The sequence below is a fragment of the Deltaproteobacteria bacterium genome (assembly GCA_022340465.1).
GTDB lineage: Bacteria > Desulfobacterota > Desulfobacteria > Desulfobacterales > B30-G6 > JAJDNW01.
This window is the reverse complement of record JAJDNW010000092.1, coordinates 1-44,166: the sequence shown is the minus strand read 5'-3', so window position 1 is coordinate 44,166 and position 44,166 is coordinate 1. Positions and strand designations below refer to the sequence as shown.

38 protein-coding genes and 2 tRNA genes are annotated in these 44,166 nt (G+C 55.1%); 15 read left to right on the top strand and 25 right to left on the bottom strand.

What is annotated here, in order from left to right; all coding sequences use genetic code 11:
- On the bottom strand, nt 1-335 hold a 335-nt coding region (locus LJE94_13930), incomplete at its 3' end, for an FAD-dependent oxidoreductase (protein MCG6911207.1).
- Nucleotides 336-847: 512 nt separating this feature from the next.
- On the opposite strand from LJE94_13930, the gene miaA reads away from it, so the two are divergent.
- Nucleotides 848-1,792 (top strand): tRNA (adenosine(37)-N6)-dimethylallyltransferase MiaA, encoded by a 945-nt coding sequence (gene miaA, locus LJE94_13925; protein ID MCG6911206.1) that lies wholly within the window; start codon nt 848-850, stop codon nt 1,790-1,792.
- 172 nt (nt 1,793-1,964) lie between these two features.
- Here miaA and LJE94_13920 read toward each other — a convergent pair whose 3' ends face one another.
- The 9 genes from LJE94_13920 to LJE94_13880 form a co-directional block, all read right to left on the bottom strand.
- Nucleotides 1,965-3,104, bottom strand: a complete 1,140-nt coding sequence (locus LJE94_13920) for a hybrid sensor histidine kinase/response regulator (protein MCG6911205.1) — start codon at nt 3,102-3,104, stop codon at nt 1,965-1,967.
- Between the two features lie 138 nt (nt 3,105-3,242).
- Entirely contained in the window at nt 3,243-5,528 is a 2,286-nt protein-coding gene (locus tag LJE94_13915; GenBank protein MCG6911204.1) for a PAS domain S-box protein, read from the bottom strand.
- Nucleotides 5,529-5,616: 88 nt separating this feature from the next.
- Nucleotides 5,617-6,501 (bottom strand): CoB--CoM heterodisulfide reductase iron-sulfur subunit B family protein, encoded by an 885-nt coding sequence (locus LJE94_13910; GenBank protein ID MCG6911203.1) that lies wholly within the window; start codon nt 6,499-6,501, stop codon nt 5,617-5,619.
- Nucleotides 6,502-6,572: 71 nt separating this feature from the next.
- Entirely contained in the window at nt 6,573-7,145 is a 573-nt protein-coding gene (locus tag LJE94_13905; protein MCG6911202.1) for a 4Fe-4S dicluster domain-containing protein, read from the bottom strand.
- Between the two features lie 103 nt (nt 7,146-7,248).
- The gene (locus LJE94_13900) at nt 7,249-10,665 is read right to left on the bottom strand and encodes a response regulator (protein MCG6911201.1); all 3,417 of its coding nucleotides are present in this window, start codon (nt 10,663-10,665) and stop codon (nt 7,249-7,251) included.
- Nucleotides 10,666-10,753: 88 nt separating this feature from the next.
- Nucleotides 10,754-11,899: a Coenzyme F420 hydrogenase/dehydrogenase, beta subunit C-terminal domain gene (locus tag LJE94_13895; GenBank protein ID MCG6911200.1), complete on the bottom strand. Its 1,146-nt coding sequence runs from the start codon at nt 11,897-11,899 to the stop codon at nt 10,754-10,756.
- A gap of 13 nt (nt 11,900-11,912) precedes the next feature.
- Nucleotides 11,913-12,335, bottom strand: a complete 423-nt coding sequence (locus LJE94_13890) for a hydrogenase iron-sulfur subunit (protein ID MCG6911199.1) — start codon at nt 12,333-12,335, stop codon at nt 11,913-11,915.
- 59 nt (nt 12,336-12,394) lie between these two features.
- On the bottom strand, nt 12,395-15,805 hold the full coding sequence (locus LJE94_13885) for an FAD-dependent oxidoreductase (GenBank protein MCG6911198.1): 3,411 nt from the start codon (nt 15,803-15,805) through the stop codon (nt 12,395-12,397).
- A gap of 35 nt (nt 15,806-15,840) precedes the next feature.
- Nucleotides 15,841-16,251, bottom strand: a complete 411-nt coding sequence (locus LJE94_13880; GenBank protein ID MCG6911197.1) for a response regulator — start codon at nt 16,249-16,251, stop codon at nt 15,841-15,843.
- Nucleotides 16,252-16,875: 624 nt separating this feature from the next.
- Between LJE94_13880 and LJE94_13875 the strand changes: the two genes are divergently transcribed.
- Nucleotides 16,876-17,802: a glycine cleavage system protein H gene (locus tag LJE94_13875; GenBank protein ID MCG6911196.1), complete on the top strand. Its 927-nt coding sequence runs from the start codon at nt 16,876-16,878 to the stop codon at nt 17,800-17,802.
- A 95-nt stretch (nt 17,803-17,897) separates the two neighbouring features.
- Here LJE94_13875 and LJE94_13870 read toward each other — a convergent pair whose 3' ends face one another.
- From LJE94_13870 to LJE94_13840, 7 genes are all read right to left on the bottom strand, one after another.
- Nucleotides 17,898-18,443, bottom strand: coding sequence for a zinc metallopeptidase (locus LJE94_13870; protein MCG6911195.1), 546 nt, complete (start codon nt 18,441-18,443; stop codon nt 17,898-17,900).
- Nucleotides 18,440-19,789 carry a sigma-54 dependent transcriptional regulator gene (locus tag LJE94_13865; GenBank protein ID MCG6911194.1) on the bottom strand — a complete coding sequence of 450 codons (1,350 nt, stop codon included), beginning with the start codon at nt 19,787-19,789 and terminating at the stop codon, nt 18,440-18,442. The genes LJE94_13870 and LJE94_13865 overlap by 4 nt, the downstream gene beginning before the upstream one ends.
- On the bottom strand, nt 19,786-21,342 hold the full coding sequence (locus tag LJE94_13860; protein ID MCG6911193.1) for a PAS domain-containing protein: 1,557 nt from the start codon (nt 21,340-21,342) through the stop codon (nt 19,786-19,788). Before LJE94_13860 ends, LJE94_13865 begins: the two co-directional genes overlap by 4 nt.
- A complete protein-coding gene (locus LJE94_13855; GenBank protein ID MCG6911192.1) occupies nt 21,339-23,081 on the bottom strand; it encodes a sigma 54-interacting transcriptional regulator in 1,743 nt (580 codons plus the stop codon). Before LJE94_13855 ends, LJE94_13860 begins: the two co-directional genes overlap by 4 nt.
- 142 nt (nt 23,082-23,223) lie before the next feature.
- A complete protein-coding gene (locus LJE94_13850; GenBank protein ID MCG6911191.1) occupies nt 23,224-24,387 on the bottom strand; it encodes a response regulator in 1,164 nt (387 codons plus the stop codon).
- A gap of 111 nt (nt 24,388-24,498) precedes the next feature.
- Nucleotides 24,499-25,185, bottom strand: a complete 687-nt coding sequence (locus tag LJE94_13845) for an SH3 domain-containing protein (GenBank protein ID MCG6911190.1) — start codon at nt 25,183-25,185, stop codon at nt 24,499-24,501.
- 294 nt (nt 25,186-25,479) lie between these two features.
- Nucleotides 25,480-26,406: a TIGR01212 family radical SAM protein gene (locus LJE94_13840; protein ID MCG6911189.1), complete on the bottom strand. Its 927-nt coding sequence runs from the start codon at nt 26,404-26,406 to the stop codon at nt 25,480-25,482.
- Between the two features lie 402 nt (nt 26,407-26,808).
- Here LJE94_13840 and mnmG point away from each other — a divergent pair, with 402 nt between their 5' ends.
- The 6 genes from mnmG to LJE94_13810 all read left to right on the top strand — a co-directional run bounded on the left by mnmG (nt 26,809) and on the right by LJE94_13810 (nt 33,894).
- Nucleotides 26,809-28,716: a tRNA uridine-5-carboxymethylaminomethyl(34) synthesis enzyme MnmG gene (mnmG, locus tag LJE94_13835; GenBank protein MCG6911188.1), complete on the top strand. Its 1,908-nt coding sequence runs from the start codon at nt 26,809-26,811 to the stop codon at nt 28,714-28,716.
- Nucleotides 28,717-28,865: 149 nt separating this feature from the next.
- A complete protein-coding gene (locus LJE94_13830; GenBank protein MCG6911187.1) occupies nt 28,866-29,780 on the top strand; it encodes a J domain-containing protein in 915 nt (304 codons plus the stop codon).
- 191 nt (nt 29,781-29,971) lie between these two features.
- Entirely contained in the window at nt 29,972-32,248 is a 2,277-nt protein-coding gene (locus tag LJE94_13825) for a zinc-ribbon domain-containing protein (GenBank protein ID MCG6911186.1), read from the top strand.
- Between the two features lie 164 nt (nt 32,249-32,412).
- Nucleotides 32,413-32,489: transfer RNA gene (locus LJE94_13820), tRNA-Met, on the top strand.
- 432 nt (nt 32,490-32,921) lie between these two features.
- Nucleotides 32,922-33,593, top strand: coding sequence for a hypothetical protein (locus LJE94_13815; GenBank protein ID MCG6911185.1), 672 nt, complete (start codon nt 32,922-32,924; stop codon nt 33,591-33,593).
- A 4-nt stretch (nt 33,594-33,597) separates the two neighbouring features.
- Nucleotides 33,598-33,894, top strand: coding sequence for a transcriptional regulator (locus tag LJE94_13810; GenBank protein MCG6911184.1), 297 nt, complete (start codon nt 33,598-33,600; stop codon nt 33,892-33,894).
- A gap of 185 nt (nt 33,895-34,079) precedes the next feature.
- Here the strand turns inward: LJE94_13810 and LJE94_13805 are convergent, their stop codons facing one another.
- Nucleotides 34,080-34,550 (bottom strand): HAD family hydrolase, encoded by a 471-nt coding sequence (locus tag LJE94_13805; GenBank protein MCG6911183.1) that lies wholly within the window; start codon nt 34,548-34,550, stop codon nt 34,080-34,082.
- A 158-nt stretch (nt 34,551-34,708) separates the two neighbouring features.
- Nucleotides 34,709-35,515 (bottom strand): flavodoxin family protein, encoded by an 807-nt coding sequence (locus LJE94_13800; GenBank protein ID MCG6911182.1) that lies wholly within the window; start codon nt 35,513-35,515, stop codon nt 34,709-34,711.
- Between the two features lie 239 nt (nt 35,516-35,754).
- Between LJE94_13800 and LJE94_13795 the strand changes: the two genes are divergently transcribed.
- On the top strand, nt 35,755-36,150 hold the full coding sequence (locus LJE94_13795; protein ID MCG6911181.1) for a hypothetical protein: 396 nt from the start codon (nt 35,755-35,757) through the stop codon (nt 36,148-36,150).
- Nucleotides 36,151-36,204: 54 nt separating this feature from the next.
- On the opposite strand, the gene LJE94_13790 is transcribed toward LJE94_13795, so the two are convergent.
- The 4 genes from LJE94_13790 to LJE94_13775 all read right to left on the bottom strand — a co-directional run bounded on the left by LJE94_13790 (nt 36,205) and on the right by LJE94_13775 (nt 39,248).
- Nucleotides 36,205-36,504: a hypothetical protein gene (locus LJE94_13790; GenBank protein ID MCG6911180.1), complete on the bottom strand. Its 300-nt coding sequence runs from the start codon at nt 36,502-36,504 to the stop codon at nt 36,205-36,207.
- A gap of 128 nt (nt 36,505-36,632) precedes the next feature.
- A complete protein-coding gene (locus LJE94_13785) occupies nt 36,633-36,941 on the bottom strand; it encodes a hypothetical protein (protein MCG6911179.1) in 309 nt (102 codons plus the stop codon).
- A gap of 166 nt (nt 36,942-37,107) precedes the next feature.
- Nucleotides 37,108-37,527 (bottom strand): hypothetical protein, encoded by a 420-nt coding sequence (locus LJE94_13780; protein ID MCG6911178.1) that lies wholly within the window; start codon nt 37,525-37,527, stop codon nt 37,108-37,110.
- A gap of 215 nt (nt 37,528-37,742) precedes the next feature.
- On the bottom strand, nt 37,743-39,248 hold the full coding sequence (locus tag LJE94_13775; protein ID MCG6911177.1) for a hypothetical protein: 1,506 nt from the start codon (nt 39,246-39,248) through the stop codon (nt 37,743-37,745).
- A gap of 329 nt (nt 39,249-39,577) precedes the next feature.
- On the opposite strand from LJE94_13775, the gene LJE94_13770 reads away from it, so the two are divergent.
- From LJE94_13770 to LJE94_13745, 6 genes are all read left to right on the top strand, one after another.
- Nucleotides 39,578-39,988: a DUF1992 domain-containing protein gene (locus LJE94_13770; protein MCG6911176.1), complete on the top strand. Its 411-nt coding sequence runs from the start codon at nt 39,578-39,580 to the stop codon at nt 39,986-39,988.
- Complete coding sequence (locus LJE94_13765) at nt 39,985-40,464, top strand: hypothetical protein (GenBank protein ID MCG6911175.1); 480 nt, start codon at nt 39,985-39,987, stop codon at nt 40,462-40,464. Before LJE94_13770 ends, LJE94_13765 begins: the two co-directional genes overlap by 4 nt.
- A 24-nt stretch (nt 40,465-40,488) precedes the next feature.
- The gene (locus LJE94_13760) at nt 40,489-41,430 is read left to right on the top strand and encodes a D-alanine--D-alanine ligase (protein MCG6911174.1); all 942 of its coding nucleotides are present in this window, start codon (nt 40,489-40,491) and stop codon (nt 41,428-41,430) included.
- A 128-nt stretch (nt 41,431-41,558) separates the two neighbouring features.
- On the top strand, nt 41,559-42,083 hold the full coding sequence (purE, locus tag LJE94_13755; GenBank protein MCG6911173.1) for a 5-(carboxyamino)imidazole ribonucleotide mutase: 525 nt from the start codon (nt 41,559-41,561) through the stop codon (nt 42,081-42,083).
- A complete protein-coding gene (locus LJE94_13750; GenBank protein ID MCG6911172.1) occupies nt 42,061-42,714 on the top strand; it encodes a threonylcarbamoyl-AMP synthase in 654 nt (217 codons plus the stop codon). The genes purE and LJE94_13750 overlap by 23 nt, the downstream gene beginning before the upstream one ends.
- 120 nt (nt 42,715-42,834) lie before the next feature.
- Nucleotides 42,835-42,921: transfer RNA gene (locus LJE94_13745), tRNA-Leu, on the top strand.
- Between the two features lie 399 nt (nt 42,922-43,320).
- On the opposite strand, the gene LJE94_13740 is transcribed toward LJE94_13745, so the two are convergent.
- Together LJE94_13740 and LJE94_13735 are read right to left on the bottom strand one after the other, a co-directional pair.
- Entirely contained in the window at nt 43,321-43,617 is a 297-nt protein-coding gene (locus tag LJE94_13740; protein ID MCG6911171.1) for an antibiotic biosynthesis monooxygenase, read from the bottom strand.
- A 99-nt stretch (nt 43,618-43,716) separates the two neighbouring features.
- Nucleotides 43,717-44,166 (bottom strand): hypothetical protein (locus tag LJE94_13735; GenBank protein ID MCG6911170.1); only part of this gene is annotated, 450 nt, incomplete at its 5' end.

The following is a 44,166-nucleotide window of genomic DNA, read 5'->3' as shown; positions in this document are numbered from 1 at the left end:
CAGGAGGTGCAGGCGTCGGGATTGATGTAGCGGGGCTTCGAGTTGATGAAGGCCTTGAAATTGCCCGCGGAACCCTCGATTTTTTCTATTTCGGAGTTGGTGATCAGGTTGATGTTCAGATGCCGGCCGACCTCGACCAGTACAGGTGAAATAATTCACATCGCGCAGTCGTTGGTTGGAAAGGTCTTGTCCAGTTCACTCATCACGCCGCCGATGGCGGGCGACTTTTCGAGAAGATGTACGTAGTAGCCGGAATTTGCCAGATCAAGCGCGGACTGCATTCCGGCGATGCCGCCGCCGACTACCAGTACCGAACCGATTACATCTTTTGCCATTGTGTATCTCCCGGTCAAAAATTTAATAGAGCCAAACAGATGATATGATTCGCATTTGCCAATATGCTGAAAAAAGGGCCAAGAAATTTATCTATATGGTGGACCTATGCTTGTCAATGAAATTTGACGGGAAATGAGGGGGGATGCATTGCTTTCGGGTTTAAGGTCTAAGAATTATTAAAATAATGATTTTTCAGATAAATTTAGTATGAAATGGAAGCATTATGGCTCCGGATTTACCAGCATCCTGGCACTACGGTCGCCAAGCTTCCCCGCCTCTTATCATTGTATATTTGCGGTGAAAAAAATGAAAACCGGCTCAACTTCCCGCGGCCGTGTGATACAATTTAGATTCATGAAGAGCCAGAAATTTTATGCTGGCAACCCGGCGCGGAATGTCATATGGGATTTTGGAGTGGCCGCCGGACAAATATTCCGAATAGCGTCCATTGCCGCCTCCGATATTTTCAGGGCGGCAACAAACGCATTCTTGGGTTTACGGGTTACTTTGATTGATTAATGGCAACGTTCAGAATAACGACCTCCCGGCGGCGGTGGTGATCTGCGGCCCTACCGGCATCGGCAAGACCTCGTTTGCCATCGCCCTGGCCAAACGCTTCCACGGCGAGATCATCGGCGCCGACTCGATGCAGCTTTTCCGCCGGATGGACATCGGGACGGCCAAACCCACGTCGGAGGAGCGGGCGGCCGTCACCCATCACATGGTGGACGTGGTGGAGCCGGATGAACATTTCGACGCGGAAATGTTTGCCGGCATGGCCTATGCCAAGGTTCTGGAGCTGTCCCAACGCGGCGTTCTGCCGTTTGTGGTGGGCGGGACGGGTCTGTACATCAAGTCGCTGATACACGGTCTGTTCGAGACCGTAAAAGTGGACCCCGAAGTGAGGCGGCGGCTCAAAGAGGAAGCCGCGGCAAAAGGCGGGCAGCATCTTTACCGGCGCCTGGTGAGCTGCGACCCCGCCGCCGCCGCGCGCATCCATGAAAACGACACCTACCGCATCGTCAGGGCGCTGGAAGTGTTCGAGACGTCCCGCACGCCGCTGTCCGCGCGCCAGCGGTCACACCAGTTCAGCGGGCGGCGCCTGAGGACGCTGAAAATCGGGCTTTTTATGGAAAGGGCAGACCTGTACAGGCGCATCGACAGGCGCGTGGACGCCATGATCCGGCAGGGGCTGCTGCAGGAGGTCGAGGGGCTGGTCGGCAAGGGCTATTCAAAGGATCTGAAATCCATGCGGTCCCTGGGCTATCGCCACATGGCCGAATACCTGAGCGGCGCCGCGGTTTGGGAAGAGGCGGTCAGAACATTGAAACGCGACACCCGCCGCTATGCCAAGCGGCAGATGACCTGGTTCAGGGCGGATCCCGAGGTTGTCTGGCTGGGGCCGGATGATGCCGAAGCGGCGGCTTCGCTGGTAAGTGATTTTCTCCTAAGGTGAGGGTTTCAATTACTAGGACGGTACACGGTGTAGGGTGCACGGTATACGGCGATCCCCGTGTTAGGTCGTGAGTCGTGATAAATGATCTTTGTCTTTTCCGGTTTATCCGGGTTAGGTGTTCGATATAGGAATTTCCGGTTAACCGGGTTGGATTTCTATACGACGCGAGCCCTTACCGGGCCGGTTTCCTGGGGAGCTTGACGGTAAATTTCGCCCCCTGACCCGGCATCGAATCCACATGGATGCCGCCGTCGTGCTGCCCGATGATTTTGTGGGCGATGAAAAGTCCCAGGCCGGTACCCTTGCGCCCTTTGGAGGAATAGAACAGGGAGAATATTTTTTCCCTGGTTTCCAGGTCCATGCCGATGCCGTTGTCGTGAATGGTGAACCGTACATGCCGATTGTCGGTCTCGAGGCCGAAGGTGATGCGTTTGTTTTTGTTGCGGATGTCTTTGACACAGGCATCGACCGCGTTTTCCAGGATGTTGACCAGGGCCGTGGTGATATATCTGGCGTCGAGAATGCCGGCCCCGGCATCGGCCTCGAAGTCACAGATGAAATCGATCCCGTGCTTTTCCATTTTGGGCGCGATGATTTGGGCAACTTCGCCGGCAAAAGACGGCAGGTCCACCGGCCTCATTTCCGGTTCCCGCTCCTTGGCCTGCAGCAGAATGTCCTCGGCCAGTTTGCGGATCCGGTCGATCATGGTCAGGATGATGTCCCACCCTTCCTGGATGCGGGACAGGTCCTTTTTTTCGATGCCGGCATTGACGAGGTAGATGCCCCCGTCAAGGCCGGTGATGAGACCCTTGATACCGTGCGAGATGGAGCCGATCATCAATCCCAGCGCGGAAAGATTGTCCTGCAGTTCTGTTTTTTCCCTGATGAGGGCCTCGAGGCTGCGCGTGTAGGCTTTGAGTTTTTCCCTGACAACGATTTTATCCTCGGCACGCTTGAGGGATATTTCCAGGGCATCGACATTGATGGGTTTGGTGATGAAATCGGTGGCTTCGTGCTTGAGGCTTTTGATGGCCAGGTTCATGTCACCGTGACCGGTGATCATAATCACCTCGCACTCCGGATTTTCCTGTTTGATGCGCTTGAGGAGTTCGATGCCGTCCATGTGAGGCATCTTGATGTCCGTCAGCACCAGCGAGGGGGAACGGGTTTTGAAGATCCGCAGCGCCTCTTCACCGTTGACCGCCGCAAGCACGTCATACCCCAGATCCTCGAGTGCGATGGCGAGAACGTCGCGGATGTCGGCTTCATCGTCGACCAGCAAGATCTCGTTTTTTTCATTATCGGCTGACATGCATAACCTCTCCCGAACTCATGTCGCCTCCTGCTGTATGTGCAGGAGATAAAATCTATTCATCCAGTTCGATGTTCAGCTTTCGATGTTGGACGTTCATCTTAGGCCTTCGACCGCCGTGATTCTGAGCGCCGGCCTCTATTCGGGTTGCGCCGGTGGTTTCAGGGCGGGGAAGACAAGGCGAAAACAGGTTCCCCGGCCTCGATTGGGCACGGCCATGATTTCCCCGCCGCAGTCTTTGACGATCCCGTAGCTGATCGACAGTCCCAGGCCGGTGCCCCTGCCGACCTCTTTGGTGGTGAAAAAGGGTTCGAAAACCTTTTCCACGATATCGGGCGGTATGCCCACGCCGGTGTCGCAGATCTCGACGGTCACATGGTCCCGGTCGGCGTAGGTTTTCAAGAGGATGCTTTTTTCCTGGTCGCTGCCTGGCTGGCCGCTGCAGCGTTCCTCGATGGCGTCCCTGGCGTTGAGCAGCAGATTGATAAACACCTGCTCCAGGCGGCCGGGATCGGCTTTTACCCTGGGCAGGTCCGGGGAGAACTCGCGCAGGATCTCGATGCCCCGCACTTTGAGCTGCTGGCTGAAGATTTCAAAGGCGCTTTCCAGCACCGAATGGACATCGACTTTTTCCATGGCCACATCCGATTTTCTGGCGAACTGTCGCATGTGATTGATGATCTTGGTGGCCCGGTCAACGTTGCCATCGACCTTTTCGAGCATGGTTGCCAGGATTTGCTCCGCGATGGGCTGTTGGGTGTTGAGCTTTTTCACCAGGAAACTGGAGGCCGTTTTGATGACCGAAAGCGGCTGGTTGAGTTCGTGGGCGACGCCGGTGGCCATCTCGCCCAGGGTGGCCATTTTGCTGGCCTGGATCAACTGCTGTTCGGTCTCCAGGCGTTTGGTGATATCGCTGGTGGTTACCAGGAGCACCCGCTGTCCGGAGTACTCCGAGGGTGACATGCGGATGTTGACGAACAGCTCCTTGCCGTCCTTTCCGATGTGCCGGGCCTGGTTGATGATGGAGGCGGTGCGCAGCTTGAAGGCATAGTGCTCGGTTTCGTCGGTTCGGAACAGCTCCAGGAAGGTGCGCCCCCTGATCTCGTCCGCGGTGTAACCGTACACGGTTGCCACGCTGTTGTTGCTGTCCAGGATTTCGAAGTTGTTCTGGTCGAGGACAAACACCGGGTTGGGGATATTGTTGAAAATGGCGTGGTATTTTTTTTCGGATTGTTCCAACTCGACTTCCAGAAGCCTTCTGGCGGTGATGTCGAGGGATATTTCCATGGCGGCCACGATGTCGCCCTTTTCGTTGAAAATGGGGGATGACCTGACGATCCAATGCTTGATGGACCCGTCTTTGTCCACACCCGTCTCTTCCGTGGAGTAGGATTGCCCGTCGCTAAACGTTTTTTCTACCGGACACGACCGGCATTTTTCGGAACGGCCTTTGTAGGCTTCGTAGCAGTGCTCTCCCGGCTGGGGGTCGAATTTGTCGGCGAACTCCTGGTTGTAGCGGATCAGTTTGAAGGACCGGTCTTGAACCGTGATCAGGCAGGGAACCCGCTGGAAAAGGTCCATGTATTCATCCCTCTGCTGGTTCAGGGCGGCCTGTTTCTGCGCGATTTTTTCGCTCATCTGGTGGATGGCGGCTGCGAGTTGCCCCATCTCGTCCTCCCGATCTATTTCGACTTCTCCGGGATATTTCCCCTGGGCAATCAGGCGCGTATCTTCGATCAGTTTTTTAATGGGGCGGTTTACGAAGGTCAGCACGAAAACCAGAATGATGATCGAGGTGAGCAGAAAGACGGTAAAGGCCAGCACGAAGATTCTTCTCTGGGCGATGATAATCTCCCGGTCGGTTTCCTTCAGGGAGACAACCAGGTCCAGGGCGCCCAGGATTTTCTTGTTTTCAGGGTGCACATGGCAGCCCTCTGCACAACCGGGCTCGTTGCGAATCGGGCTGATGATGCCCAGGAGCCGTTCTCCGGACGGGTCGTTGAAAAACCGGGTTCTCCGGTTCAGCGCCAGTTCGGTCAGAGGCGGTTTCGAGCGGTGGCAGATATTGCAGGCTTCCGCCTTGATGTTGGTGGCCGAGTTTACTTCCGATGCGTGGTTGGAGTATTTGATTTCACCCGATTTGTTGTAGATGCGGATGTGTTTTATTTCGGGCTGTTTCCCGATATTGGTGATGATCTGGTTGATGTCGTCCCGGGAATTGAGCATCATGGCATAGTGGGTGCCCAGGCGTATGGTGGACGTCAGCCTGTCGGTTGCATTGACGATGTTCTGCATGAGCTTTTCTTTTTGATAATCGATGTTGAAATAGGCCCACGTCGTGATCGAGAACAGAAAGACGAACCCTACTGTGAGGATCAGCTTCGATACGAGTCGTCGTCGGATTTTGCTAAAAATGTTCAGCATAATTTTTCGGTACTATCTACCAACGAAGGTTTGCTTGCCGGCCCGCGCCTTAATGCTGTAGCTAGATCCATAATTTTCTAAAAGGTCATCATGCCGCTTCGACGGCACGGTGCCACTTGGAGTTGAATCCGCCGGTGACGGCCAGATTCAGCCCAAGGCCCAATGACCTGTCCTGCAGCCCCATGGCCAAGCCCAGCAGTTGGGGCAGGTAAAGAATCGTCACCTGCAGGTTTTTACGATGCATTCCCGATATTTTTTTCTGATAGGCCTCCAGGTTCATCTGGCACATGGGGCAAACCGTTACGATGGCATCCGCCCCGTGGGCGGCTTCCAGAATGGCACCGACCAGCTCCAGGGCGACGTCCATTTTGGTGTTCATGTGGGAAGCGCCGCAGCATCTGCCCCCCATTTCCCAATCGAACACGGTTGCGCCCGTGGCTTCGATCAGGGCCTCCATGGATGTCGGCGCTTCAGGATCGTCGAAATCGGCGTAAGGCCGCAGGCACTGACAACCGTAATACGGGGCAATTGAGAAACCGGACATAGGGGTTTGCAGCCGGTCCCCTATGGGCCGGGCGCCGAGATCGTTGGCAAGCACATCCAGAAGGTGCCGCACATTCATCGGCCGCTTCAATTCCAGCCCCTCTTCGGCCAGAACACCGTTGAGGGTTGAGAGGGTTGCAGGCTCCTTTTTGACGGTTTCGGTAACTTTTTTCAGATTGAGGTAGCATGCGCTGCACGGTACGAGAATGTCATCGATGTCGGTATGCGCTTCCGCCAAGGCGATATTTCTGGCGGGCAGGGCAAGGGATAAAAGACGACTGATGGGTTCCGCTGCGCTGGCGCCGCAGCATGTCCAGTTTTCTATTTCGATTAATTCGACACCAACGGCCTGCAGCATGGCACGGGTGGCCAGATCATATTCCCTGGCGGTTCCTTCCAGTGAACAGCCGGGATAGTATACGTATTTCATACCCTTTCCCTCATTGGCGCTTTGGCGCGGTTTTTTTCAACGCTTGGGTTTATTTCAACGCTGAGGTTTATTCAACGTTCCAACTCCATCACCTTTTGAAAAAGCTTTTCCAGGGGCGCCGTTCCTTTGGACGGTACCTGGAACGACACCTTACCTTTTTGCAATAGCTTCACGCCCAGGGGGGCGAACTTGAAGGGCACCAAAGGGCTTTTGAGCGCACCGAAGTACAGGGTCATGAATTCCATTTCCCTGACCCGGCCGTGACGCCTGACACTTTCAATAAACTTCTTGTAAAACAGAATGCTCGGCTTGTATTTGGCCAGGTTGTTTCTGGCGGCAATCTGCTTGAGGGCGTTCATGGCATCGGTCAGGGGCAGCCCGCGCGGACATCTGAGCGTGCAGTAGTAGCATGACGAGCACAGAATGAATGTCCGGCTGTTGAAAATGGCATCCGTCTCACCCATGAGCACCATACGCCACATCCGCCGGGGGGTTTTGTCCATGGCAAACGCATTGGGGCACGAACCGGTGCAGGTGCCGCACTGAATACACGGGAGGACCATCTCTCTGATGCTGTCAAGAGGGTCTCTTTCCGGTCTGTCTCCGGGTTCCGGCGTTCCCTCGTCAAAGGCTGTCGTATGCATGTGATCACCCCCTCAGATTTAACCGATTGCCATGTCTATACCGTACTAAAGCCATGCACCCCATTCTGAACGTTTTTTCTGGCAACCAGGCCAGATACTCCTCTCATATCACGGCCGCATCCAGTATCTGGAACATTTGCTGTTTCGGGAACCCTGCCAGGATGGATGCGTCGTTGGGACAAACGGCAGCACACGAGCCGCATCCCTGGCACATCACCGGGTTGACCTCGACCCTTTCTTTGTCCATGTCCAGTGCGCGGGCGCCGTACGGGCAGGCGTCGATACAGCGTTCGCACAGGCTGCAGAGGTTGTGCCGGACTTGCGCCACCAGTTTTCCGGACGGCAGATTGTGCCTGGTGAGAATTCTCAGGCACCGCTCTGCAGCGGCTTCGGCGGTGGCGATGGATTCCGTAACCGAGCGCGGCGAATGCGTGAGCCCGCAGGCAAACACCCCCTCCTTGATGGCGTCGACAGGCCGCCATTTGGGTTCGGCCTCCTGGAAAAAGCCGTCCGGGTCGATGGCAATGTCGAAAACCGCCGCCAGTTCCCGGGTCAGGTTCGGCACAATCCCCGTGGCCAGAATTACGAGATTCGGTTTGATTTCAATGGGCCGGCCGATTATCGGTTCGACGGTCGTCACCGAGAGCTTGCCGCCGTCCACATGAACAACCGGCTTGCGGTCGACATGGTATTGAATGAACACGACACCGGCTTTTCTGGCGCTGGTGTAGTAGGATTCCAGAAAACCGAATGCCATCATGTCTCTGTATAGAACGTAGATGTTGATACCCGGGTTGCCCGCCTTCAATTGAAGCGCGTATTTCAACGAAGCGGCGCAGCAGATCCGGCTGCAGTAGTTTCTCGGGGCTTCCCGGCTGCCCACGCATTGAATCATCACGACCGAGTCTATTGCAGCCGGGTCGATCTGTTCGGATGCCAGCCGGCACGCAAACTCCTTCTGGGTTAAAATTCCGTCGTGCCTGCCGTATGCATAACTTTCGGCCGGCGCTTCGCAGCCGCCGGTGGCCAGAACCGTCACCCCGTGTTGCAGGTCAAGCGGGACACCTTTCTCGTCCTGAATGGTCGTAAAAAAAGAGCCGACGTCGCCAAACGAGGATACGATCCGCGACGCCGTGTGCGTGTCTATCAGTCGGTGCTTGTGTACCCTGGCGACGGTTTCTTCCAAAAGTGACGCTGTGTCGTGTCCTTCGATGGTGTTTTTCATCCAATTCAGATTGCCGCCAAGTTCATCGGATTTTTCCACCACGTCGACACGAAACCCATGATCGGCAATGCCCAGCGCCGCCGTCAAGCCGGCGATTCCGCCACCCACAACCAGTGCTTTTTGTCGAACGGGGCAGGTCGGAACGGGCGCCGGGTCTGCATATTGTTGCCCGGCGATGCCCGTTTTAAGGGCACTCAAAACAACCCTTTGCCTGTCTTCCGGGTCGGTTTCGGCAAATCCGAAAAGCGGTGTCCGGATGTCCACCACATCCATCAGCGAGGGCGGGAGTCCGGTTGCCTTGGACAGCTCGTTCAATTTTCGGGCGTACACATAGGGCCGGCAGGCACCGATAACGACCCGATTCGGCCGACGGTCCTTGATGTGTTCGGTCAACTCGTTCCAGCCGGTTTCCGTACAGGCCTGCCGCAGCCGCTCGACCCATTTGACCGACGGATCGTTTTGCAGCGCATTTGCCATGGCGTCGACATCGAGGCCGTCGGAAAGCGTTTCGTCGCAGGTGCAGAGAATCACGAGTATTTCAGGCCGTTCGCGCGAAACATCCCGCAGCGGCGCAACGCTGGAAACCTCCGGCGCCAGCCCGCCCCCGGACGAATGGATGGCGCTCGATGCCGCCAGGGCGGCGGCCGATGACTGTATAACGGAATTGCTTATATCCGTCAGGCCCGAAAAAGCGCCGCCGATAAAGACCCCTTCCCGTTGCGTCCGTGTGGCGTAAAAGGGAAGGGTGTCCAAAAAGCCCCATTGATTCTGACCGAGATCCAGCATGTTCGCCAGCATATCGGCGCCTTTGGCCGGTCGCTGCCCCAGGGAGAGCACCATCAGGTCGAGTGACATGTTCCGGGCGGTGCCGTCGGGCTCCGCGTATCGAACGACGACATCCCCCGCGACGTTTTGTTCGGTGGAGTGGACCCTTCCTCTCAGGAATCGAACCCCATGCGTTTTTTCCGCGGAATCCCGGTACCGCTGGAAGGATTTTTCAAATGTGCGCATGTCCATGTAGAACAGGGTCGTTTCGACATCGTCGGTGCTTTTCTCCTTGGCCAGCAGCGCTTCCTTTATGGCATGCATGCAGCAGATGCTCGAACAGAAATCGGCGTTCGACTGGAGGTCCCGGGAGCCGACGCACTGAATCCAGCCGATATTGCGCACCGGTTTACCGTCGGATGGCCGCACAAGGCGGCCCTGTGCCGGCCCCAGTCCGCTCAGCATTCGTTCAAATTCCATACTGGTCACCACGTTGGGTATAATTCCATAGCCATAGGCGTTTTTTCCGGTTTCGGGCCGATAGTAGTCGGTGCCCCCGCACAGCACAATGGCGCCGACTTCCCTTTCGAGACCGCCGGCGGCCTCGAAGTCTGCGTAGATATCGAGGAGCATGGGAATCATTTTGTCGGGATCGAAAGGTTTGATCAGATAATCCAACGCACCTATTTTCATGGCTTCGACCGCCGTTTCGACGGTGGCATACGCCGTCATCATGATGACGGTAAGATCCGGGCACTTTTCTTTTGCGACCCCGAGCAGCTCGACGCCGTCCATACCGGGCATTTTGATGTCCGTCAGCATGAGATGATATGTTTCCACATCCAGTTTTTCCAGCGCCTCGGAACCCGAGGCCGCCATTTGGACGGCAAATCCCTCCTCCCCGAGCAATTCTTTGAGCGAGTCACGCACGATCAGTTCATCATCCACCACAAGAATCTTGAATTCGCTTCTAGCCTGTTCGGAAAGCCGAATGGCGCCTGTGGGACAGATTTTTTCGCATTCCCCACATCGCGTGCAGGCGGCCATGTCGATTATGAATGGATTGGGGATGGCGTGGGGGACCGGAAGGTAAATGGCCTTTCTTTTACTCATGCCCTCATTGAATTCATCCGGCACCTCCACCGGGCAGGCATCGACGCACAGGGCACACCCGATGCACTTGTTCGCATCCACCCAGTTGGGCCTCTGTTTCAGTTGGGCGGTGTACTGTCCGGCTTCGCCGTCAACGGCGATGAGCTCGGTGGATAGAAGGATCTCGATATTTTCGTGAAAAAGTCCTTTGCGGAGGCAGTACTGGGAGGATTTGTCCCGGTCCACCAGCGGCAGCATTTTGCACATGCCGCAATGATTCGTTGGAAACTGATAATCGAGTTTGCTCAGAATACCGCCGATGTGGGGCGATTTGTCGATAAGGGTGACGCCATAACCCGTTTCCGCCAAATCCAGCGCTGCGCGGATGCCGCCGATACCGGCGCCGACAACAAGGGCTTTGCCGATTTTTTTATGCATTCAAGCCTCCTGGTAAGTGGACTCCGTCACATGTCACTGGCAGCGGTTTTTTCCTGAACGCTGACAGGCATCGGGGAGGAGTCGACAGCTAATCTCCCATTCCGACGATATCTTCAAATTCTTTCTCCCGGAACTCGGACAGCGGTGGCTTTTCATCGAGACTCCGGCCGGCCTCGTAGCCGAAAGCTTTCTGGGAACGATGGGCAATGGTGCGAAAGACCTCCATGACCGGAATATCATTGGGACAGGCATTGGAGCATTGACCGCATCCGATGCAGGCCGTGCTCATATGGGCCAGCCGGGTTAAATGGTAAAAAACGGTGTCTGTCGGCATTTTGATCATGCCCTTTCGTTTGGACCACCCCAGGTACTGGGATGGTTCGTGTTCGAACACATCCGTGGAAAAGACACATTCCCTGCAGTAACAAACCGGACAGGCAACCCTGCAATTGTAGCAATTGACGCAGTTGGCGAAGTAGGTCGTCAGTTTTTCAATGCCGTCGATCTGTTGCCGGGTGTTGGCAAACATGGCGTCCCGGCGGGCCTTTCGATCCTTCAGGAGGGCATCGACGACCGCTTTTCGCCGTGAAGGCGACGCCGCCGGAGACAGGTGCGCGCCTTCCAGAAAATCCTCGCCGGATTGCGTGTTGGCCTGAACGAGCAAATTGTGATGGGTATCGACACCGTAAAGTCCGATGAGGATATCCGCCTGTTCGGGTATGGGATGCTCACAGGTCTGACAGGCGGGTGCGATTTCAAAGCCCTTGATGGCGCCGCTTTCGCCGGCCAGAACGCTTTCATGGAACAGACGCGTGGTTTCGGAAGGATCGTCTCCTACCAGTTCGAAGTAGTCCCGGTTCTGAAAGGCTCCCAGGCAATCGATGCCGAGGAGGATGATCTCCTCCGTGCGCGCCTGTTTGAGTTTGACAAGCTCGATGAAGGCCCGCAGTTCACAGGTGCGCAACACGACGAGAATTTTGCCCCCGATGGGCTTTTTGGTGAGCCTGGCAGCCATCCTGCCGGCATTCAAAGGGAATACAGGCGCCAAAGGGTCGACGTGCGAAAGGTCCTTCGCATCCGTAACAAGCATGGGCATCACCATGTTTTTCATGGGAAGCTTTTGGGGAACCAAAATCGCATCGATGGCTTTCTTTTCGAGAAGGGAACGGAAAAAATCCCGGAGGGATTGCAGTATGTCATTGTTTTCGACTTCAATTTTCATTGTGCCACCCATGCTTTCCTCCGTGCTAAATCACCATTTTCAGCTTGGCTTGATTCGGGCCCAGCGCTTTGATTCGGGCGACAAGCTCACGCATCACCTCGGCGAAGAGGATGCCGTCGCTGGCGCCGATCCAGGTCAACTTCAAGCGGGTTTCTTCAAACCCGAATTGCGGGAGAATTTCTTTAAGAAGCTTGATGCGTCTGCGGGCTTTGTAATTCCCGTTGATGTAGTGGCAGTCGCCGGGGTGGCAGCCACTGACGAGGACACCGTCGGCACCTTCCAAAAATGCCTTGATGACATATTGGGGATCCACCATTCCCGTGCACATGACGCGTATCAACCGCACGTTTTTGGGATACGTCAGCCGGGAGGTTCCTGCCAGGTCGGCGGCGGTATAGGTGCACCAGTTACAAACAAAGGCAATGATGGTCGGTTCAAATGCATCCATAGCGGTCTCCTCCGAAAGATTTGCTTTATGACTTTACCCCAGCGTTGCAGCTGCGGGGTTTACATACCCACAGCACTGAGTGCATCCATGATGCCGCTGAACTCCGCAAAAATCTGTTTTTTTGTGAAATGCTTCACCTGGGCGGCCCCGCTGGGGCAGGCGCCGCTGCAGCTGCCGCAACCCTTGCAGACCGCCTCGTTGATGACCGAGACATTTCTTCTCTCGTCGAACTCTATCGCGGAATAGGGGCAAAGCCCGATACATGTCTGACATCCGGCGCAAACAGAGGGGTCGATCCAGGAAATGGTCGAGGGGACCGGCACCTTGCCGCGGGTAGACAGGGAAAGGGCCTTGGCGGCGGCGCCGGACGCCTGCGCGACCGTGTCGGGGATATCTTTCGGTGACTGACAAGCCCCGGCAATAAACACACCGTCGGTAGCCGTGTTCAGCGGCCCCAGTTTGGGGTGCTCCTCCAGAAAGAATCCGTCGGCCCCCCGGTTGATCCCGAAAACCCGGCCCACCTGGCCGGCATCCTCTCTGGCTTCCATGGCCGCGCAGAGTACGACCATGTCCACCGGAACGCGAAGGCGGCTTCCCAAGAGTGTATCTTCGGCAATGGCGATAAGCTTCCCTTCTTCGCTCTCGGATGTCGCCTTGTCCGTGATTTCCGCCACCTTTCCCCGGATAAAGGTGGTGCCTTCTTCCTGGCAGCGCCGGTAGAATTCCTCATAGCCTTTTCCGTAGCAGCGCTGATCGATGTAAAAATCGTAGACCTTGGTATGGTGCCCGACTTTTTCCTTGAGCAGGTGCGCGTATTTGAGGGCGTACATGCAGCAGACCCTTGAACAGTATTCATGGTAATTGACGTCCCGGCTGCCGATACAGTGGAGCAAGGCGACACTTTCGGGTTCTTTCGTGAATTCTCCCCGTGCATCGCGAATGAGAATATTGCCGCCGGTGGGCCCGGTGGCGTTGCTCAACCGTTCGAACTCGAGACTGGTGTATACGTTGGGATACTTGTGATAGCCGTACGGTTTCAACGGCGTCGGATCCATGAGGTCATAGCCCGTGGCGAGAATGATGGTGCCGGCCTGCACCTCTAATTCCTCGGCCTGCATCCGGTGGTCTATGGCCTGGGCCTCGCATGCCTGTACACACGCCATGCACTCACAACACAGCCCGCAATTCAGACACCGTTCAGCCTCGTGCCGTGCATCCTGTTCGGAGAATCCCAGCTCGACTTCACAGAACGAATCCAAGCGGTTGGCCGGTGGGGTCTGCACGACGTGAGGGCGGCCGTTGGGTTCGACGCCGTCGGGCAGGGGCCGCCAGTTTTCTCCGGCGGGCTCCTGGGGCTGTAATGCCGCCGCCAATGCGGCCGGGTCGTCACGATCGAGAAATCCGTGAATGGCTGCAACCGCCTTGTGGCCTGCACTGACCGCCTCGATCACGGTGGCAGGCCCGGTGACGGCGTCACCGGCTGCAAACACATGCGGGACGCTGGTTTGCAGGGTTTGCGGATCTACCCGGATGGTCTGCCGTGACGTCCAATCGAGGCCCGGCTCGTTTGGCGCCCAGGCGTTGTCCGTTTTTTGACCGACGGCGGGGACAACCGCATCACATGCAATGACGAACTCGGAATCCTTGACGGGAAGCGGACGTCGTCGACCGCTGGCGTCGGCAGGGCCCAGTTCGTTGCGAATACACTCGATACCGGTGACCCGGCCGTTCCGGCTGAGGACCGTCACCGGTGATGTCAGAAAGTGAAACCCGATCCCTTCCGCCTTGGCATCTTCGATCTCTTCCGCGTAGGCCGGCATTTCGCGTTCGGAGCGGCGGTAGAGGATGGTCACCTTTTCCGAGCCCAGACGTCTGGCCGCGCGGGCCGCATCCATGGCGACATTTCCCCCGCCGATGACCACCACCTCTCTGCCCGGCTGCACGCCCCCGTCGAGATTCACGTCGCGCAGAAATTCAAGGGCGTCCACCACGCCGTCGGTCCTTTCAAGGCCGGGAATTCCCAGAGACAGGGCCCGGTGGGCACCGATGGATAGAAATACCGCCGCATACCCCATGGATGTCAGCGTTTTGAGTGAGATGTCCTTCCCAAAACGTTTGCCGGTCTCCACGGCGATGCCCAGGCTGAGAATGGCCGCGATTTCTTTGTCGAGAATTTCCGGCGGCAGCCGGTAGTCCGGAATGCCGACACGCAGCATGCCCCCGAGTTTTTCTAGCGCTTCGTAAATGGTCACCCGGTAGCCCTTCAGACGCAGATAGTAGGCGACCGTCAACCCGGCCGGTCCTGAGCCGATGACGGCGATTTTTTCCCGGCGGTCTTCGATCGCCGGGCGTTCCAGGTCTTCAAGGGTGATTTGATCGGCGGCAAATCGCTTCAGCGCCCTGATGGCCACCGGGGCGTCAAGCTCCCCGCGGCGGCATGCCGATTCGCAGGGATGAGGGCAGACCCTCCCCAAGACGCCCGGCAGGGGCAGACGCTCCATGATCAATTTTACCGCATCCTTATACCTGCCTTCTTTGATAAGTTGAACATACCCCTGTACGTTGACGCCGGCGGGACAGGTGGTGACGCAGGGCGCACGGTCCATTTTTTCGATGTTGAAGGTGATGGGGACCGCCTGGGGAAAGGACCTGCCGATAGCTTTGCGCATACACAGATTTTCATCCCACGCATTGGGGGCCGTTACGGGGCAAACCTGGGAACATTCCCCACAGCCCGTACAAACGCCCTCGATGACATAGCGGGGTTTTTTGCGAATGGTCACCGTGTAATTGCCGATATAACCGGAAACGTCGGTGACTTCGCTGTAGGTGTGGAGTCGGATATTTGGGTTCTGGGCGACTTCCACCATTTTGGGAGTTCCGATGCAGGCCGCGCAGTCCAGTGTCGGGAATGTCTTGTCGAACTGCAGCATATGGCCGCCGATGGTGGGGGCTTTTTCCACGAGGTGAACCGTGTTGCCGGCGTTGCCTATATCGATGGCGGCCTGCATGCCGGCGATGCCACCGCCGACGACGACGGTATCCGGGTTGACCGTGACCTCCCTGGTTTCCAGGGCCTGATGAAAATTGACGCGGTTTATGGCGCCCGCCGCCAGCGTTTTGGCTTTGTTGGTGGCCTCGTCTTCACTTTCGGTAACCCAGGAAACCTGTTCGCGAACAGAGGCCATTTGAAACATGTACGGGTTCAGGCCGGCCCTTTGGCAGGCACTTTGAAAGGTTTTTTCGTGAAGCCGCGGCGAGCATGAGGCCACCACCACCCGGTCGAGATTAAAGTCACGAATGTCTTTTTCGATCATTTCCTGGCCCGGATCCGAACACATGAATTTGTAGTCTCTGGCAACGACGACATTTTTCAACCGGCCGGCATAGGCTGCGACCTCCTCGACCCGAACCTTGTAAGCGATATTGATGCCGCAATGACAGATGTAAAACCCTATTTTGATGCTCATGCAGACCTCCGGAACGTCTCGCCGGTTTGAGCGCTTTAACGATATCCTGACAACTCCCTGACTGTAAGGAGAAAATCATCGGCCTCCGGCGGTTTTTCGATAAACCGGTCCATGGTGGCCATCTCCTCGCAGATATACTGGCCGTAGATGTTGTGGCATTTTAGAAATGTTTTTTTGTCGATGGTTGAGAGCATGATGACGGGAACACTTTTCAGTTGGGCGCTCCGTTTGAGGTTTCGATACATGGTGACGCCGGCCTCCCCCGGCATCATCACGTTGAGAATGATGACGGCTGGCTTTTCTTCGACCGCCTTTTGCAGCCCGTCTTTCTTGTTGTCGGCGGTGATGGGCTTGAACCCGTCCGAATGCAGAAGGTTAGAGAGAAAAATTATCGTATCAGGTTCGTCATCCACTACGAGGATTTTGGCTTTTTGACGGCGATGCATGGGGTGCCCTCCATGTTAGCGGGCAGCATCAGGACCGCTGCATTGATGGTGATCCTGGCAATGAAGCCTTCGGGGATGTTTCTGCATAGAGCATGCCAAGCGCTCGTAATATCATAACCAATTGATATTATGTTGATTATAATATCATGGCGACCGAAAACGGCGGAAAAATGTCCCCGTTATGTTGCAGCAAATGCAACAAATAAGGGTGTAAATATTTATTTAACAATAAATTAAATAAGATAATTGTTGCACAACGATAAGTTGCCTAAACGCAACATCCCGAAACCGTCTTCGCGCCATTAGAAATGGCAACAGGGGGTGTAGCAAAGCGATACACATGTTAATTCACTGTATTTAAACAATAAGAATGTCATCCATGCCGGTGCGAGATTCAGATGTGTAAAAAAACGCATCGTTTCCGCCCGGCCGTCGCCGGGCAGTCGTGGGCCAATCATGCGGCTTGCAACAGTTAATAACAATAAATACAAATAGTTGTAATAAAATACACCCTCATCGAGTCCGTTGGTATTCATATTGCTCTACCAATAAGCAAGAGACAGATTTCAACCACACCACGGGATGTGGCGTAAAGGAGGTGCCGCAATGAATGCAAAGGGGAACATGAAAAAAAGAAACGGTAAAACGCGGGTACAAGGCTTTGAGGTGGTGGAAGATGCGTGCATCTGGATGAAAGCCGGCGTGATTAATTTCCGTAAATGCGACAACGACTATGACTGCAACAACTGTCCCTTTGATTTGGGCATGCGCAAGGCCATGGGTATGAAAAAAGGCCGGCGCAAAGAGACACTGAGCGCAGAGGGCTGGGTCGACTATCTGAAAAAGTCGCACTATGGCGCCACGCGGCCATGCCGTCATGCCCTGACGGGCCGCATCGATGCACCGAAAATTTGTACCATGAATTACGAGTGTTATCACTGCCCTTTTGATCAAATACTGGATGAGGTCGATTTGGGGGGGGAATTGGAGGCGCCGCCGCTGTCATCGGCATCCGGATACCGGGTGGCCAAAGGGTATTACTATCATATGGGACACAGCTGGTCGCGATTTGAACACGGGGGGCGCGCCAGGGTAGGGCTCGATGATTTTTCATCCAAAGTCTTCGGTTGCCCCCGGCAACTGCTGCTGCCGCCGCTGGGCGAGAAGTTGAACCAGAGTCAGGTGGGGTGGACGTTTAAAAAGGGCGGCCATGAAGCTGCGGTTTTGTCGCCGGTGACCGGTGTCGTCTTGGCGGTGAACCATAAAGCGCTCGAACATCCTGAAATAGTCACTATCGATCCCTATCATGAAGGATGGCTGTTTATCCTGGAACCGGTGATGCCGAAGAAGGATGTGAAGGGGCTTTATTTCGGTCGTGAAAGCATCCGTTGGATGGAGCATGAAAGCAGCAGACTCTTGTCGTTGATGGGGCCGGAATATGAAAATTTGGCGGCCACCGGTGCGGAGCCCCTCAATGATGTCGCCGGGTCGTTTCCCGAAATCGGATGGGAGGTTCTGGTGGAGGCGTTTTTAGGGACAGGGAAAAAGTAAAAAATGATGACCGGCGTGCAGATAATATACCGGTCGTCACATATGTTTTCATCACAGCTTTCTATGGTGAAATTGGATCTACCCCACGCCGGAGTCTACTGTACGGCATCATTCAGAAACCGCCGGCAGTAGCGGCACAGATTGAATGAGCTCCGGTCCAGGTCTGCCAGGTTCCCTGAGAAGTGCATGAGACATCGACTGTCCTCGCAGTGGGTCAGGCCGTACAGGTGGCACAATTCGTGGAGGGACACTTTGGCGACGCGCTCCAGCGTCCTGGCCGACGGGGCGACGGTGTCCGCTTCATTCTCCCTGAGGCGAAACATGGACACCAGGGCGACACGCCCCCCCTGACGCGCTTCGCCGAATATGTGGGTGAAGACCGGTAAAAAGAGATCGACATCCATGATGCAGACGACTTTGTCGAAGGCCCCGAACGACATCGCTTCCATGTGTTTGATGACGGCGCCTGCATCGTACTGAAGCAGCCGCCTGTTCAGGGCATGGGCAGGGTTTTTCATGGGAGGCATCAATTCCGCCGACAGATCGAAGTAGCCTGAAATATGGGCTGCGATGACCTTGGGCGTCATGTCGGGTATGTCGCCCATGGGTATCAGGCCGATGCAGGGACGATCCGCGCTCATCTCTTTCCGCTTTTCAGCTCATAGCGGTCGATCTTTTTGTGAAGGGTTACCCGGTTGATGCCCAACACCTTCGCAGCCCGGGTGACATTCCAGCCGCATCCGTTCAATGTTTCCAGGATGTACGTTTTTTCCAGCCTCTTTAAGGTTGGCGTTTCTTCGCGTGGAGAGGCCGCCGTCTTCAAAAAGGCGAAGTCGCTGGTGGTGAGGGTTCGGGATTTGGAAAGCACCACCGCCCGCTCCACGGCATTCTCCAGCTCTCTGATATTGCCCGGCCACTGGTACTGCACGAGCTCGTTCAAGGTTTGCTTTGAAACCCGGTCTACCCGTTTAGCGGTTTCCTGGCTGTATTTTTCGAGGAAATGATCCACCAGCAGCGGGATGTCCTCTTTTCTTTGCCGCAAGGGAGGGATAGGCATGTGAATGACGTTGATACGGTAAAAGAAGTCCTCCCTGAAGTCATCGTCGGCAATGGCTTTTTGCAGGTCTTTGCGCGTCGCTGAAATCAGCCGGAAATCCACTGCGACGGGCGTGCGGTTGCCGATGCGGGTTATTTTTTTTTCGTCCAGCACCCGCAGAAGATCCACTTGCATCTTCGGGCTGATTTCCCCGATTTCATCCAGGAACAGGGTGCCCCCGGAAACGACTTCGAGAAATCCCTTGCGTGCGTGCTTTGCGTCTGTAAAAGCCCCCTTTTGATGGCCGAACAGCTCGCTTTCCAGCAATGAATCCGGAATGGCGCCGCAGTTAATGGCGATGAATGGGAGCAGGGCACGGTTGCTCTCGGCATGGATAGCCCTGGCCACCAGCTCTTTGCCGGTTCCCGTTTCGCCTGTCAGCAAAATGGATGCCTCGCTGGCGGCGATCTCGGGGATCAACTTGAAAATCTCTTTCATGGGAGGCGATTGGCCGATGATGTTGTCGAACCGGGTGATTTTTTCCAGGCGTCCCTTGAGGTAGTTGTATTCGGAGGTCAGGGCTTTTTGCTGCAGGACCTTTTCCAGGACCAGTGACAGATAATCGGGCTTGAATGGCTTGAGCAGATAGTCATGAGCGCCCTTTTTCATCGCGTCGACAGCGGAGTCAATGGAACCGTAAGCGGTGATAATGACGACGATGGTATCCGGAAAATCCGTTTTGACCCTTTCCAGCAGCTCGATACCGTCCATGCCGGGCATTTTAATATCCACAAAGAGCAGGTCAAAGGGAACCTTTTCAAGCTTTTCCAGGGCTTCAAAACCGGAAGCCGCTGTTTCGGCGGTGTGCCCCGATTTTTGAAACCAGTAGTACAACGACTCCCGGACGATTTTTTCGTCGTCCACGATCATGATATGCATTTTCTTGGTCACAGCGATCCTCCCTCTTGTTCAATCACAGGAAACACGAGCGTGAACACCGTGCCCTCTCCTTCTTTGCTTTGCACGCTGACCTTGCCGCCATGATTGCGCACAACGCCGTAAACGATGGACAGGCCGAGCCCGGTGCCTTCGCCCTCCTTTTTGGTGGTAAAAAAAGGATCGAAAATGTGGCTGACCTGTTTTTCCGGTATGCCGGTACCGTTATCGGCAATCTTGATTTCCACCTGATTTTCGGATGGAGCCATCTCCGAGACTATTTTCAGCTGCCCGCCGTCTGGCATGGCTTCGATGGCGTTGAATATCAGGTTGAGCAACACCTGCTGCAGCCTGTTGGCGTCGCCGTGAATCGCGATGACGCCGGGTTGCAGTTGTGTGATCAACTCGATGTTTTGGAGTTCCATTTTATGACGGCTCAAACGCAGAACGGCATCCATAATCTCGTTCAGGTCCAGCTTTTTATATTCCAGCGGTATCTGGCGGGAAAAAGACAGCAGGCCGGACACAATGTGGCCGCACCTCTCGAGTTCGCTGGACATCATTGTCAGGAACTTCTTGAAATTTTCGGTGTCGCCCGGCGTAAGGGTTTCTTCAGAGAGAATATTCTGCATCAGGTCCGAAAATGTGAGCAGACCCTGAATGGGATTGTTGATTTCGTGCACACAACTGGCGGCAAGCTTGCCCAGTGAAATCATGCGGTCTTCCTGGATCATTTTATTCAGATCGGCCCTGAGTTCTTCGGCGCGCTTCTCCCACTTCAACGATATTTCCTCGGTGATATCCCTGATCAGTTCCATCACCCGGAAGACGTCGCCGTTTTCGTTCTTAAAGGGATAGGTGACGATATTGCCATAGGATTTCTGGTTCATTATTCCCGGGAATTCATGAATGACATGGGCGGATTTGCCGGTCTGCATGGTTTCCAGCATGGGGCATCGCATCTGGAAGTTGCTGCTGGAACACGGGGCGCTCAGGCCGTAGAAGGCCTCGTGGCAGCGAGTACCGAGGACGGCCTCTTTCTTCTTGCCGACGACCTTCAGATAGACCTCGTTTACGTCGTGAATGGTGAAATCCGTGTTGATAACGACGATGGCGGCCGTGCTTTGCTGGACCATGAAGTTGGAGAACAGTTTTTCAACATTGGCCTGATGCTCCGCTGACTGCAGACGCTGGTTTAATTCATAGAAGGAGCGGAAAAAACGACCGGTGTTGTGCTCCACGACCCCGACGCCTTTTGGCCTCAGTTTAACGAGTTCCAGAAGGACATCCCTGCTGTTGGTCAGTTCCAGAATGCTGTCCAGGTGTTCGAACTCGAACAAGTCTTTGAAATTGTCGGTAGTGAAGATACCCATTTCCCTGGCCCTCTGAAGACCCGATGCTTCCGGATCGATGTCGCAGACGCCAAGGACGTTGATGCTAAGGTATGCGAAATAGTCCGTACGCAGAAGATCCAGAAAAAATTTACAGGCCCTTCCGCCGCCGACAATGGCGATGTTGAGCGGGAGCTTGTTCAGCTGCTTGTTGTTTGGGGGGTGATTGGTTGTCATGATGAATTTTTCGAAATTTTATATCGATTCATCTTGCGCCATAACGTGGAGCGGTCAATCCCGAGGGCCCCGGCGGCTCGTGTGCGGTTTCCGTTGTGCCGTGCCAGCGCCTCGATTATTTTGTGCCGCTCCTCCTGTTGAAGGGCATCGAAACGGGGAGCGCTTCGATGGTCGTGATTACCGGCCGGCTTTTGGGGGCGACAAATGTAATCCGGCAGATGCCGGGGCAGTATTTCGCTTTCCCGGCTGACGATCAGGGCATGTTCCAGAATGTTTTCCAACTCGCGAACGTTGCCCGGGTAATCGCGGTTCAACAGAATTTCCATGGCCGGCCGGGCGATGTCCACCGTGGGGGTGCCGCGGGCCGCACACAGTCTTCTCAAAATGTGCTGGATCAAAAGCGGCAGGTCCACCATGCGTTCTTCCAGAGCGGGGAGGTCGAACCGGAAAACGTTCAGACGGTAAAACAGGTCTTCCCGGAACAGGCCTTTTTCCACGAGTTTGTCCAGCCCCCGATTGGTGGCGGAGATGATGCGTACATCCACTTTTTGCGTGTGCCGGCTTCCCAGGGGGTAGAACTCCTTGTCTTCCAGTACCCGCAGGAGTTTGGCCTGCAGGGGCAGGGGCAGGTCGCCGATTTCGTCCAGGAAAATCGTACCGCCGTCGGCTTCGTTGAATCTTCCCGGTTTGTCGCGTTCGGCGCCGGTGAAGGCGCCCCTGGCGTATCCGAACAGCTCCGATTCCAGGAGGTCGGCCGGGATGGCGGCACAGTTGACCTTGACAAACGGACGGGAAGATCGTTGGCTGGCATGATGGATCACCTTGGCCAGCAGGTCCTTTCCCGTTCCGGTGGGGCCTTCGATGAGAATGGTGGCGTCGGCGTCGGCGACAATCTCGACCTTTTCGAAAACCTTCTGCATGGCCTGGCTTTTGCCGATCATGTCGTGAAAGGTGTAGCGGTCGTGCATGGCCTGGTCCAGTTGACGGACCAGGGTCAGGTCGTGAAAGGTTGCCAGCCCTCCGATGATGGCCCCTTTTTCGTTTTTCAGGGCGATGTAATTGGTGCGGATCGGAACGGCCTCTCCGTCCTGGGTGACAATTTCCCCCTGCCTGGGTTTGTTCATCCATCCCTTTTCCAGGGACTCCCTGAAAAGGCACATGTCGTCGGTGACCTGGCCGCCGAAAAGCGTCGAGCAGGGCTTGCCAAGCACCTGGCGGCGGTTATAGCCGGATATTTTTTCGGCTTCGTTGTTGAAGAAGGTGATCAGACCGCCGCGGTTTACCGTAAAAATGCCGACGTCGAGATTGTCCAGGATTACCTTTAAGGTGCGTTCCTCATAGTGGATCCGGTCGATGAGATCGGCGATGGGGGAGTGATCCTGCAGGATGGTCAGACAGCCGGCCGGGCGGTGATTGTGATCGTACACGGGGATGGCCATGCGGGTCAAAAACATCCTGGCTTCGTTTTCATCGACGATTTCGACGTCCGGTTCATCGGCGGCGCCGCTGTGTTTGTTCTGCAGGACACAGTCGACCATGCAGGGGACACCCGTGAATATTTCGCGGCAGTCCTTGTCGATGACATCCACTTCTTTCAGCCCCATGAGCGCCTGGGCATTCAGGTTCATGGCCTTGACCCGGCGGTTGACATCCACCGTAAAGGCCCCCACACTGAGTTCGTCAAGCAGGGCCAGCGTCTGTTGGCTGAGAATGACGTCGTTCTGGAATCGGTCGCTCATAGTGGTTCTTTAGATACAAGGTAATCGGTGTTCGGTTCAGGGTTTGCGGCGGGCTTTTCGACCACCGGCTGTAAACACCTGAACACGCTTTTTGCGTTATTTCCCTGTCGATCATCGGCCCATCTCCGGATTTCTCCCTTTATCACGATGCGGCGGGCGGCAGCTTCAGAAAAAAGACGGTTCCATCCCCCGGCTTGCTTTCCACCGCCACGCTGCCGTGGTGCTGGGCCATGATGCCGTAAACCGTGGAGAGCCCCAATCCGACGCCGTAGCCCTCTTTTTTGGTGGTGTAAAAGGGTTCGAAAATGTGCGGCAGATCCTTCGGGGAGATACCGGACCCCGTGTCCGTAAAGCTGATGACCACCATGCCGCCCTGTGCTTCGACGCGGCTTTCGATGTGAATTTTTCCACCGTGGGGCATGGCGTCCATGGCGTTGAATATCAGATTGATCACGCACTGCTGCAGCTGGTTGAAATCTCCTCGAACGGCGGGAAGGCCGCCCGGAATGCTGCGCGTCAAGTCGATTCCCGAAAGCGCCAACCTGTGGCGGCTCAGGGCGATGCAGCGTTCCAGCAGGTCGGCGACATTCACCGGCGCAAAGGACGGCGGCGACTTGCGGGAGAAAGCCAAGAGGCCCGACACGATCTTGGAGCAGCGGTCCGATTCCTTTTCCACCAGGTCGAGGTAGCGGAGGAACCGGCTTCGCCGTTCTTCGTTCAGGTCCTCCTTTTCCAATACCTTGATCATCAGCCGGCTGTAATTGAGGATGCCGGAAAGGGGGTTGTTGATTTCATGAACGACGCTGGCTGCCAGCCGTCCGAGGGACATCATTTTGTCCTGGTGCAGGATTTGGGCCTGGGTGGCATTTTCCTTTTCGAGCAGAGCGGTGTAGTCCCTGGCCTGCTTCCTGGCGGTGTAGCGCTCCCGGGCGCGACGCAGGGCCAGGTGCAGGGTTTCGTCGTGAATGGGTTTGGTGATGAAGTCAGAGGCGTCCAGCTGCAACGCCTTGACCGCCAGATCCATGTCGGCAAAGGCGGTGATGACGATGACCTCGATGTCTGGATCGGATTTTTTCAGCGCCGTCAGGACCTGGATGCCGTCGACACCCGGCATGCGAATGTCGGTGATGACGATCTGGGGCTTTTTTTCGAGGCACAGGTCCAGCCCTGCCTGCCCGTCGGCAGCCACCTCCACATGGTATCCGCTGTCCTTCAGCGAGATGGATACGACGTCGCGGATATCCCGTTCATCGTCGATCAGGACGATGTGCCAGGAATGCGTAGGGAGGGTCTGTTTCGCAAGCATGCTGTTCACACCCGGCTCGATCCTGCAGCGTTGGGGTTAAATCGCGGGCCGTCTCTCAAACCCGCGATGACCGCGCGGCATCCCCTGTGCATCGGCGCGGTGCGGTGCGTTTTACGGTACCGCGGTGCTCACGGTGACGAGGTAGATGTTTTCTTTTTTATAAAAGGTCTGATCGATCTCGTAGTGCCGGTCGCGGCTCAAATCCAGGACGATTCTCACGCGGGCGGCAACACCACCGTAGGGCGCGACACGGATGCCTTTGATGAGGCTTCCTTCTGATTCGATCCGGTCGCCGATATTGTCGTCTATGCGGGTGTTCAGAAAATCACAGACGACCCGCGGCCGTTCCCCCTTCAGCACAAACGTTTCCGGGGGGTAAAAGCCGTTCAGTTCGAAGGCCACGGTTTCTCTGTTTTCAGAGACGATTTTCGAGGTGATGGTTTTGATAAAATGGCTTTTTTCTGCGGATCGGCGGCCTTCATCGGACGGGGCGGCGAACAGATCCCGGTGAGCCCAGCCGGTTCTACCGTCGGGGTAGCGGATATAATACCACTCATTGCGCTTTTTTTCTACGACCACGGGGTCGCCCCGCCTGGCCCGGAAGAGAATAGGGGCTTCCGTGGTGGGTGCCTGGCGCACGCGGGCCACCAGGACTTTCACGTAAAGGGTTTCTTCCACGGCTCCGGCATCACGGGGATTGAACGGGGATACCGGTGCGAGGATGACGGCCATTGCCAGGCAGAGAAAAAATCGAACTGCGGTTTTGAAACGTAAGATCGGAGAAAGCTGATATGTCATATGCCCCCGGTTCCGCCGCCGTGTGGTTGCAAGGCTTTCTTTGACCTAAATTGAACTTAGGTTTAAGTAATGACAGCCTATTGCAGTGGGGCTGTTTTGTCAAGCGCCCCGGGGGGGCGCTACAAGGTGGACGGTATTGAGGTTTTTTGGGCAATCAGGCAAAAGCAAATAGCCAACCGTTCGATGTTCAATGTTGGATGTTCATCCGTACATTTCTCTCCGACTGCCGATCACAGGTCTACCGGCAAACCTTCTTACGTTCGCACCTTCAGACATTTTTACCTTCCGCTCGTCTCACGCGGGCGGGCACAACCTCCCCTGCCGGGTCTCCCTTCTTTCCAGTTCCCGGTTGATGCGGGTAAAGGTTTCGTTGCGCTCCAGCGACCACTGCGGCGCGGCCAGTTCGTGGGGGTGCGGGTCGCCGGTCAGCCGCTGGATCACCACATTTTCGGGGATGCGTTCCAGAAAATCGCACACGAGGTCCACGTAGGCATCCTGTTCCAGGCACCGATAACTGCCGTTTCGGTAAAGGGTCTCGAGCGCCGTCCCCTTGACCACGTACAAAAGATGCAGTTTCACACCGTCTATGCCAGCCTGTGCCAGAAAGTCCGCCGTTTCCAGAACGTGGCGCCTTTTTTCGCCGGGGAGGCCGATAATGACGTGGGCGCAAATCTTGATACCCCTGTTTGCTGTTTTGCAAAGGGCCCGTGAAAAGGCCGCCACGTCGTGCCCCCGGTTGATCAGGGCCAGGGTTTCATCGTGGGCCGACTGGAGTCCGTATTCGATCCAGATGAGGTGGCTCGCGGTGTAGTGCTGCAGCAGGTCGAGCACCGGACCGTCCACGCAGTCCGGCCGGGTGCCCACGGACATCCCGACAACGTCCGGCGAGGCCAGGGCCTCGGCATAGATTTTTTCCAGCACGGGCAGGGGGGCGTAGGTGTTGGTAAAGGATTGTAGATAGACCATGAATTTGTCGGCCTTGTATCTCTTCGACAGATACTTTTTGCCCCTCTCGATCTGTTCCGGGATGCTCAGACCCTTTTTCAGCAAACCGGTGCCCGAACCACTGCCGTTGCAGTATATGCAGCCGCCGGTTGCTAGGGTTCCATCGCGGTTCGGGCAGGTCAGCCCGGCGTCCACCGCAATTTTTTGCACCCTGCAGCCGAAGCGGCTCCTGAAGTAGGTGTTGAGGTCGGTGTATCTTCTTTGGGGAATACTCATTTTACAATGGAAACGGTTATGGCGTGCGGCCGGTTTTAGGGTTACATCAATACCAGTTGTCATATATAGGTTCCGATACAACCGATGTCCAGCACAAGGAATTTTTTTCCGAAGCAGAAAGGTAGCCGAATAACATGGCAACCGCTATTCATGGAAATCCTAATATCGAATACCAGGATATGAAACAATTTAAAATGGTCCAATATCCGACTTTTAACGATCATGTTTTCGATCCTGTTGGTAGCGCAGGGATTTATCCCTGCCAAAACGTGATTAGCGGATACTGGCGATATTTCGACTTGTACACACGGGGATGACGGCATTATAATACCGGATGCTCGATAAACCTCAGCGTTGAGGGAAAGGCGGGAGGTTGCATTGGACGTAACGGAGCGTGGCAAAATGGCTGAGTATGATAAACACTACGATGTGATCGTCGTTGGCGCCGGGCATGCGGGCTGCGAGGCGGCGCTTGCCGCCGCCCGGATGGGCTGCACGGTATTGCTCACGGCCATCGATCTGGACAAGGTCGCGGCCATGCCGTGCAGCCCTTCCATCGGTGGAATGGCCAAGGGCCAGTTGGTAAAGGAAGTCGACGCCCTGGGCGGCGAAATGGCCAAGATTACCGACAAGTCCGCCATCCAGTACCGGACGCTCAACACCAAAAAGGGCCCCGCGGTGCACTCTTCGCGGGCGCAGAACGACAAGCTGCGTTACCACACGGCCATGAAGGCGGTTCTCGAAGGGCAGGCCGGCCTGGACCTGAAGCAATGCCTGGTCGAGCGGTTGGTGGTCGAGAACGACGCCGTGGCCGGTATTCAGGACCAAACCGGGTTCGGCTACAGGGCGCCGGCCGTGATATTGGCGACCGGCACCTTTTTAAGCGGTCTGGTGCACATCGGCTTTACGTCCATACAGGCCGGGCGTGCGGGCGAGTTTGCATCGTACGGGCTTCCCGCGCACCTGCGGCAGCTGGGCTTCACCTTGGGCAGGATGAAGACGGGTACGCCACCCAGGCTGCACAGGGGATCCATCGATTTCAGCCGGTTCGAAAAGCAGCAGGAAGAGCTCGACCCGCGTCCGTTTTCATTTTTTTCGGACGGGATCACCCTGCCCCAGCTGCCGAGCTATATTGGGCGGACCAACCCCGAAGCCCACCGCATCGTCGGAGAAAACCTGGAGCGCTCCGCCCTGTACGGCGGTGTTATCAAAGGGGTTTCCGCGCGCTACTGCCCCTCGTTCGAGGACAAGGTCGTGCGGTTTCCGGACAAATCCTCCCACCAGATCATTCTGGAGCCGGAAGGGCTGAATACGGATGAAATCTACGCCAGCGGTCTGGGCAACAGCCTTCCCATGGAGATTCAGCTGCAGTTTGTCCGGTCGGTGAAGGGTCTCGAGTCGGCTGAAATCATGCGCCCGGCATACGCGATCGAATACGATTACATCAACCCCGTACACCTGGAGCCAACCCTGGAAACCCGTCTGGTTGCAGGTCTTTACATGGCCGGCCAGATCAACGGCACATCCGGATACGAGGAGGCCGCGGCCCAGGGGATATGGGCCGGCATCAACGCCGCCTGCAGGATTCAGGGGCGCCCTCCTTTTATACTGGACCGTTCCCAGGCCTACATGGGTGTCATGGTCGACGATCTGATCACCAAGGGAACCCGGGAACCTTACCGCATGTTTACGTCGAGGGCCGAGTACCGCCTGATGCTGCGGGAAGACAATGCAGACCTGCGGCTGATGCAGATCGGTAACGAGCTGGGATTGATCGACAGCGACACCCTGAAGGATGTGAAGGATCGCAAACGCCTGATTGAGGAGGAAATCGAGCGGATAAAGGGGACCGTAATCAAACCGGGCGCTCCTGCACATAGGTATCTGAACGGCCTGGGGACGAAAAAATTGACCAACGGGGTCTATCTGGATCAGCTGCTGAAGCGGGCGGAGCTGGATTACGACGTGGTGGAGCGACTGGCACCCCCGGCAACGCCTCTGGACCGGAAGGTGACGCGGCAGGTGGAGATAGAAATCAAATACGAGGGATACATCCGGCGGCAGATCAACGAGATCAATAAATTCAAGCATCTGGAGCGGATCAGGATACCCGGGTCGTTCGATTACGGAGCCGTTCACAGCCTTTCGACCGAAATCAGGGAAAAGTTGACCGCCATAAAACCCGCATCCCTGGGGCAGGCTTCCAGAATTGACGGTATGACACCGGCGGCCATATCCGTGCTGATGGTGGCCCTCAAGGCCGCCGGCAGGAGGCCGGGAGTCAGAAACCAGTCGTCAGATCTAAGCTGAACGTCCAACATCGAACACCGTATCCGGTGAATCATCGCCCCCAGGCGGTCCGATCGACAGGTGGCTGCCTTGACACAGGGGGGCACGGCGCTTATTTTTACAGCTATAATAATGTGTTACCCTGGTTACAGAGGAGGATCAATCGTTAAATGGCGGGAAAAGACTATTATAAAACACTGGGCGTGGACAAAAAGGCCACCGCTGAGGAGATAAAAAAGGCTTACCGGAAGCTGGCCATGAAATATCACCCGGACCACAGCAAGGGGGACAAATCCGCGGAAGATAAATTCAAGGCCATCAGTGAAGCCTATGCGGTGTTGAGCGACAAGGAAAAGCGCCAGCAGTACGACACCTTCGGATCCACGGATTTCCAACAGCGCTATTCACAGGAAGACATTTTCAGGAACTTCGATTTTGGAAACATTTTCAGGGAATTCGGGTTCGGGGGGATGAACTTCGGCTCGACCGGCAGGGGGGGGACCCGATTTTCCTTCGGGGGAGGGGATCCCTTTGGTGGTATGGGACGCAATCAGGGCCAGGTCAAGGGAACCGACCTGGTGTATGAACTACCCCTTACCTACGGCGAAATAGCTGCGGGAGCGGACAAAACCATCAGCTTCCAGCACAAGGGGAAAACGGAAAGCCTCTCTGTCAAGATACCGAAGGGCATGATCGAGGGTAAAAAGCTGCGCATCGCCGGCAAAGGCGAACCCAGTCAGTTCGGGGGGGCTCCGGGAGATTTGTTTATCCAGGCCAAGACAGCGCCGGATTCTGTTTTTACCTCCAAGGGGTACGACCTTTTTATCGACCGGCAGATCAGATTGAGCGAGTCCGTGCTGGGGACGACCGTCCGTATTCCCACCCTCGACGGCGGGGAGCTGAGCCTGAAAGTGCCCCCCGGGACCAAACACAAGACCAAAATGCGCCTCGGCGGCCGCGGCCTCCCCCACATGAAAGGCGGCGGCAGGGGAGATTTGTATGTGTCCATAATCGTAACCACCCCGAAAAAACTGACCGACGAACAAAAGGATCTGCTTAATAAATTGGCCGCCTCCGGCATGTAAAGCGATCAAAAATATTGACAATATTTTGTAGTTGTTGTACCTCTACAGCGATTAACAAAGGCAGATCAGGCAGTTGCAAAAGCCATTGGATGTCGGATACCGGCCTTTAATATTCCATACCGGGAATGGGAGAAAATCCCTCGCCAATCGGTGAAGCGTTCGGTTTAAATCATAACCATTGAGGGGATGTCATGATTATTACCTGTGAAGAGTGCCAAACCAGCTTTAACCTGGATGATACGTTGATCAAACCTTCAGGCAGCAAGGTTCGGTGCTCGAAATGCAAGCATGTTTTTATCGCCTTCCCAGAAGCCGCTCCGGAAAAGCAAGCCCCAACTGAAGAAGCACCCGTTCCGGACGAGGAGGCTCCACAGGAGAAAGCCGCAGGTGGTGAAGCAGAAGCCGTTGACGGCGGTGATGCGGCTCCGGTCATGGCGGCGGCTTCCGATCTTGCAGCCGGAACGGAATCCGAAGAGACTGCGGCGGATGAGGCAACACCCGGGGATTTCGACCTTGACGTGGACGCCGCACTGGAAGCCGGCGAAGCTGAGGAACCGGCTGAGCCCGACTTTTCGGCCTTTGGCGAAACGATAGAGCTGGACGGTGCCCCGGAAGCAGCCGCAGACGAGGGATCGGACCTCGACTTGGGTCTGGATGACCTGGATCTGGAGATGGATGAAGAACCGGCTGCCGCCGGTGCGGAGGGCGCCGCGGCGGGAGGAACGGATCCGGAAGGGCGGAAAGAGGAGGACCTGGACCTCTCATCACTTGACGAGATTTTGGAAAAGGATGTCGGGGCGGAGGTCGAATCGCCTGTGGAGGACTCCGCGGAAGCGGAAGGGGAGCTCGAACTGGATTTCGACACGGACTTCGACACGGACTTCGAGATGGAACCGTCAGACGGGTCGGCATCCGAAAATGAGCTCGACATGTCCGACGTAAATTTGGAATTGGATATCGACGAAGAACCTCCGGCCCCTGGCGAGGATGCCGAACTGGAGCTGGATATCGACGTGGAATCCGGTGAAGGCGAAGCGAAGGAGGTGGAAGAGCTGGATATGGCCGGGTTCGAGGAGACCCTGTCAATGGATTCGCCGCCCCGATCTGAAACGGGCGAGGACAAGGCCGGCGACGCCCCCGAGGAGCTGGACCTCGAGCTCGAGATGGAAGATGACACACCGCCCGCGGTGCCACCCGAAAAGGTGGCCGAAGCCGCGGAAGACAGGGAAGAGGAGCTGGAAGATCTCGACTTCGAGCTGGACATGGAGTTCGAACCCGGCGAAGACCTGGAGCCCGCAGGGCCGGATCTGGAAGCAGACGATACCGATGACCTCGACCTTTCCGACATCGAGGAAATGCTTGAAGTCAAAGATGAGGAGATTGCCGGTGAAGATGCCCGAGAATCCGATTCAGCTGAAGCCGAAGTAGAAAAATGGAAGGTGACACCGGGTGACGAAGACCTGGTGGAAGAAACCGCGGAGATCGATCTTTCGGACATTCAGTTTGAAGCGGAGGGGATGGAAGACGAAGAGATCGAGGACATGGAGCTCGATCTGGACATCAGTGATGATGTGGACCGGGACAAGGCAGAGGCTGCAGCAAAAATATCCGAGAAACCCGAGGAACTGGACATCTCCAATTTTGAGGAACTGGAGATGGATGAGGCGTCTGCCGACAGTTCCGGGGACGGAGGCGATCTCGAACTGGAGTTCGAGATCGAAGGGGATGAAGAGCAGGCTGAAGCCGCCGCTTTCGCTTTCGGTCAGGAAGACGGGGGGCAGAACCGGGAAACGCTAAAAACTACGGACCAGCAGGAAATAGTGGCCGCCGCAGCGGCTTCTGCCGCGCAAGAACCGGAAAAAAAGAAAAAGACGGAAAAGAAGAAAAAACAGAAGAAAACCAGGCCGGTGGGTAAAAGCGGCCCGGCGCGACCGATATTGATTCTCCTGCTGCTTTTAATTGCCGCCTTTGCTGCCGTAATTCTCCTTGACAGGTTCGGCGTTGAGGTCCCCTTTGTCACGGAATATGTAAGACAGGTTCCCTATGTGGACCAGTTGATGCATCAGGAAGTCAAGACGATCGGGGAAATCACCACGTCGGAGATCAAGAGCCAGTTCGTGGACAATGAAAAGCATGGGAAGTTTTTTGTGATAACCGGCATGGTGAAAAACGAATTTCCCCAGAGCCGGCGGTTCATCCAGTTGACCGGGAGACTCTTCGGAAGTGGAAAAACCCTGGTTAAGGAGGAGACGGTCTACTGTGGAAACTCGTTGACGGATGACCAGTTGGCCCGGATGGACCTGGCGGACATCAACAAAAAACTGCACAACCGTCTTGGCGACAACAGATCCAACGTCCAAGTGAAACCGGGGCAGGAGATTCCCTTCATGGTGGTTTTTTCGCAGCTTCCACAGGACCTGGAGGAATTCACCATCGAGGTCAGCAAGTCTATTCCGGTGCAACCATAGGATCGAGGGCTGCTTGTGAAGTGCAAAAGCGGGCCATTCCCGGCAGTTTGTCGGAGTGCGGACCCCACCCTTCAGGATGGGGCGGCGGGCGTGTTCAATTGACGTTTTCGGCTTGACTTCATAAAAACGAGCTGATACGTAAGCCGCTGTCAATTTTCCGATGTGGCGATGTAGCTCAGATGGTCAGAGCATGCGGCTCATATCCGCAGTGTCCGGGGTTCAATTCCCTGCATCGCCACCATATAAGCAATTTATTTTATTATATAAATAGGTTACACCCAAGGACAGCCTCCTTATCCGAAATCGTTATCCGAACTGAAGCGGATTCATCGGAAAAGGGGGTTTTTCTTATGGGTGGAATCAGAAGCGCACCGACCTACATTTACCTCAATGGGATCATCTTGACGATTTCATGTGCCGAGTGGTTGCACAGCAGCCATGAATGATGGCATCAGTAATCTCGGCAGGGTGGGCATACTCTCCATGTATCTCTGCTCGAGTTGATATTGTAATATCATAAAGTTGATTCTTACGATTCTCATTTCTTTGATTCCCTTTCACAGATCCTTACCAAACAACAATCACAGTAATAAAAAAACCGCTTGACAGCAGTTTTAAAATAAAGTACTTTATATCATAAAGTAAAAATTCCTTAATATAGGAGGATTGAAAAATGAATGCCATGACCGACAGACAAGTTGACAAACTGCTGGAGGACATCTCCTCCATCAAGAACGCCATCAGTCGGAATCGGGAAGCAATCCGCTTGATATTGCTTCCGGTGCATTTCAGATTGCTATATCTGCTTGTTGGCCTCAGCGTGATTGGATTTTCGTTGGCCTTTCACCTTTTGATGAGACACCACGGCAGCTTCGAAGCGATACCCGCTATCACAAAAACTGCAGTGTACACTGCAATCGTAATGGTTTGGATACTGCTGGGTTGGATCAAATGGCTGAAGTTGGCAGGGTCGTTGTCCAAAATCGACAAACGCTTTACTGTACCTTATTTTTTGCAGGAATTTTTCTCCTTCAGAATCGTGCATGTTTACTGGCCTCTGCTGGTGTTGGTAATATGCATCTGCACTGTCTTTGTTCAACACAATGTAGATTTCTATGTGATACCAACCATAGCCGTGGGTCTCGGCTTGGTGCACAACTTTATTGGCAGTGTGACGCAGCTCTGGCAATGGCTCATCAGCGGTTACTGGTTTCTGGTTACCGGCCTCTTTCTGCTGGCGACAGGCCCCATGTATGTCCCGCTGGCAGCTTCGCTGTCGCTTGGCATTGGCGCTTTGTTGTTTGCCATTTCTGGTTGGGCATCCAAGGCCTCAAATGAGGAGTAGCCCAATGGTCAACATCAACAAAATCATTCACGAACGCGCAAGATTGCTCATCTTGACTTATCTGGCCAGTAGTGAAAAAAAAGCTGTCAGCTTCAACGAACTCCAAAAGGAGCTCGATTTCACTTCTGGCAATTTATCTATTCAATTAAGGAAACTGCAGGCGGCCGATTACCTTGCCATCAAAAAAACCTTTAGAAACAATAAGCCTTACACAAGCGTAAAAATTACGCCTCTGGGTTCTGAGGCCCTATACCGCTACGTGGAGGAAATGGAAACCTTGATTCATTCGCTCAAAAGATAAATCGTTTAATACCGATTATTGTATTTATAGACGGATAGAACCCTTTAAGCTAAGTTAGCGAATTCGATAGAATCTGAAAGTTCTAAAATTATGCCAAATAGGGCTCCCGGAAAATAAAATGGGCGATGGCACCTGAAACCCGATTTCCGGAGACGGATTTCGGGTTTTTTGTCTATTTTCTGAAATTAATTTCGGAGGGTTGCTTTGAGCCGCGCCGGTTTAACGAACAGATTCAAGGCGTCCCGGATGGAATGGCAGACCACTCCTGCCGCCTGAAGGGCGGCGGGCGAGGCTCCTTCGGCCTGAAGAACGCCGATGCCGAGTGCGGCCTCCTCGAGCATGAGTGCATCGTTTCTGCCGTTGCCGATCGCGGCGACACGGTTGCAACCAAGCCGGCGGATGTAGTCCCGTTTGGCCTGGTCCTGATGTCCCGCTGGAATGACATGCAGCCGGCAAGCCAGGCCTTCCAGCTTTTCCGCTACGGTTCCATGAGTGTTGGCTGTCAGGACATGGACCTTCAATCGCTCTGTCAGCTCATGGATCATCTCCGGCACACCCGGGAGCAAATCGCCATCCAGAGCGATGGTTCCGTTATAGTCAAGTACCAGATGGTCGAGTTCAAGCGTTTTCCCTCCGGGGATGCCGATGGTGAACATGGGTCCTTGCTCCTTTAATGACGTATTGAAATCCTGGTCCTTTGGGCCCGGTCAACGATATTTGACCGTACCGGTACCAGGGGTAATAAAATTCCAAGCACCAAATGACCGAAATTCAAAAGATCCAAACATAGATGTAAGCCGTCGGTGGTCGGGTTTCAGTTTTTATCGAAAGCCTTCACACCGGCTTCGTACACCCGTGTGATTTCCGACTGGGCTTCTACGCTTCGCCCGGACGCTTCAAGTGCGCCGGCTCGTGCAAGGCTCGACAGCACGTCGTGGCCCAATTTCTCCGGTACGGCCATGGCAATTGTATCAGCCAGAAGGCGCCGTTCTTGTGCGCGGCTCAGCCCCAAATAAGGAAGACTGTCATACCACACCAAACGCTCTTCAAGACCGTTGAACGGGTTGCGCTCATTGGCCATGCCGGCAATTTCTCTTCCGAGCTCGCCGGCACGCTTCAGAGACTGATTGAGGTTGAAGCGGGTGGCGGGGACCGGTTCAAGCGCCCTCATCTGCATCATCTGGAAAAAATGGTATACCGGCCTGAGTCCGGACACCAGGCCATTGCCGGTTCCGCCGGCAATACCGAGACCTAAAGCGGGCAGGCCCTTCAATGGTCCTGTAAACGCATACACCCGAAACATTTTCAGAATTAGGTACTTGATCAGCCCACTGGTATCCCACCAGTAAACAGGCGTTCCCATTACGAGTGCGCCGCATTTCAGAATTTTATGCCTTACATAATCGAATGCCTCATCGTCATAGGTACACTTCAAGTTTTCTTTACAGACCCACGGGAGGCAGTCCTTACAGGCGTCCACAACGTGTTCAGACAGCTGTATCAGTTCGGTTGGTGCGCCGGAATCAGCGGCTCCCTTCAATGCCGCTGAAACGAGTCGGTTGGTGATGCCTTCCGGGTTCGGACTTCCCACAATTCCCAGGACGGTTGCGTTTTCTGTCATGAATGCCCTCCCTGTACACGGAAATTTAAACACTCAAGTTTCGTAAACATAAATATTAATCGACCCGGCTGTAATTTGACAAGCGATTTCCTCGCACCTTTCGGTCCGGCCGCATTACAGCGCCTCTTTGTCATACCTAATTTGAAACACTTTAGGGCTCTATATGTAATAAAAATAGGTGGTCGCTACATGAAAATCCAGTATTTTCAAAGAGGCGATTCCCTGATATCAAGTGAAGCATGTGGTCGGTTACTATCAACGAGGATCGAAAGCTGGTCCTGGTCAAGTCGAGCGCCAGCCTCGATTATGCCAGCATTCGGAGTGCGCTGCACCAGATCTATCTTAAAGACCAAGGTAGGTACTCGTCTTATGACCGCTTTCTTGACTTGTCGAAGATCGGCGACGTGAACGCCCATTTCGATTCCATCCGCGATCAGATCTATTGGTACCGCAAGGCCAACCCCTTTGAAAACGGCGTAAAAACAGCTGTGTATCTTCCATTCGGCATTTTAAGGGCGGTTGTCGAGATATATGTCCAGGAGGCGGGAATCGAAAATGGCAATTTGATGGTAACGGATTCTGTGGATAGGTGTGCCGAGTATCTTCAAGTGGGCAGGGACGTGCTGAGGATCTGAAAAATAACGGCCTTGCAATGCCTGCAAAGGCCCTTTGCTCGAACGCGGCAGCAGTCACTTTTTCTTGAGTTTCTTCAGTTCCTTGGATAGGGAGGCAACGTCATTTTCCAGCTTTTTGCACTTGTTGAGATTGTACTGCGCGTGGGCTCCGAGAAGGATGAAGAAACAAATAGCGATGACTTTTACGCCGACGCCTGTCAGACCGGCGCCGAACAAGACATCCCAAAAGCTCTCGCCATTTGATGCAAAGGCGTAATACAGCGTTTCCACGGCCCAATAGATGACGCCGATCACCATTCCAGCCAGCACCATCCCGTCTTTGAGCGAAACCCGTTTTTGTTTGTCGGCCATCATCGATCCTCTTGGTCGTCGAGTTATGCCGGGTATCGTGAATCCATTCGATAATCTGAAACATCCGGCTCAGGTTCACACAAGGGTCACCATAACCGGAGATGGGAGAAAATGCAACTATCGGCGCGGTACTATTTGACGACGCGCAACACGTCGGACTGCAGCAGTTTTTCCTGAATCTCTTTCAGGATGATGTAGGAGGCCTGGTCGGGGCTCAACCGCTTTACTCCCGCCAATTCCTTGCAGGCGTTCATCAATTCGTCATTGCTCCACAACCGGAGTTCGTTTTTGATGTAAATACCGTAATTTATATGGAATTCGACCAGTTTGGTTTCATTCATGTTGGCGATGCGGGTTTTGTCACGGAGCGACATTTCATCCAGGAGCTTGTTCACCGCACCTTCGACCGTGCGGGGGAATTTTTTAGATAAGTTGTTCATAAGCGGTCTTCCATACCACAAGGGACGACAATGGTAAAGCGTTATTCCACCTTGGGAAGAGCGGATTGGGGAAAGGTCAGGCCATGGGTGAGAGCAGGGAGCGGCATCTGGCTTTTGGTGTTCGCTGTGCTTGTCGCCGGTTTTACAGGCGGTTTTTTCCGGGGGATCAGGCCACCTTCAGCATTTCGATCTCTTCGACGGTCGGCGCATAACCGAGGGTCTCACACAAGTAATCGATATTGTTGCCGACAGCCATTCTTCTGTGCTGCCCCATGGGATTGTTTTCGGCAAAAGACTTGGTCATGATCGCCAGCAGCTTGACTCTCTGAAAAAAGATGTGATCCAACGCAAGCAATCTTCCCGATTCGGTGCTGGCCCTGAAATTTTGAAAGTATCCGTTCCAGTCTACGCAATCTTTGGCTATCTCGTCGGCGTTGCGGATGACGGCTTGCATGCGGTATTCACCCATGGGGTAGTTCTCCAAAAACGCCTTGGCCATGATGATCAGCAGTTTCAGCCTTGAGAAAAACAGGTTCCTTCTATCGGGCATTTTCGAATTCCGGGACGTGGCGCCGAGCTTGATCATACTGCTTTCTCCCCACTTCAGGTACGCGGAAGAACCGCCGCTGCGTTAAACAATTGAATGAAAAAGTGATAACGGAAACGCTCTGGTCGTTCCCCCGAAGGGTCGTCAGAGCCCTGTTTCAAGAAAGGCAATCAACGGGACACAACGTAACCTAATTTGGCCAACATGTCAAAAGATTCTTCAGGGTTTTTGACACACCGCATGGGCCCCCCCGCTCATCGGATCGAAAAGATCTCCTCCGCCTTGAGGAAGTGTGCCCCGATGTCCCGACGCAGGTCAAGGCGGTTGCCGGTATCGTCTTCCCGGGGGATAACCCTGAATTTTCCGTTGTCAAAGGCCGTCAGCAGCTTTTTTCTCAAACGGTCGGCCTGAACGCCCCGGGATTCGTTTTCCTTGACCGTCAGGTTGGCGTTGAGAAATGCCACCCGGGTACCGTCGGACTTGAAAGTGCCGTCATTTTCCACATAGGTCATGGCCGACGGGATGATCTGTATGCCTTTGCGCTTCAGATATTTCAGATCGAATTCAATGGGTTCATTCTTCGTGCAGGACCAGGGGTAGCCCTTCTGCCCGTCCGGTCCCCCGGGTCCGGTCATGAGGGCGATGCAGACGGCGACCTGGTTTTCCCGCACTTCCGGGTTGACGCGGTCCAGTTTGCCCGTCAAGGCGGCCTCGACCAGAGCGCCCAGGTTTCTCAGCCGTCTGGCCACCGGCTGCGCTTCGGGTTCTCCAGGGCGGATGTTGATTTCGCTCACCCGTATCTTGACCGGCTGCATGGACGCGTCAAAGGAAACGAAACAGCCCGGATAGAGAATGCAGGGCCGCAGGATATCCCGCTCGCGCATGATGTTCACCAAAGGTTCGGCAATGCTTTTTCCGGCCATAGCCATCAGCGCGGGCGTTTCCATAGGGTGGGGGGAAACGGCGCCCGTACCGCCGGTGATGGGGTTCGTTTTGCTGGCCGGTCCTTCGAAGCGTTCGGGGTAGTCCATGGAGGTCGGCAGAATGCAATAATTCCCGTTGCCGTCCACGAAAAGGGTGAAGCTGATTTCGACCCCCGACATGAGCGCTTCGATCAAAAGGGGCCAAACAGCCTTTTTGCCGAATCCTTTTTTGTAGCTGTCCCTGTAATCTCGGACAAGCGTGTCGTACACCTCGCGGATTTCCCATGAATTCAGTATGATCCTGGCGCCTTTGCCGCCGGCGCTGTACGGGTATTTCAAAACGGCGCCGCCAAAGGCCTGAATGTATTCGAGGCAGGTTCTGAGAACGGCGGCATAGTCGTGAGCGTCCACCTCGGTCCAGGCATCGGCGACCGCTATGCCCGCATCACGGCACAACTCCTTGCACTTGATTTTATCCCCCTCGATAAAGGCGCCGGCCCTGTTGAGCCCCAGAATCCGCTCACCGAATCCGGCAGCTTCGACCCGGTCCACGAGGCCGTCGAACAGCAGGGCCTCCGGCATGGGAACGACACAGTCGATCGTGCCGGCTTCGAGGGCGGCAATGATGGTGTTAGCGTAGCTTTCCACATCGTTGCTTTCCGTGGGTACGAAAGCCACCGGCCATCCCATGGCTCTGGAAAAGGCCGGCATGCTGGGGGTGCCCCTGATGACGAGCCCCTCGAAGTGGTCCTCGTATAGCTCGCTGGTGGCTGTGGATACGACATGGGCCCACTGCAGGGTCCGGCCGTCGGTTCCGGCAAAGGCAATTTTTTTCATACAGAGGGTCCCTTTCCTGCCAAACCCAAGACTGGGGGGGTCGTCACTCGCGTTAGAATCCCATTATATGGTGGTTGCTGAATCGACAGTAACAAATGGTTGTGGCGCAGGTCAATACCCGAAAAATAATGGCCGCTACAAATGTCGCGGTTGCGGACCGCCTCCCCTCTGGACAAACGGCGATTTTGGCCCTAGATTTAAGTGTTGAAATGCAAGTGTGGGGATGATTATATGTAAATTCTCATGCCCTGCCACCCACAACGAAGCATGAAATGTATATTTATCTTGAAAGGTCATCGCTATTCCTTAAAAACGGCGCATGAAAGTTTATGTTTACAGGGTTTGAAAAAATCGTCGAAGAGCGCATCCGGGCGGCCCAGCAAAAGGGTGAATTCGAGGACCTGCCGGGGAAGGGGAAACCCCTGCCCAGGGAGGATGTGAATGTGCCCGAGGACATACGGATGGCCTATAAAATATTGAAAAATGCGGACTGCATTCCTCCTGAACTGGAAATCAAGAAGGAGATCCGCAGCACGCAGGAACTGTTGTCCGGCATGGGGGAGACCGGGGAGAAATACAACATCCTTAAAAAATTGAACTTCCTGATACTGAAACTGAATTCCCTGCGCAGCGGACCTGTCCACTTCGACGTCCCCCAGTATTATATGGATCCGATAACCGAGCGCCTGTCCTCAAAAGGCGAGTCATCCGATACCGGCCGAGGGAAGCAGATAAAATGAGCAGGATACAAGAAGACGGGATTTTAAAACCCGTGATGATGGCCTATCTTGTCCTGGCCCTCCACCTGGTCTTGATCGTGGTTCTGGGACTCGTCGTCATCTTTTTCAGCGGCATCATTCAATACGTGCTCTGGATTTTCCTTTTTGGGGCTGCCGCCATCCTGGCGTCATTTTACTATTTTTACCGGCGCATGAAGGCAGAGGGGCGCTCGCTGCGCCGGATGATGGCGTCACCCCTGTTCAATGGCCGGCCTGTCGAAGTCAGCCTGCTGGGGGGAATGGCCTCCTTTAAACTGGGGGGGGGCGACGGGACGCCTGCACTGGGTTCGGACACGCATCGATCCCGGCAGCAGTTGGAGGATCCGGACAGCGTACGGCTGCGGGAGATCAAGGAGCTTGCCTACCTTTTAAAAAATGATTTGATCACCCGCGAGGAATACGAAATCGCGAAGCAGCAACTCTTCAATTTCAAATAAACATTTGTTCGAGGGGGGCGGATTATGAAAAAGCTGAACCTTGCTCTGCTATCGGGTGGCATATCTTCCGAGCGTGAGGTTTCGTTGAACAGCGGTGATCAGGTATTCGAGGCCCTGGACAAGGAGAAGTATCTGATAACGCGTTACGACCCCAAGACGGATCTCGGGAAACTGGTGCAGGACGCCCCCGATATAGACGCCGCGCTTATTATTCTCCACGGCCCTTTCGGGGAGGACGGGACCGTCCAGGGACTTCTGGAACTGCTCGACATTCCCTATCAGGGGTCGGGCGTCATGGGGAGTGCCGTGGCCATGAACAAGGTCGCCACGAAAAAAATGTATGAACTGGCAGGTCTTCCCGTGCCGCCGTACATTGTCTGCAGCCGCGGGGATATTGTCGATCCCGGGGAGGTCGGGGAGCGGATCGGGTTTCCGGTGGTCGTCAAGCCCGCCGAGGCCGGGTCCAGCGTCGGCATGTCCATCGTCCAGGAACAAGACAGCTTGCAGAGCGCTATGGACACGGCTTTCGAACACGGCAGAACCATTCTCATCGAAGCCTATATCGACGGCCTCGAGTTGACGGCGGGTGTCGTCGGCAATGATGTGTTGGAAGCACTGCCGCTCATCGAAATCGTTCCCAATGAAGAATATGCGTTTTTCGATTACGAGGCCAAATACACGGCCGGAAAAACACAGGAAATCTGTCCTGCCCGCATCGATGACGCCATCACCGAAAAAGCGCAGACCTATGCCAAGATGGCCCACCAGGCGCTTTTCTGCGAGGGTTACAGCCGCACGGATATGATGCTCAAAAACAGTGAGCTGTATATCCTGGAAACCAACACTATTCCGGGGATGACCGCTACCAGCCTGCTGCCCCAGGCCGCCCGGGTCGGGGGGATGACGTTCACGGCCCTCCTCGACCGGCTCATCGAACTGGGTATCGAGAGGCACAGGAACCGATAAGTATGTCAGGCCGGTAGCCGTGCGGTAAGAAGATCGTGGCCGGCTCAACGGCTGTACACCACAAACCGTACACCGTATACCATATACCGAACACCCTGCACTGCAACCCAGATGAGGAAATTCTAAACATGACCTTTAAAGTTTTTACAGACAAACCCGGCGTCGGCATCGTCATGGGCAGCGACTCGGACCTTGCCGTGATGAAAGAGACCGCCGCCGTATTGAAACAATTCGATGTCCCCTTTGAAATCACCGTGGCTTCGGCCCACCGCAGCCCCGAACGGGCCGCCGAGTTCGCTGCGACGGCACGGGATCGCGGCGTCAGGGTCGTTATCGCCGGCGCCGGGCACGCCGCCCACCTGGCCGGCGCCATGGCAGCGCACACATCCCTGCCGGTCATCGGCGTCCCCATCGATTCATCCTGCCTGCAGGGGCTGGACGCCCTGCTGGCAACCGTGCAGATGCCGCCGGGCATTCCCGTGGCCACGACGGCCCTGGGAAAACCCGGGGCGCGCAATGCCGGCATACTGGCGGTGCAGATACTGGCGCTGGCGGACCCCGAACTCGCGGAAAAACTCGATGCCTTCAAGCGGGAGATGGCGGATAAAGTGGCTGAAAAGGCGGATGGCCTTGAGGCAAAACTCGATTTTTAGGAAGGTTGCAGCCACAGAACCGGAACCATGGGTCATCGCGGACGCCGTCAAGGTCCTGAAAAAGGGCGGGCTGGTGGTTTTTCCCACTACAGGCCTCTATGGCCTGGGCGCCGACGCCCTGAACCCCGCGGCTGTCGAACGCGTTTACCGGGCCAAACAGCGGGCGTCCGCCAAACCCATCCTGGTATTGATCGCTGAGATACCCGAGCTGAAAAAACTCTGCACCGAGGTGACGAAAACCGCGGCCGGGCTCATGGGCCTGTTCTGGCCGGGACGGCTGACCGTCGTGGTGAAAGCCCGGCCCGATCTGCCGGGTGTCCTGACCGGCGGCACGGGCAAGATCGGCATCCGGATGTCAAGGCACCCGGTGGCGCGGTCCCTGGTCAAGGCCTTTGGCGGTCCGGTTACCGCCACCAGCGCCAACCTGTCCGGTCAAAAGGGCTGTGCCGCCGTTGCCAAACTGGACCCCGGGATAACGGGGGCCGTTGATTTAGTGCTGGATGCCGGACCGTTAAAGGGTGACATCGGCTCGACGGTGGTGGACGCCACGACCGAACGCCCGGTGGTTCTCCGGGAAGGCGCCATCTCCAAAAAGCGCCTTGCCATGGCCGGTTTTGACGTGGACATTTGACCCCCCGCCTTTTTAGCGGTGGCGTCGGAGCAGACCGCTTTCAATGTTGCGGTCAGGGGCCGGTTCGGTGTATGAATGATTTGACAAAATAGAACGATTCAACTATAAACTCACATCCATGCCGGAGTGGTGAAACTGGTAGACGCAGAGGACTCAAAATCCTCCGACCGCGAGGTCATCTCGGTTCGATTCCGAGCTCCGGCACCATAAAAAAATACAGGGGATCGGGTTTCATTGAGACCGGTCCCCCTTTTTTTCTTTAACGCACGGTTGTATCCTTTTAAGGATATCGAAACATGGTTAAAAGACTGGCCCCTACAAAACGCAGGGGCCAGAAGGAGGTTAGGAAGTTGTGTTGACAAAGCAACAGTGGGGAAAAAGGGCTTTTCCCCTTCCTGCCATAAAGATAAGTGCCTTAAGGGGACCTGTCAACCTATTGGTATCACAAGCAAGTCAGCCGAATCGGCCGTAAAATTATCCGGCGGACCCTTGGGTTGAGAGATTCTCGACGATGAGGGGATCTTTCTTTTTCAATCGAAATCGATATATGACCCGGCCACCACAGGAGCAACGATGGTTCGGTGCCGCGTGCAATCGCTTCTTCGGTTAGGAACGAAACCCATAATGAAACATTTCATACCTGGTGTTTCCGCCCAGCAGGGCATCGATTCGAGTTTGAATCTCCTGCCTGTCCTTGCTCAGCAACCATTTTTCCCAGTCTTCGGCTTTTTCCCATGTGCTGATGATCAAATAGTTGTCCGGCTGGTCACTGCTTTTCATCGTTTCGCCGGAAATATAGCCGGGCTGGTCGGCTGCCAATGTTCGCATTTCTCTGAATAAACGCAGCAATTTCAGAGCCTTGTCCTGAGGAACCGTGCGGGTGATCAAAATTTTAACCGTCATGTGAGGCCCTCCTTTTGTCACAGCTTGTTTTGGGTTTCATCTTTTGCCCACCGTCACTACGACCCGATGCTATTCATTTCCGTTCCACAAATGGCGTCTCTATTGAACGTGCCTTAAAATGAACTCTGCCTCACCCGATCCCTCGAACGAATCAAATTGATTGTCACTGTCATATACCGCTGTAGGGGATCGGTCTGAAATGTTGTCCTGTCTCTCGAAACCGTAAAGGTAATACACGGTCAGATTGTGATTCAACAGGTAGGTTAAATCGACGGACCCATCGGCATTAACCGTATAGGTTCCGATCTGGCCTTTGGCCACGGTCAAGGCATTGTCGTCATCGCCGATGAGATGCCCGGAAAGAAAATGGTCGTCCGCGTCGAACACCAGCGTCATCCACGCCTCCACGCCCGCGTTCCCATCATCATCATAGTTGACGTAAATGGCCTGGTACCCTTCGATGCGTCCGGCATCACCGATAAAAATGCCGATTGAATCTATGAAAACCGAATGGGCGAAGAAGTAGGCCTTGTCCGTTGGATCGTCCGG

Bases quoted from the DNA above. Each gene is read 5' to 3' on its own strand.
- LJE94_13920 (MCG6911205.1), bottom strand. From the start codon at position 3,104: ATGTCAGCCGATAATGAAAAAAACGAGATCTTGCTGGTCGACGATGAA.
- LJE94_13915 (MCG6911204.1), bottom strand. From the start codon at position 5,528: ATGCTGAACATTTTTAGCAAAATCCGACGACGACTCGTATCGAAGCTG.
- LJE94_13910 (MCG6911203.1), bottom strand. From the start codon at position 6,501: ATGAAATACGTATACTATCCCGGCTGTTCACTGGAAGGAACCGCCAGG.
- LJE94_13905 (MCG6911202.1), bottom strand. From the start codon at position 7,145: ATGCATACGACAGCCTTTGACGAGGGAACGCCGGAACCCGGAGACAGA.
- LJE94_13900 (MCG6911201.1), bottom strand. From the start codon at position 10,665: ATGCATAAAAAAATCGGCAAAGCCCTTGTTGTCGGCGCCGGTATCGGC.
- LJE94_13895 (MCG6911200.1), bottom strand. From the start codon at position 11,899: ATGGGTGGCACAATGAAAATTGAAGTCGAAAACAATGACATACTGCAA.
- LJE94_13890 (MCG6911199.1), bottom strand. From the start codon at position 12,335: ATGGATGCATTTGAACCGACCATCATTGCCTTTGTTTGTAACTGGTGC.
- LJE94_13885 (MCG6911198.1), bottom strand. From the start codon at position 15,805: ATGAGCATCAAAATAGGGTTTTACATCTGTCATTGCGGCATCAATATC.
- LJE94_13880 (MCG6911197.1), bottom strand. From the start codon at position 16,251: ATGCATCGCCGTCAAAAAGCCAAAATCCTCGTAGTGGATGACGAACCT.
- LJE94_13875 (MCG6911196.1), top strand. From the start codon at position 16,876: ATGAAAAAAAGAAACGGTAAAACGCGGGTACAAGGCTTTGAGGTGGTG.
- LJE94_13870 (MCG6911195.1), bottom strand. From the start codon at position 18,443: ATGAGCGCGGATCGTCCCTGCATCGGCCTGATACCCATGGGCGACATA.
- LJE94_13860 (MCG6911193.1), bottom strand. From the start codon at position 21,342: ATGACAACCAATCACCCCCCAAACAACAAGCAGCTGAACAAGCTCCCG.
- LJE94_13855 (MCG6911192.1), bottom strand. From the start codon at position 23,081: ATGAGCGACCGATTCCAGAACGACGTCATTCTCAGCCAACAGACGCTG.
- LJE94_13850 (MCG6911191.1), bottom strand. From the start codon at position 24,387: ATGCTTGCGAAACAGACCCTCCCTACGCATTCCTGGCACATCGTCCTG.
- LJE94_13845 (MCG6911190.1), bottom strand. From the start codon at position 25,185: ATGACATATCAGCTTTCTCCGATCTTACGTTTCAAAACCGCAGTTCGA.
- LJE94_13840 (MCG6911189.1), bottom strand. From the start codon at position 26,406: ATGAGTATTCCCCAAAGAAGATACACCGACCTCAACACCTACTTCAGG.
- mnmG (MCG6911188.1), top strand. From the start codon at position 26,809: ATGGCTGAGTATGATAAACACTACGATGTGATCGTCGTTGGCGCCGGG.
- LJE94_13830 (MCG6911187.1), top strand. From the start codon at position 28,866: ATGGCGGGAAAAGACTATTATAAAACACTGGGCGTGGACAAAAAGGCC.
- LJE94_13825 (MCG6911186.1), top strand. From the start codon at position 29,972: ATGATTATTACCTGTGAAGAGTGCCAAACCAGCTTTAACCTGGATGAT.
- LJE94_13815 (MCG6911185.1), top strand. From the start codon at position 32,922: ATGAATGCCATGACCGACAGACAAGTTGACAAACTGCTGGAGGACATC.
- LJE94_13810 (MCG6911184.1), top strand. From the start codon at position 33,598: ATGGTCAACATCAACAAAATCATTCACGAACGCGCAAGATTGCTCATC.
- LJE94_13805 (MCG6911183.1), bottom strand. From the start codon at position 34,550: ATGTTCACCATCGGCATCCCCGGAGGGAAAACGCTTGAACTCGACCAT.
- LJE94_13800 (MCG6911182.1), bottom strand. From the start codon at position 35,515: ATGACAGAAAACGCAACCGTCCTGGGAATTGTGGGAAGTCCGAACCCG.
- LJE94_13795 (MCG6911181.1), top strand. From the start codon at position 35,755: ATGTGGTCGGTTACTATCAACGAGGATCGAAAGCTGGTCCTGGTCAAG.
- LJE94_13790 (MCG6911180.1), bottom strand. From the start codon at position 36,504: ATGATGGCCGACAAACAAAAACGGGTTTCGCTCAAAGACGGGATGGTG.
- LJE94_13785 (MCG6911179.1), bottom strand. From the start codon at position 36,941: ATGAACAACTTATCTAAAAAATTCCCCCGCACGGTCGAAGGTGCGGTG.
- LJE94_13780 (MCG6911178.1), bottom strand. From the start codon at position 37,527: ATGATCAAGCTCGGCGCCACGTCCCGGAATTCGAAAATGCCCGATAGA.
- LJE94_13775 (MCG6911177.1), bottom strand. From the start codon at position 39,248: ATGAAAAAAATTGCCTTTGCCGGAACCGACGGCCGGACCCTGCAGTGG.
- LJE94_13770 (MCG6911176.1), top strand. From the start codon at position 39,578: ATGTTTACAGGGTTTGAAAAAATCGTCGAAGAGCGCATCCGGGCGGCC.
- LJE94_13765 (MCG6911175.1), top strand. From the start codon at position 39,985: ATGAGCAGGATACAAGAAGACGGGATTTTAAAACCCGTGATGATGGCC.
- LJE94_13760 (MCG6911174.1), top strand. From the start codon at position 40,489: ATGAAAAAGCTGAACCTTGCTCTGCTATCGGGTGGCATATCTTCCGAG.
- purE (MCG6911173.1), top strand. From the start codon at position 41,559: ATGACCTTTAAAGTTTTTACAGACAAACCCGGCGTCGGCATCGTCATG.
- LJE94_13740 (MCG6911171.1), bottom strand. From the start codon at position 43,617: ATGACGGTTAAAATTTTGATCACCCGCACGGTTCCTCAGGACAAGGCT.